General features: G+C 43.3%; 51 protein-coding genes and 1 pseudogene (2 of these 52 only partly in view). 15 read left to right on the forward strand and 37 right to left on the reverse strand.

Going from position 1 to position 57671, the window contains the following annotated elements:
- Positions 1–338 carry the 3' portion of a DUF3332 domain-containing protein gene (locus T325_RS04210; protein WP_036910697.1) on the forward strand. Its footprint begins 217 nt before the window's first position, so the window shows 338 of its 555 coding nt (coding positions 218–555); its start codon lies off the left edge, out of view; it ends in the stop codon at positions 336–338.
- A 35-nt stretch (positions 339–373) separates the two neighbouring features.
- Here the strand turns inward: T325_RS04210 and T325_RS04215 are convergent, their stop codons facing one another.
- The 3 genes from T325_RS04215 to nrdD are packed head-to-tail and all read right to left on the reverse strand — an operon-like array spanning position 374 to position 4099.
- A complete protein-coding gene (locus T325_RS04215) occupies positions 374–1504 on the reverse strand; it encodes an SGNH/GDSL hydrolase family protein (protein ID WP_036910699.1) in 1131 nt (376 codons plus the stop codon).
- 21 nt (positions 1505–1525) lie between these two features.
- Positions 1526–1993: an anaerobic ribonucleoside-triphosphate reductase activating protein gene (gene nrdG / locus T325_RS04220; protein ID WP_036910701.1), complete on the reverse strand. Its 468-nt coding sequence runs from the start codon at positions 1991–1993 to the stop codon at positions 1526–1528.
- A gap of 3 nt (positions 1994–1996) precedes the next feature.
- Positions 1997–4099 (reverse strand): anaerobic ribonucleoside-triphosphate reductase, encoded by a 2103-nt coding sequence (gene nrdD, locus T325_RS04225; protein ID WP_036910703.1) that lies wholly within the window; start codon positions 4097–4099, stop codon positions 1997–1999.
- A gap of 287 nt (positions 4100–4386) precedes the next feature.
- On the opposite strand from nrdD, the gene T325_RS04230 reads away from it, so the two are divergent.
- The 5 genes from T325_RS04230 (at position 4387) to ybeY (ending at position 8628) form a co-directional block, all read left to right on the forward strand.
- A complete protein-coding gene (locus T325_RS04230) occupies positions 4387–4953 on the forward strand; it encodes a LemA family protein (RefSeq protein ID WP_051949692.1) in 567 nt (188 codons plus the stop codon).
- Positions 4934–6604 carry a DUF2207 family protein gene (locus tag T325_RS04235; RefSeq protein WP_197051312.1) on the forward strand — a complete coding sequence of 557 codons (1671 nt, stop codon included), beginning with the start codon at positions 4934–4936 and terminating at the stop codon, positions 6602–6604. Before T325_RS04230 ends, T325_RS04235 begins: the two co-directional genes overlap by 20 nt.
- A 74-nt stretch (positions 6605–6678) precedes the next feature.
- A complete protein-coding gene (gene ruvB, locus T325_RS04240; protein ID WP_036910868.1) occupies positions 6679–7713 on the forward strand; it encodes a Holliday junction branch migration DNA helicase RuvB in 1035 nt (344 codons plus the stop codon).
- A 30-nt stretch (positions 7714–7743) separates the two neighbouring features.
- Positions 7744–8193, forward strand: a complete 450-nt coding sequence (coaD, locus tag T325_RS04245) for a pantetheine-phosphate adenylyltransferase (protein ID WP_036910709.1) — start codon at positions 7744–7746, stop codon at positions 8191–8193.
- A gap of 24 nt (positions 8194–8217) precedes the next feature.
- A complete protein-coding gene (ybeY, locus tag T325_RS04250; protein WP_036910711.1) occupies positions 8218–8628 on the forward strand; it encodes an rRNA maturation RNase YbeY in 411 nt (136 codons plus the stop codon).
- Between the two features lie 12 nt (positions 8629–8640).
- Here ybeY and T325_RS04255 read toward each other — a convergent pair whose 3' ends face one another.
- Positions 8641–10656 carry a beta-galactosidase gene (locus T325_RS04255; protein ID WP_036910713.1) on the reverse strand — a complete coding sequence of 672 codons (2016 nt, stop codon included), beginning with the start codon at positions 10654–10656 and terminating at the stop codon, positions 8641–8643.
- Positions 10657–10811: 155 nt separating this feature from the next.
- Between T325_RS04255 and T325_RS04260 the strand changes: the two genes are divergently transcribed.
- Positions 10812–12374 carry a tetratricopeptide repeat protein gene (locus tag T325_RS04260; protein WP_036910715.1) on the forward strand — a complete coding sequence of 521 codons (1563 nt, stop codon included), beginning with the start codon at positions 10812–10814 and terminating at the stop codon, positions 12372–12374.
- Positions 12375–12561: 187 nt separating this feature from the next.
- Complete coding sequence (locus tag T325_RS04265; RefSeq protein WP_231622185.1) at positions 12562–12918, forward strand: hypothetical protein; 357 nt, start codon at positions 12562–12564, stop codon at positions 12916–12918.
- Positions 12919–12983: 65 nt separating this feature from the next.
- Here the strand turns inward: T325_RS04265 and T325_RS04270 are convergent, their stop codons facing one another.
- From T325_RS04270 to T325_RS04335, 16 genes are all read right to left on the reverse strand, one after another.
- Positions 12984–14291: an HlyD family secretion protein gene (locus T325_RS04270; protein WP_036910719.1), complete on the reverse strand. Its 1308-nt coding sequence runs from the start codon at positions 14289–14291 to the stop codon at positions 12984–12986.
- Complete coding sequence (locus T325_RS04275; RefSeq protein ID WP_036910721.1) at positions 14278–15552, reverse strand: hypothetical protein; 1275 nt, start codon at positions 15550–15552, stop codon at positions 14278–14280. Before T325_RS04275 ends, T325_RS04270 begins: the two co-directional genes overlap by 14 nt.
- On the reverse strand, positions 15549–16781 hold the full coding sequence (locus T325_RS04280) for a radical SAM peptide maturase (RefSeq protein ID WP_036910723.1): 1233 nt from the start codon (positions 16779–16781) through the stop codon (positions 15549–15551). Before T325_RS04280 ends, T325_RS04275 begins: the two co-directional genes overlap by 4 nt.
- Positions 16782–16870: 89 nt before the next feature.
- The gene (locus tag T325_RS04285; RefSeq protein ID WP_036910725.1) at positions 16871–17068 is read right to left on the reverse strand and encodes a TIGR04149 family rSAM-modified RiPP; all 198 of its coding nucleotides are present in this window, start codon (positions 17066–17068) and stop codon (positions 16871–16873) included.
- A gap of 90 nt (positions 17069–17158) precedes the next feature.
- The gene (locus T325_RS04290) at positions 17159–19366 is read right to left on the reverse strand and encodes a peptidase domain-containing ABC transporter (RefSeq protein WP_197051313.1); all 2208 of its coding nucleotides are present in this window, start codon (positions 19364–19366) and stop codon (positions 17159–17161) included.
- Positions 19363–20616 (reverse strand): hypothetical protein, encoded by a 1254-nt coding sequence (locus T325_RS04295; RefSeq protein WP_036910727.1) that lies wholly within the window; start codon positions 20614–20616, stop codon positions 19363–19365. The genes T325_RS04290 and T325_RS04295 overlap by 4 nt, the downstream gene beginning before the upstream one ends.
- A gap of 3 nt (positions 20617–20619) precedes the next feature.
- On the reverse strand, positions 20620–21858 hold the full coding sequence (locus tag T325_RS04300) for a radical SAM peptide maturase (RefSeq protein WP_036910729.1): 1239 nt from the start codon (positions 21856–21858) through the stop codon (positions 20620–20622).
- Positions 21859–21938: 80 nt separating this feature from the next.
- A complete protein-coding gene (locus tag T325_RS04305) occupies positions 21939–22160 on the reverse strand; it encodes a TIGR04149 family rSAM-modified RiPP (protein WP_036910870.1) in 222 nt (73 codons plus the stop codon).
- Between the two features lie 250 nt (positions 22161–22410).
- Positions 22411–24993 (reverse strand): carboxypeptidase-like regulatory domain-containing protein, encoded by a 2583-nt coding sequence (locus T325_RS04310; RefSeq protein WP_197051314.1) that lies wholly within the window; start codon positions 24991–24993, stop codon positions 22411–22413.
- Positions 24994–25049: 56 nt separating this feature from the next.
- Positions 25050–25823 carry a GLPGLI family protein gene (locus tag T325_RS04315; protein WP_036910872.1) on the reverse strand — a complete coding sequence of 258 codons (774 nt, stop codon included), beginning with the start codon at positions 25821–25823 and terminating at the stop codon, positions 25050–25052.
- Between the two features lie 638 nt (positions 25824–26461).
- The gene (locus T325_RS04320) at positions 26462–27625 is read right to left on the reverse strand and encodes a hypothetical protein (protein WP_156097634.1); all 1164 of its coding nucleotides are present in this window, start codon (positions 27623–27625) and stop codon (positions 26462–26464) included.
- A gap of 354 nt (positions 27626–27979) precedes the next feature.
- Positions 27980–29317 carry a radical SAM/SPASM domain-containing protein gene (locus T325_RS04325; protein ID WP_197051315.1) on the reverse strand — a complete coding sequence of 446 codons (1338 nt, stop codon included), beginning with the start codon at positions 29315–29317 and terminating at the stop codon, positions 27980–27982.
- Between the two features lie 61 nt (positions 29318–29378).
- Positions 29379–29552 carry a hypothetical protein gene (locus T325_RS12670; protein ID WP_156097635.1) on the reverse strand — a complete coding sequence of 58 codons (174 nt, stop codon included), beginning with the start codon at positions 29550–29552 and terminating at the stop codon, positions 29379–29381.
- A gap of 67 nt (positions 29553–29619) precedes the next feature.
- A complete protein-coding gene (locus T325_RS04330) occupies positions 29620–30882 on the reverse strand; it encodes a DUF6734 family protein (RefSeq protein WP_036910738.1) in 1263 nt (420 codons plus the stop codon).
- 88 nt (positions 30883–30970) lie between these two features.
- Positions 30971–31165, reverse strand: a complete 195-nt coding sequence (locus tag T325_RS12675; RefSeq protein WP_143058315.1) for a hypothetical protein — start codon at positions 31163–31165, stop codon at positions 30971–30973.
- A 73-nt stretch (positions 31166–31238) separates the two neighbouring features.
- On the reverse strand, positions 31239–32849 hold the full coding sequence (locus tag T325_RS04335) for a vitamin K epoxide reductase family protein (protein ID WP_177172020.1): 1611 nt from the start codon (positions 32847–32849) through the stop codon (positions 31239–31241).
- Between the two features lie 325 nt (positions 32850–33174).
- Between T325_RS04335 and T325_RS04340 the strand changes: the two genes are divergently transcribed.
- Complete coding sequence (locus T325_RS04340) at positions 33175–33810, forward strand: lactate utilization protein (protein ID WP_036910740.1); 636 nt, start codon at positions 33175–33177, stop codon at positions 33808–33810.
- A 1-nt stretch (position 33811) separates the two neighbouring features.
- Here the strand turns inward: T325_RS04340 and T325_RS04345 are convergent, their stop codons facing one another.
- Positions 33812–34822 (reverse strand): glycosyl hydrolase 53 family protein, encoded by a 1011-nt coding sequence (locus T325_RS04345; protein ID WP_036910741.1) that lies wholly within the window; start codon positions 34820–34822, stop codon positions 33812–33814.
- A gap of 118 nt (positions 34823–34940) precedes the next feature.
- Between T325_RS04345 and T325_RS04350 the strand changes: the two genes are divergently transcribed.
- Entirely contained in the window at positions 34941–35729 is a 789-nt protein-coding gene (locus T325_RS04350) for a Cof-type HAD-IIB family hydrolase (RefSeq protein ID WP_036910742.1), read from the forward strand.
- Between the two features lie 7 nt (positions 35730–35736).
- Here the strand turns inward: T325_RS04350 and T325_RS04355 are convergent, their stop codons facing one another.
- The 4 genes from T325_RS04355 to T325_RS04370 form a co-directional block, all read right to left on the reverse strand.
- Positions 35737–37317, reverse strand: coding sequence for a S41 family peptidase (locus tag T325_RS04355; RefSeq protein WP_036910743.1), 1581 nt, complete (start codon positions 37315–37317; stop codon positions 35737–35739).
- Positions 37310–39262 (reverse strand): DNA topoisomerase IV subunit B, encoded by a 1953-nt coding sequence (locus T325_RS04360; protein WP_091766597.1) that lies wholly within the window; start codon positions 39260–39262, stop codon positions 37310–37312. The genes T325_RS04355 and T325_RS04360 overlap by 8 nt, the downstream gene beginning before the upstream one ends.
- A 7-nt stretch (positions 39263–39269) precedes the next feature.
- Complete coding sequence (locus T325_RS04365; RefSeq protein ID WP_036910744.1) at positions 39270–40424, reverse strand: GNAT family N-acetyltransferase; 1155 nt, start codon at positions 40422–40424, stop codon at positions 39270–39272.
- Between the two features lie 69 nt (positions 40425–40493).
- A complete protein-coding gene (locus tag T325_RS04370) occupies positions 40494–41657 on the reverse strand; it encodes a THUMP-like domain-containing protein (RefSeq protein ID WP_036910746.1) in 1164 nt (387 codons plus the stop codon).
- Positions 41658–41766: 109 nt separating this feature from the next.
- Here T325_RS04370 and T325_RS04375 point away from each other — a divergent pair, with 109 nt between their 5' ends.
- Positions 41767–42246 (forward strand): RNA polymerase sigma factor, encoded by a 480-nt coding sequence (locus T325_RS04375; RefSeq protein WP_036910877.1) that lies wholly within the window; start codon positions 41767–41769, stop codon positions 42244–42246.
- Between the two features lie 13 nt (positions 42247–42259).
- On the forward strand, positions 42260–42841 hold the full coding sequence (locus T325_RS04380; RefSeq protein WP_143058316.1) for a hypothetical protein: 582 nt from the start codon (positions 42260–42262) through the stop codon (positions 42839–42841).
- 9 nt (positions 42842–42850) lie between these two features.
- Here the strand turns inward: T325_RS04380 and T325_RS04385 are convergent, their stop codons facing one another.
- The 12 genes and pseudogenes from T325_RS04385 to T325_RS04435 form a co-directional block, all read right to left on the reverse strand.
- Complete coding sequence (locus tag T325_RS04385) at positions 42851–43783, reverse strand: DMT family transporter (RefSeq protein ID WP_036910750.1); 933 nt, start codon at positions 43781–43783, stop codon at positions 42851–42853.
- 23 nt (positions 43784–43806) lie between these two features.
- Positions 43807–44616, reverse strand: coding sequence for an N-acetylmuramic acid 6-phosphate etherase (gene murQ, locus T325_RS04390; protein WP_036910752.1), 810 nt, complete (start codon positions 44614–44616; stop codon positions 43807–43809).
- Positions 44617–44659: 43 nt separating this feature from the next.
- Positions 44660–45532 (reverse strand): DMT family transporter, encoded by an 873-nt coding sequence (locus T325_RS04395; protein WP_036910754.1) that lies wholly within the window; start codon positions 45530–45532, stop codon positions 44660–44662.
- A complete protein-coding gene (locus tag T325_RS04400; RefSeq protein WP_036910757.1) occupies positions 45529–45822 on the reverse strand; it encodes a DUF4298 domain-containing protein in 294 nt (97 codons plus the stop codon). The genes T325_RS04395 and T325_RS04400 overlap by 4 nt, the downstream gene beginning before the upstream one ends.
- Before the next feature lie 15 nt (positions 45823–45837).
- Positions 45838–46293 (reverse strand): thioredoxin-dependent thiol peroxidase, encoded by a 456-nt coding sequence (gene bcp / locus T325_RS04405; RefSeq protein ID WP_036910759.1) that lies wholly within the window; start codon positions 46291–46293, stop codon positions 45838–45840.
- Positions 46290–46628, reverse strand: a complete 339-nt coding sequence (locus tag T325_RS04410) for a TfoX/Sxy family protein (RefSeq protein WP_036910761.1) — start codon at positions 46626–46628, stop codon at positions 46290–46292. The genes bcp and T325_RS04410 overlap by 4 nt, the downstream gene beginning before the upstream one ends.
- Positions 46618–47202: a superoxide dismutase gene (locus T325_RS04415; RefSeq protein ID WP_036910763.1), complete on the reverse strand. Its 585-nt coding sequence runs from the start codon at positions 47200–47202 to the stop codon at positions 46618–46620. The genes T325_RS04410 and T325_RS04415 overlap by 11 nt, the downstream gene beginning before the upstream one ends.
- A 242-nt stretch (positions 47203–47444) precedes the next feature.
- Positions 47445–47702, reverse strand: coding sequence for a winged helix-turn-helix domain-containing protein (locus tag T325_RS12905; protein WP_255327768.1), 258 nt, complete (start codon positions 47700–47702; stop codon positions 47445–47447).
- 24 nt (positions 47703–47726) lie between these two features.
- Positions 47727–49412, reverse strand: a pseudogene (locus tag T325_RS04420) (Na/Pi cotransporter family protein); the annotation flags it as partial.
- A 218-nt stretch (positions 49413–49630) separates the two neighbouring features.
- Positions 49631–50389, reverse strand: a complete 759-nt coding sequence (locus T325_RS04425) for a succinate dehydrogenase/fumarate reductase iron-sulfur subunit (protein WP_036910764.1) — start codon at positions 50387–50389, stop codon at positions 49631–49633.
- A gap of 6 nt (positions 50390–50395) precedes the next feature.
- Complete coding sequence (locus tag T325_RS04430; RefSeq protein WP_036910765.1) at positions 50396–52375, reverse strand: fumarate reductase/succinate dehydrogenase flavoprotein subunit; 1980 nt, start codon at positions 52373–52375, stop codon at positions 50396–50398.
- Positions 52376–52401: 26 nt separating this feature from the next.
- Positions 52402–53097, reverse strand: coding sequence for a fumarate reductase (locus tag T325_RS04435; RefSeq protein ID WP_036910766.1), 696 nt, complete (start codon positions 53095–53097; stop codon positions 52402–52404).
- 188 nt (positions 53098–53285) lie between these two features.
- Here T325_RS04435 and mnmG point away from each other — a divergent pair, with 188 nt between their 5' ends.
- The 3 genes from mnmG to uvrC all read left to right on the forward strand — a co-directional run.
- Positions 53286–55187 carry a tRNA uridine-5-carboxymethylaminomethyl(34) synthesis enzyme MnmG gene (gene mnmG, locus T325_RS04440; RefSeq protein ID WP_036910767.1) on the forward strand — a complete coding sequence of 634 codons (1902 nt, stop codon included), beginning with the start codon at positions 53286–53288 and terminating at the stop codon, positions 55185–55187.
- Between the two features lie 50 nt (positions 55188–55237).
- The gene (locus tag T325_RS04445) at positions 55238–55765 is read left to right on the forward strand and encodes an adenine phosphoribosyltransferase (protein WP_036910768.1); all 528 of its coding nucleotides are present in this window, start codon (positions 55238–55240) and stop codon (positions 55763–55765) included.
- A gap of 76 nt (positions 55766–55841) precedes the next feature.
- Positions 55842–57671, forward strand: the 5' portion of a protein-coding gene (uvrC, locus tag T325_RS04450; RefSeq protein WP_036910769.1) for an excinuclease ABC subunit UvrC. It continues 3 nt past the right edge of the window; only the first 1830 of its 1833 coding nucleotides appear in the window; it begins with the start codon at positions 55842–55844; the stop codon falls past the right edge of the window.

Consider the following 57671-nt stretch of genomic DNA (forward strand, 5'->3'; position numbering starts at 1 on the left):
AATTCTGGAGCGGCGAGAACCCCATAGCTTCAAATGTTGGTAAGACCCAACAGGTCGTTGGTAAAGACGGCAGAATGTACACCGTAAAGAACCTGAAAAACGGTTATGAGGTAACAGACTCTGAGGGTGCCGTAACCTTGTTTACTCACAATAAGAAAGAAAATAGCTGGTCGATGACTCAGAACGGCGTGACTCAGGAGATTTTCCGTTTCAACCCCGATGGCAAGAGCATCAGCACCATCATTAACGGAGAGCAGAAAGACTTCTCACTTAACGAGCAGGGTGTCTTCGAGGCGCAGATGAGTGCTGGCGATGGGCTATTCTTTGCTGCACGATAAAAAGAAAATCCCTGCCAAATACAGGGATTTTCTTTTTAATACCATTTCATCAATTCTCTGAGATAGGCAGTCAGTTCGGCTGCCATCTTTTCATCTTGATAAATATTTGGGTGCCAATCGTTACCATACCAAGGATCACCTGCAATGGGAGACATATCGAAACGATATATTTCCTTGTCACCAGCTTTCTGGGCTTCAACCTTCACCTCGTCGAGCAGTTGCTTGGCCGTTTCCAATTCCTGATTGTAGAGCATTGAACCAGTGAGAAGTACAATCTTAGCCTGAGGATTATGCTGACGTACCAACTCCAAAAGCTTTTGATAACCCTGCTTTAGCAACTTTACATCGTAGTTATTGGTAGACAGGTCGTTGGTGCCAAGATTGATGCAAACCACATCAGGCTGATAGCGGCTAAAATCCCACTTCTCACTCAGGAAACTGGCCTCGTTACGCACTTTTAAGTCATAGGCATACCCCGTATACTCATACTGAACAGGCATACAAGAACGTGGAGAGCCTGTCTTGACGTCGCCATAGTTACGATAGGCGCCAATGCCACTGCGGGCAACCACCCAATGTTGGGCTTCAAGTGCACGTGCTGCGATAGAAGCATAGGAATAATAATGATTCTCTGTCTCGTATTCGAAATGCTCCTCTTTCTTCAAACCCTCGTTGCCATAACCACAAGTAATGGAGTTACCCACAAATTCTATCTTCCTTAAAGGAAGGGCTGGAGCCTCAACAAGTGCCCGCCCCTGGTCAAGCAAGAATCCCCAAAATTCAGGATAAAACTCATAACCCTCGATAATGTACATCAGGCGAACGGTATGGCAACCATCTGGCAGAGCCGTAGCCAAAGTCACCACAGAATCACGCTCCCCACGGAAAGCCACCTTGAATGGTTCTGCCTCATCTATCTGAGCCATGAAATAACCGCTACAAGGCTTTGCCATCATTCGAATCGACGTACCCTCGAAAGCAGCTACAATCTGAACACCGGGATAATTGAAGGCAGGACGCTCGGGATTGGTAAAACTGATACGGCCTGCATACAGAATATGCTTGTCGGTCGGACTGATAAAAGCCCCTTTAAGGGGCACACTCACATTAGCCTTTGCTGACACACCGACTAAAGCCAATAGAGTCAGCAGAAAAAACTTATTCATTGTTTTGTTGGTTATATTTAGTTATTTTTTCCAGAAACGGGAAGTAATATCCTCAAACTCACCATTATCGTTTTGGCGATACAGGCGCTGGTTGGTTGTTGGCGACTTTAGGGGACCTAAGTGCTTGATGAACGGGCCAATCTTGATATAGTCAAAATCAGCCTTATTAATGACAGAAGAGATAACAGTCTTACCACTATACCATGCCACCTTGAACTCTGGATACATCTCATGGATATAAAGGGCTAGCTGACTCACAGCTTTTGGGTCGCCATCGCCTCCCATAAAAGATATACATGTAATGTCGCTGCCAAACGTCTTCACGAAGTCGTCGATAGCTTCGGTATTCAGCGGTAGCCCAACATCATCCCAAAGATAATAGCTATGACACCCAGGACAATGACACGGGCAATTAGAGATGTTTATTGCCAGTGTCACTTCGTCGGGTATCTCCTGAAATACTATTCCCGTATTGACGTATTTCAGCATAGTTTACAATTTATTCTCCGGAGCATAATATCGGCGGGCAGCCTCCTCCTGACGAGCCTGAGAGAAGTTGCTTACACGCTTCAAATAGCCAATGATACGAGTCATGTAATCAACGTTCTTAGAATGACAGTGAGGACACTCCTTCAAATAGCGCTTGTCAATATGCCCACAATCGTTACATACAGTATTGGGGATGTTGAATGTAAAGTAGTTACAACCTTCCTTGGCAGCCACCTTCAACAAATGCAGATACTGCTCTTTCGACAAGTGTTCGTCAAGGTTCATATGGAGGGCAGAACCACCTGTCAGATGCTCGATGTATGGCGCACCATGGAGTTTGAACTTATCGATGATGGTAAGCGAATCGTCCTCTACCACATAGAAATAGCTGTTATAACAATCGCGTGGTACAAAATAGCCATCCTCACGATCCCACTTGGCATGTTTCACACCTACATTCTCGGCAGGAATCATTTCACAGTTAAACATCACATCCTTGGTACGATACTCACGGTTGTATTTCTCAATGAGTCCGAGAATACCTTGGACAAAATGCAGATAGTCATCATTAGGCGTTATTTTCAGTCCCATAAACTCGGCAGCCTCAACCAAGCCGTTGATACCGATGGTGAGATACTGACGACCAATATTAATGTAGCCCGCGTCGAAGAGAGGCAGCATGCCATGCTGCTGTAACTCTTTCAGGTTTTCATTGTATGCCAACTGGACCTTATGGCAAAGGTCGATAACCTCACCCAAATATTCAAGATAATCCTGATTGTGATTTACTGCATATTGGATGCAACGATTAAGGTTGATTGTCAATACAGACTTAGAACCTGTAGATACTCCACCGGCACCGAGGGTATAGCTAAAGCCATTATCAGTAATCTCATTACGCAGACGACAGCAAGAACTCAGTGAGTCTGCATTGTCACTCATATAGGTGAAGAAACTATGACCCTCTGAATACATTTCTGCAGTAAAATCGCCCCACTCTTTATCCTTGCATTCGCCTTTTTCGTCAACGAGCAGAGCCATCGTCTCAACAGGGAAAGTAAGTAGAGTCTTGGTACGCTCATGGTTGAACCACTTCATAAAACGCTTCTGCAACCAAGAGAGGCCTTCCCAATCGGGCTTAGAACCATCGGGGAAATAGAACTCACCGAAGATACTCTCAAAATAATACTTATCATAATATGCCACATTCCAGAACACGGCCTGATAGTTGCGGGCGCCTGTAGGCTGATTCAGCGTATAGACTATCTGCTCAAAATAATCGGTAATAACCTTGTCAATCGTGCGATGCTTCAAACTAAGGTCAGCTTGTTCGTCGGCACGTTTATAATAGTCGAGACCATACTCTTTACCAATGAAATAGTTCATGTACATCAGAAACTCTGGTGTGGCGCATGCGCCACTCAGCATAGAGCTGACCATGAAAACCATATTAACAAAACCACCAGCAAACGATTTCAGATTTGTTGGAGCTGTGGAGTTACCGCCAATGGCAACGGTACCACCAATAAGCCAAGGATACATAGTGATAGAGGCGCAATAGTTGGCTAGGCTCGTCTCGTCGTTCTTATATATAAAATGGTGTGTTAGCTTGTCTATGTATTCATCTGCTAACTTCTTGCCATACATCTTCTTAATACGGTCGGTCAAGAGGCGACGGTTAAGACGGATGAAGTTCGACTTAGGCAGTTCACCAATCAGCGTTGCTATGTTCTTATGCTCCACATTGGCATTAGCATCATACTTTGAACCAGTTGCAGCGTTCACTGACTCCATGTACTCTGAAAGGAAATTCATCTTCTCCAGGGTTTCACGGTCTTCTGTGTGCTGCTGGCGATAGAGGATAAATGACTTGGCAACATTGTAATACCCCTCACGCATCAACGCCTCTTCCACTTGGTTCTGGATATCTTCCACGGTGATGTCGTCGTGCATGTCGAGGTGATTCAGAATCTTGGAAACAATACCCAAGTCTGCCGGTTCTTTCACACTTTCAAATGCCTTAACGATGGCATTCATGATTTTGTCTAACGAGAACTGGTCTTTAGATCCGTCTCTTTTGGTAATAGTAAAGTTTTTAATCTCCATTGTTATTGTTCTGTTAATGTTTATCGCCTCATCGTCTCTCAAAGTTGTCCATTTTGGAAAACTTTTCTCTATTGAAATCGAAAAAAGTTTCCCGTTTTGGAAAACTCCAACTGGCTGCAAAGATACAAAATTTCCCCAAAACCATCAATACCTTACAAATAGGTTAACTTAAATTAACACCCCAAAATTACCCGCTTTATAAAAAATATCGAATAAAGCTTGGATTATTAATTTGTTCGTTGTACCTTTGCAAACAATAGTAATCATTAAACCAAACTATTTCAATTATGAGTACAGCACTAATTATCATTATTGTTTTGGCGGTTATCGTCATTGGTTATTTCATTTCAACCCAACGCTCGTTGGTAAATCTTGATGAATTGTGCAAGAACGCCCTGAGTCAAATTGAGGTTCAGCTCAACTCTCGCTGGGATGCCGTACTGGCTTTGGCAAAGATGGCTGCACAATATTCTCAGCATGAATCAGAAACACTGATTAAAGTGATTGAACAACGCCGTGGCGAACAAGTTAACACACCTGAAGCTGTGAACGAACAGCAGAGTGCCCTGGGGCAGGTGATGGGACGACTGATCGCCATCGGTGAAGCCTATCCTGATTTGAAAGCTGCCGATTTGTTTAAGGAAACTCAGGAAGGTGTAAAGCAGTATGAAGAGAATGTTCGCATGTCGCGTATGATTTACAACGATACCGCAACCAAGATGAACCGCATGGTCCGCCAGTGGCCGTCATCAATCGTTGCTTCCATGCTCCACTTCGACCAAAAAGAATATCTGAAGGTCGATGAAGAACAAAAAAAGAGTTATCCCAATCTCGATGAAGCATTTAAAAAATAGATTGTTTTTGTTGCTGGTGCTCTTCGCATCAGCAACAAATATTTCAGCCCGTCCATATCTCTCGAATCTCAACATCCGCGTGGTGCTGAGCAAGAATGGTGACGCACACATCACAGAAACCCGTCAGATGGAGATTGACTCTGAAGGCACAGAATGTTATATTGGATTGGGGGGAATGAGCGGCAGTGAGGTGCATGACTTGGAAGTGTATGACGAAAGCGGTACCAAGTTTGAGAACATTGGCAGTTGGGATGTCGACCGTAGTCGTAACTGGAAAGCAGGCAAATGTGGCATTGTGTATAAGGACAATGGATACGAACTCTGCTGGGGGCTTGGCGACAACGGCAATCGTACTTATATTACCAGCTATACCATCACCAACCTCGTCCGTGCCTACCCTGACGCCGATGCCATCCGTCATTTATTCCTTGATCAGAATGCATCACCAAAGCCCAATAAAGCCGAACTGTCTATCGAGGCAGAAGACTCGGTGCAATTAACCGAAGAGAATTGTGGCATTTGGGGATTTCGCTTCGGAGGTGAACTCGCCTTCGAGAATGGAAAAATCATCGCATACAACACGGAGGACTTCGGTAACAACGGTGCCCTATATATTATGGTAAGGTTCGACAAAGGTATATTCGAACCGACTATCCAAGAAGACGACACCTTTGAGCACAAGAAAGAACAGGCTCTTGAGGGCAGTGACTACAATAGCGATGATGATTGGACATGGGAAGACACGTTTATTCTCCTTGCCCTGGTCATTGGGTTCTTCGTTGTACCTGCCATTGCCTTCATCTGGCATATCATTTCAGTTTTCCGAGCCCGAAGAAAAGCCAACAAAGACCTACTCTGGTATCGTGACATCCCCATGAAAGGCAATCTGCAGCAAGCTAACAACATGCTCAATGCTTATAGATACTTTGGTTCTGATTACAACAACCTGCTCTCCGCCTGTATCCTGAAACTCATCGACATGGGCGCCATCAGCATCGAACAACAACTCAAAGGCAATGCCGAGCAGCGCTCGACCTCTGGCCACTTTGCCGAAGCAAAGAACTTCGTCATCCACGACCTGCAGAACTATGCCGACCAGCCCCTGCTGCTCCGTAAGATTCACAACATATTCAAAGTGGCCGCTGGCGATGACACCGTACTGGAACCCCGTGAGTTGAAGGTCTATATGAAGAGTAGTAAGAATCAGAGTGCCATCGAATCTTTTATCAACACCCTACACACCAAACGAGATCTCTCCTACTACAAGAAACACCTCGACGAGGTTCGTGAGGTGTTCGGCCTCAAAAAGTTCCTGAAAGAATTCTCATTGCTTGACGAGCGCCATGTAAACGAGGTTACGCTATGGAAGGACTACATGATCTACGCTACCCTCTTCGGCATTGCCGACCAAGTAATCAAAGATATGAAGAAGATCAACCCCGAATACTTCAATATGGACCAGGTGGCATCCCAAATGGCCGATGATATGACGTTGCCTATCATCTATTCTACACTTCACTCCGGCACATCCCGTGCCGTGGCCGAGAAGGCAGCTCGCGAGGCCCGTGCCTCTGGCCATGGCGGTCACTCCTCATGGGGAGGTGGTGGCGGAGGTTTCTCTGGGGGCGGCTTCGGCGGCGGTGTGAGATAAATCACAGAAAACAAAAATAGCCACAGATATTTTGTAGTCTGTGGCTTTTTTCGTAATTTTGCCCCCAGATTATGATGGACGAAGATTTCGACATACGGGAAGAACGGTTTTCACAAGGCGAGAAAGACTTTGAGAACGCCTTACGCCCCTTAAGTTTCCGCGATTTCAGCGGACAACAGAAGGTGGTGGAAAATCTGGAGGTGTTTGTAGAGGCCGCCAAATATCGTGGTGAGCCCCTCGACCACACTTTGCTTCATGGCCCTCCAGGATTGGGTAAGACCACACTCTCTAACATCATCGCTAACGAACTGGGTGTTGGATTCAAGATTACCTCAGGCCCTGTACTCGACAAACCTGGTGATTTGGCTGGAATCCTAACCTCACTTGAGAAGAACGACGTGCTCTTCATTGACGAGATTCATCGTCTGTCACCTGTTGTAGAGGAGTATCTCTATTCGGCAATGGAGGATTACCGCATCGACATCATGATTGACAAGGGACCTTCAGCACGAAGCATACAGATAGACCTGAATCCTTTTACGCTCGTCGGCGCTACCACTCGCAGCGGATTGCTTACAGCACCGCTCCGCGCTCGTTTCGGCATCAATATGCATTTGGAGTATTATGAGCCCGAAACCCTACAAGCCATCATAGAACGTTCGGCAGGTATTCTAGGTGTTCCCATCACAGAAGATGCTGCTTTGGAAATTGCAGGTCGATCAAGAGGAACGCCTCGTATCGCCAATGCCCTGTTACGTCGTGTGCGCGATTTTGCTCAAGTAAAAGGTAATGGTAAGATTGACACTAAGATTACCAAGATTGCGCTGACAGCACTGAACATCGACCAATATGGTCTCGATGAAATCGACAATAAGATCCTGCTTACCATCATCGACAAGTTTCGTGGCGGCCCCGTGGGTATTACAACAATCGCGACTGCTATCGGCGAGGATGCCGGTACAGTAGAAGAGGTTTACGAGCCTTTCCTTATCATGGAAGGATTTATCAAACGTACCCCCAGAGGCCGCATGGTAACAGAGTTGGCCTATCGCCACTTTGGGCGCAACCCTTACGGCGGCAACATCATGGAACCGAATCTGTTTGAGTAGTAAAAAGCGAAGAGTGAGAAGTGAGAAGTTATGAGAACAGGTATTTTCGTTGGGAGCTTTAACCCGTTCACCATTGGACACGATTCTATCGTGCAACGGGCATTACCACTATTTGATCGTCTGGTAATCGGTGTGGTAGGTGATAATGTACACAAGCCTGACATGCCTTCTGCCGAGGAACGAATAAAGGCCATTGCTGATTTATATAGTGCGGAGCCTCGTATTGAGGTGAAGGTCTATCAAGGTCTTGCTATCGACTTCGCCAAAGCAGAAAATGCCCATTTCATCGTAAAAGGAGTACGTACCATCAACGATTTTGAGCATGAACAGTGGCAAGCCGACTTTAACCGTCGCTTAGGGGGTATTGAGACCATTCTGCTCTACACAGAGCCAGAGTTGGCTAGTGTATCTTCTAGTGCTTTAAGAGAATTGGCGCATTTCGGCGTCGACATCAATCCTTTTCTGCCGAAAAGGAAATGAATAATGACGAAAAGTGAATAGTTTATGATTTCATACGAAGCTGAAGGGGTGAAATTCCCTAACATCAAAAAAAGAAAAACAACCAACTGGATTCGCCAAGTGGCAGAGTCTTATGGTAAGAAAGTTGGCGAGATAGGCTATATGTTCGTTAATGACGAAAAGATATTGGAAGTCAACAACGAATATCTTGGTCACGACTACTATACAGACATCATTACCTTTGATTATACCGAAGGGAAAACGCTTAATGGCGACCTGTTTATCTCTTTGGACACCGTATTCACCAATGCTGACAAATTTGGCCGTCCTTATGATGAAGAGTTGCATCGCGTGATTATCCACGGCATACTTCACCTTTGCGGCATCAACGACAAAGGCCCAGGTGAGCGCGAAATCATGGAAGCAGCAGAAGATAGGGCTTTGGCCATGAGATAACAATCATCCCCGCTAATCGGCGGGGATGATTGTTATATGCCTAATCTCCTCCCCTGGTGTTATATCAGCCTCACGAGGGAAATAAACGGGCATATCCTTTTGCAAAGGAAGGATGCGGATTTCTAATTGGGTGCAACCTTCCGGCAAGCGCCACAAGGCATATTGGAAGGGGCGTCCATTATAGAAGTTGTCATCTACGAGTTTTCCGTCAACATAAAGGCGGGCCACATCACCACGATAATCAATATTCAATAAGTTTCCTTCTCTAGAAGTCTCTGGCAGGTTAACGGTATAGACAGCTGCCTCGTCAAAGTCTTCGTCTGTTGGTTCCTCCGCCACCTTGTTTACACCGATAGTAATAGTGCGAAAAGGGCCAGCCTCCTTTATCTTATTAAAAACGGGAACATTAATGGCGATGTCAGGACGAGCCTCTTCTTCTAAGAACAAGCGCCCTGCCTGCTCAGATGTGAGCAAATAATAGTTCTTATAAACTGGCGTCTCAGGCCCTTTGACCTTCAGGTTCCGCAACACCTTATCACCAACAGCTAACGTGGTTGGAATGCCTTTTATCTGTTCCAGATAGATCTTCCCCTCACGCTTAGCCACCAATTGTGCTGTAGCATACTTGATGCCATCGATATTCACTGGGAAGATACAGATACAGCCTGCAGGAATATTGAGTAGAGGCAATCTCACACCGCAAGCCTCCAACTTGACATTTCGCTTAGTGGAAAGATTCTGCAAACGCTCATAGTTGTTCACAAAGATAAACCCACTACCATTTCTCGAACGATATGACCAACGAAGGAACGAATCGTCGCCTTTTGAGATATCCTGTTTACAAGGGAAACCCGCCTCCATCGTAGACAATATACTCCCCCAATCCTGCATAAACAAGTGGAGTTTCCGCAACAGATAATATTGAGGATTCTTCTGCCCGAACTCATTCAGCGGTGCTTGGAAATCATAGGTCTTCACAGGCAAATCATTATAGTTTGTCGCCATCGTACGCTGGGTTTCGTTCAGATAAGTATTCCCTTCTGGGTTCGTACCACCATGATACATATAATAGCCCAATAAGTTAGAGCCACTACCCAACTTTACCACTGCCATCGAATAAGCATCCTCTGGATAGAGGTAAGGACGGCGGTGATAGGCCGTCATCATACCACCACCGAGTTCACATGTAAAATAAGGATATTGCTCATCGCCCTTGTTCAGACGCTCTTTCTGCTCTCCTAGTTGTTCTGTTGCAATGGCCGTCGACGAACGGAATGCCTTAAAGTTGAAAGCTTTATAGTAGTTGCCTGCCGTTTCTTCAATGCTACGTTCCCAAAAGCCATCTGCATAGTCTCCATAAAGGGGTAGCATCTCACCAAAAGGTACAGGAGTAGCCAACTCTGGCCATCCTGTACGAGTATAGAAAGGCAGATTGAAACCAATCTTTGTAGCCATCTGTTTCAGAGCCATCAGATATTCTCCTCGACCACGATACTCGTTGTCAAACTGAGCCGCCACCACAGGGCCGCCATCTTTCCACTGAAGTCCCTGAACTTGAGTGAAAATCTGTCGATAAAAACGTTCCACATAACCAAGGAATACAGGGTTCTCGTCTCTCATCTTACAGTTTTTAGAGAACATCCAGTCGGGTATACCACCGTTTCTCACCTCTCCATGACAAAATGGGCCTAGGCGAAGAACCACAGGCAACCCGTCTTTCTGGCAAATCTCGATGAAATGGCGCAAATTGCGTTGTCCGTCCCAACGAAACACGCCTTCTTGTTCCTCAATGTGATTCCAAAACACGTAGGTGGCGATAATCGTTATGCCGCCCGCCTTCATCTTCCTAATCTCAGCCTCCCACTCATCTGTAGGAATACGTGAGTAATGCACTTCGCCCATAGCAGGAACTACACGCTGACCATCCGCCATTAGACTGTAGGCATCCCAACTTACGTCTCGGATCTGGGCCCCACTCATCAAATAGACGGTCATCATTGTCGTCAACAAAAAAAACTTCTTTCTCATCTTAGGTAGTCTGTTTGGGTGCAAAATTACTAAAGAATTATATGATTTTACACAATTCATCTTCTATAATTAACATATTTTATTAAACTATATACGTCGATTTTGTTTGGTGATAATTCAAAAAAACATTATCTTTGTCGCCAAAAAATAAACAAATGGCCCGGCAACTCAGATTTATTCCTTTTGTTATTGCTACTTTTATGCTCATTTGCTGCACCAGTCCGACCCATCAGAGCCTGGAAGCAATTAGCTATTGCCTTAAAGAAGATTCTCTTGCTGAAGCTGAAGCCTATATGGACTTGATTAATATAAATGAACTCAACGAAGAAGAGAAAGCTATATACTATCTTCAAGAAGCAATTATCACATATAAGAAATATCTTCATCCAAAATCTTTTGACGGTATCAACTATAGTATAGACTACTTCAGCAAAAAGAGAGATGAGAGGAATCTGGCTGAGGCCTATTTCTATAAAGCTGCATTGGAAAATGAGGCTGGACTAACAGAAAAGGCTATCAACAACCTAAAATGCGCAGAATTCGAAGCGCAGAGCATTCAGGATGTAGCCCTGCACCATAAGATTGACGAGTTACAATGTTCCGTTTTTGGCTTATCCGGCCTTTACGAGGTCAGTATAAAATATGCAAGAAGGAACTTGGAACAAGCGATTCAAGAAAAAAACAAGAACTGGTATGTCTACGCACTTGACGCCTTGGCCTCGGCCTATTATCTTATGGGCAAGAAAGACAGTGCACTCTACTACATCAACAAAATACTTCCTTACGAAAAGTATTTGGAAAAGGAGACAATGGCTGAGGTATATACAAATATCGGCGTTATTCTGTCCTATCAAGATATTGAACTAGCGAAGAAATATCTACATAAAGCTATAACATTTAAGAATTACCCTAATGCTTATGCTTCATTAGCATTTATTGAAATTGGAGAAAATAATAACAGACAGGCAGCAAAAGAGCATTTGGATAGCGCACTCACATACAGTACAGGCAAAGACGCCATCTATATTGTAAGAAAACTCACGACATTGCATATGGAAGACAAAGAATACGAGAAAGCGTGTCGTGTACTGCTAAAAAAAGACAGTTTGACATCTATACAGAATGACATTAAACAGGATTTAAGTCGCATACAGTTGCGATATGATATACTTTATAAGGAAAAAAGGCAATCTGATCTTATCCATATGGCACTGATTATTGCCATCTTAGTTGTTGCCTGTATAGCCTTCCTTATCTTCCATCACCAATATAGGTATCTGAAGGTCAGGAAAGAGTTGATGCAAAGACAAATGCTGATAGAGAAATACAACAACAAGTTTAAAGACCTCCAACTTTCCGAAAAAGAAGAGTTAAGAGATAATCTCATATCTCTTCAAGAAAAACAGGCCAAAGCCATTTATAAGGGTAAGCAACTATACGATCATATCAATGAAGGAGGCAGTGTCGTCAACTGGAGCAAACAAGATTATCTCATATTCATTGATTACTTCAACCTCGTTGATGCCTCTTTTAGTATCCGTTTAGAGACTGAATATAATAATCTCTCGCCACGATATAAAGTATACCTGATTCTTCAGAATATGGGCAAAAGCGATGAAGATATTGAATACATCTTTGGTATTGGAAAGAGTGCCATACGCTCTATCAAGTCACGAATTAAACTGAAAAACGAAGAAAACATGAGTAATAAAGATTAGAAAAATGTCTCATTTTTACCATTTAAAAAGCGTTGCGCGATATGCAAACGGCTATATTTCATCATGTTAGGCTATTTCTTCCTGCAACACAATCAATAAGTTTTTGCTCAATTCTTCGTTATTTCGACCAAAAACAGTTAACTTTGCACCAATTTTATTATCATAAACCCTATAAACAGTTATTATTATGAACCGAAAAGTTTTATTATCATTCGCTCTTGCATTAACAATGTCTTTGAATGTGCATGCTGGTGATGGGGACGAGAACCCCTTTCCAACACATTTCCCCGTCCCTCATCGTGCACCTAGACAGCAGTCTGCCGTTACTGTGAACAATATTGGAAATGGCACAGCCATCATCCAGTTTAACAAGGATGCAAAAAGAGTGGAAGTAGAATTCTACAGAAATGGTATCTTCGTTGGTTTTGAAGGCTTTGTATCAGTAGAGGCATCAAGCATACTGACAATCTCTGCCGACGACTATTCTGCAGATAGTTTTGCCGTGATTGTTAATGGCAAAGAGGTTTACGCTGGCGATTTCTAATTATCGCCTGAGTTATTTCAGCAGTAAAGGGAGGTATGACACCTCCCTTTACTGCTATATGATAGCTAATCATCTAAGACGTTTCGATAGAACAGATATCTGAGAGGACCAATAAGTCTTACTGCTACAGAGAGGTCTTCAGTAATGATTTCACCAGTACCTGTCAAATCTCCCGATTTTCCGATATGCTTACCGTATGAGGTAACCTCTCCGCTTTTTACCTCAAAGGTTGCGGTGTAGATGTCCTCGTCGGGCATTGAGGCAACAGAGACAACTTTTCCCGTCAAGAAGCCATATTCCAGATAAGGATAGCCGTCTAACTGGATATTGATACGCTGTCCTGGTTTCACTTTTCCAGAGCCGGCCACAGGTATCTTTGCTTTACCTATCGTAGTTTTCTCATGAGTACTGACAACAGAGAAAGCCTTATCGCCTGCAGTAATGTTCTGATTAGTCTTCCACAGATTGTTATAGGAGACAACACCCGTTATAGGGCTCTGAAGAAGATAGGCCTGTTTCCACTCTTGAATGGCCGTCCGAGTGCTCTCCCAGGCAGACTGCAGAGCCGTCTCCAACTGCCGTTTCTCCTGTTCTTTCTGCATCTTAAGTTCAGAGATGGTATTTCGTATTTGGGCTACTTGTATCTTAGCATTAGCTAAAGATGAACGCATCTGTTCTGTCGACATACTACTGTTAAGCAATCCTTGTTCTGTTGATTCTAAATCGGAAACGGAAGTCAATCCTTTGTCATGCAGTATCTTTTCACGCTGATAGTTTCCTTTGCTTAAAGTGTTGATGCGCTGGCTATAATCTACCTGTTTAGATACAGATGTCAGATAGTCTGAGTATGGTCGTAGTTGAGCCTCCTCTGCAGCAATACGCTGGTCGTAAAGATTGTTGTTCACAAAGTTATTATAATCTGTAATAGCCTTTGCAAGCGTCGTATATACACTCTGGATACTGCCAAGATGCGCATTGTCAAGACAAATACCGATACAATCCTCATTCTCCTCATTCTCCCATGATGTAGAGGACAGGAGAGAATCAAGTGTCAATACATCCTGCGTATTTGCTGGGTTTTCAATGACTGCGATGATATCATCAGCCTTAACATGTTGTCCGTCTTTAGCATAGAGTTCCTGTAGCCTGCCCGACATTTTGGCGACTACCCAGACAGGAGGCTCTGTCTTTGTAATGGTAACCGCACACGAGATGGTGTCGGGATACTTAAAGATGAAGCAAGCGATGAACAGCACCAACAAGATACCGCCAATCACCGACGACCCGATGCTTAGCAACTTATGAGGAGGAGCCGACAGGATATCTTGTACCTCCTCACTTCTGATAACACTCTCTTTCTTACTTTTTGCCATTTTCTAAAGACTTTCTTATTTTGCAGACCGATGTCAGGTTTCCTCTCAGTTCATAAACAGAAATAGGAGGACAGATATATTTGAACGGACAAGAGCAACATGATGTCAGATTACGCGTCAACCTCCAAGCATGGTTTTTTTTGAATTCTTTGCAAACCGCTTGTAATAACGTACACCCATCTTTTAGATTTCCCAAAACAGACTCAGATCCATGGGGAGAGATTTTTCCAGAGTAATCAATATCCAACACACCAAAGAAGTTCGCGTTCAATTTCATATTTCTGAATATCTTTTGATGTGAAAGAACAGTATTCTGTAAATCTTCTATTGTTAACATCACATTCCTTTCAAAGAAGTCGATATTGTCTGTTACCCATATCGGAATCAGTTCCAGATTCTCTATTTCCTGGTTTTCTACCTCACTTTCATCAGAAACAAGATACAGGAAAGAGGCCTTATCTGAATAAAGTTCCTTAAATACCACATTACCATCATACAGATTATATTTGTCTAAATAGACCCTATAATCAAGATTATTTATCACAACTCCCTTTAAATGGGATTCAATGGCGGCATAATCCTCGTAGAAACAAGAGATTGTAAACGAGAAAGGATACTTGTTGAGAATATGGGCAAATTTGTCAGGTGATGTTTGAGCCAAGAACGAACTACCAATAATTAAGTTCACTCGAGCTACTCCAGAGAGGCGCAGCTCATCTAGTATTTTAATAAGTAGTCCGCTTTCAACCATGTCTTTTAATGGCTGATTATCGTATACGGGAGAGCATACATCTTTATAATAGCTATTCCTATAAGCAACCTTCTTTTTGTCACTATTGTCATAAGTACTTGAAGACATCCAAATATTAACACCCGTCAGAAACCTGAGTTTCTTTTCCATAATGAATAACCGATCATCTATATTCTTTCCTTTGTCCAAATCTCTCTGCAGATTTAATATGGGTAGAAGTATCAATGGTTTTGTGTTATCCTCTGTCCTCACGGTTTTTAATACACATATATTTAGAGCCTCAGAAAAATCGGATGAGAAATCCGCTATTTCTTTGTCATCGAATGCAACGCTTCCCATATTCTTTGGCTCTCGCAATCTATCGATTAAACGAATAAACGACTTATTCGTACTTACCATGAAAAGCCCATTGTCAGTATTGTATAATATTGCACACGCCTCATCTACTCTGTCATAAAAAGTTGATGAGGGCAGTATTACCCAATGAGCTTGCATCTTTTTTTTATTCATATCACCTCGAGATTATGCATAATATGAGAATAGGCTTCAGGAAACTGCTGAAAGAATAAAAGTGCTGCCTCTTTTTCTTTTCCTGTTATTTGTGGCGTAGCAAAATCATTACATCTACAATTCTCCAAATACCCGTTATGAAAGATACAAGTTAAACAGTTTCCTTTATTTTCACATTTACTGCATAGTTTTGTAATACGATTATAGTAGTTGTTATATGTATTGGCGATTTTTTCAAAATCGATCTCAACACCATCTTCCCGAACTTGACCTAATCCATATTGATGGGATATCTTTTCGCATGGAAGAATCTTTCCTGCGACCGTTACAAATACTCTCTTAGTAAAGGGTTGACAAGTCCCTGTTGGTATTGGTTTGCATTCTCTTTTCCCAAACAGCAATTCATTATAATCAAGAAAGAAATAAGGAGAGTTCATACTCAAATAACTTGCAACCGCCTCATAACTCGGATGTTTTTGAAAGTCAGAGGATTGTGAACTAAGACTATTTATTGACTCATTCATCTTCTGGAATATCTTGTCAAATTCTTCTTGCTTACTTTTTCTAACTCCCGTCATGCTGATTTCAGAGAGACGTGGCACTTTCTGAAAAGTATTTGTTATATAATCACGTACACCTGATATAGAATTCTTGTTATTTAGGACTGCATTGAAGTCCACAAACTTCTCATAGTATTCCGGATATTTATTCTTAATGAGTTCTATCGACTTGACTATCTCCCCAAAAGCAGGAGTCCCATTCTTAAATACTCTATATGAATTTCCTTCTTTATCTCCATCAAGACTGATAAGTAATTTAAATCGTTTATCGACCAGATAATCCATGTATTTCGGAAGAAAAATCGCATTCGTAGTCATAGAAAAGGAAAAGGTCTTACCATAGCCCGACAAATCAGACTCCACATATTCAACAACCTTTTGGATAAGTTCCATGTTCATTAAGGGTTCACCTCCATAGAAACCAATATCGATCTCTGACTTACCATTAGTATCATACCCTTCTTCCCAAAGTTCTTTTATAAATGAAAGAAATTTAATGGCACATGCATAACTTAGTTGTCTATCATGCCTTTGGTCGTAATCAGAATACAATTCTCCGTAAGCACAATATGTACAATTGAGACAACACCTCTCTGTTACCTCAAATGTTATCTGAGGAGTTGTAGCTAGATTTTCCTTTACCTTGTATGGATTTAAATATTCCGTCATTACTTATATAAAATATGAAATGAGTCAATGGCCATCTTTTACATATTGTTAGTAGAGGGCGTATATACACCCTCTACTAAATTTATGACTTAGGGATGATGAATGATAATCTCATGGTCTGTATGATCAGGAGACTGCAAATGGCCACGATAATTAGCACCTCCATTGGCCCTTGTGTTTCCACTTACGCAGGCACAGCGGCAATCGCCACCACCACCAACAAGATTGTTCATCTCTCTTCTTCCCATAGCATTCTCGGAAAGCATGTTAAGTTTTAAATTTTTCATAAAATAAAAAATAATTAATTGAATATTGTTTGAATGTTGAATGTACAAGGCCAAACCATCTGTCGTTTACAGACAAAAAATCGATGTACACTATATGTTTAGCTGGTTCTTTACGAGTGTAAAGTAAAGCCCCTTCTTTCCTATTAATGTTTCGTGGTCACCTTGTTCACAAATCTTGCCATCTTGTAGTACCACGATATTGTCGGCATCGCGAACGGTACTCAGACGGTGAGCTATAATAATGGCCGTCTTACCCTGTATGAAACGATTGAGATTCTCCATAATCTGGTGCTCATTGTTGGTATCGAGCGAATTTGTTGCCTCGTCCATGAAGATAAATTCCGGATTTTTGTAGACAGCACGCGCAATCAGTATTCGTTGTTTCTGGCCCATACTCAGTCCGTGTCCCTCGGCACCGATCTTTGTATTATAGCCCAATGGTAACTCTTCGATAAAGTCCTTGATATTAGCCGTAGCAGCCGCCTCGCGCATTCTGTCCTCATCAATCCGTTCCTCTCCTGGGGCAATGTTCCGCGCGATGGAATCAGAGAAGATAAAACCATCCTGCATCACTGAGCCGCAATGTTTCCTCCACTCCCGTTTATCGTAGTTCTCAATATCAGAGTTACCAAGAATCACCTTACCCTTGTCTGGCTTATAGAAGCCAAGAATCATCTTCAGAAGGGTTGTCTTACCACTTCCACTAAGTCCGACGATAGCAGTTGTCTTACCACGTGGGATTGTCAGATTAATATTATCAAGCGTTGGCTTCTCGTTCAATTTGTCATATCTGAACGTCAGATTCTCAATCTTGATGTCATTATTATGGATTTCCGTGATAAGAGTCTTCTCCAAGGGGCGCTCGTCATCTTTCGAGTAAATCTCCTGCAAACGATCGAGACTCAACTTGGCATCCTGATATTGGCGTGCAAAGTTTATCAACTGGTCGACAGGGCTATTCAGCTGACCGATGATATACTGAATAGCCAACATCATACCCAGTGTAATCTCTCCTTTTATGACCAACGCAGCAACAAATGCCGTGATAATAGCATTCTTAAGCTGATTAATCAAAATACCTCCGGATTGCTGATATTGCGACAAGGCAAGCCCTTTCACGGTAATCTTATATATTCTTGCCTGGATATGCTCCCACTCCCAGCGTTTCTGCTGCTCACACCCATTGAGTTTTATCTCCTGCATACCTGTGACCAGTTGCACCATATTACTTTGGTTTGCTGAATTTTGGGTGAACATCTTATGGTCAAGTATGGCCCTCCGTTTCATGAACAGCCATACCCATGCCACATAAAAGGCACTGCCCAAGAAGAATATCAGAAAAATCATCTGACTATAGAAAAGGATGACCACTCCAAAGATAATAACGTTAACGATAGAGAAGAGAGTCGATAAACTGGTATTGGTCAAGAACTGCTGAATACGTGTATGATCATTGATTCGCTGTAAGATATCACCCGTCATCTTCGTATCAAAGTAAGCAATAGGCAAACGCATCAACTTAGCCAGATAGTCAGAAATAAGAGATATATTTACCCTTGTACCAATATGCAACAAAATCCATCCTCGGATGAACTCGACCGACGTACTACTGATGACGAGCATCATCTGTGCAATCAGCACCAGGTAGATATAGCTAAGATTCTGATTGGTAATACCAAAATCGACAATAGACTGCGTAAGGAACGGCAAGAGGAGTTCAAGAAGAGCCCCCGTACCAAGCCCTATGAATAATTGAATAATCAGTTTCTGATATGGTCGGAGATAGCCAAACAGAAACAGAAGGCTTTGTCGGCCTTTATTGGTGTCATCGTCAGCAGAGCGGTTATAGAACTCGGGGGTCGGTTCTAGACATAAAGCAGTCCCCTCGTCTTCCCCATCTTTCCTACTACTCAGCCAGCATCTCTTAAACTCCTCTTCTGTAAATGTGGCTTTAGCGCCCGCTGGGTCTGCCACATGAAATAAGACCCCTTTTTTTGTTTTCTCAATTCTGTAGAGTACTACGAAATGGTTCTGGTTCCAATGGATGATACAAGGCAAGGGGACATCTTCTTTCAGTCGGGATATCGAAATGCGCAGTCCAATGGTGTGCATACCAAGTTTCTCTGCAGCCTCACTGATGCCAAGCATAGATACGCCAAGACGCGATATGAAGCAGTTCTCCCGAAGATACTGTATCGAGTAGTGCTTACCATAATAAGCAGCGACCATCCGGAGACTCGTCGGACCGCAGTCCATCGCATCATGCTGGACAAATAGTGGAAAGTCTTTTATTCTCATCGTTTAATCAGGCATTTCGGAGCTGTCTTATATAATGTCTCAAAAGCCGAGACTGGTGGACATATCGTCCGATAAGCACATTCATCACAATCAGTCTCCTTGCGTGTGATTCGCCACGAGGTGTTTTCACGTAATTCTTTTTCGACAATATGATAAAGATCATCGATATAAATATTTCCCAACGGGACTTTCGCATTCAAGGCATAAATACTACCAGTAGGAAGAATCTCCATAACCCCAAACGAGGATGCATTCAATTTCATGTGTCTGAAAAGATCTTCCATAGTCAGGCGGGAATTATCAATATCCTCTTGCGTCATCAGCACATAACGTCTAAGAAACGCTTCGTTATTACCCGTCCAAACGGGAAGCATATCTATGCCGTCAGTTTCGTCTACAAAATCGCTTTCATCTGCCACAATCTTCTTGAAGACAACGGGAAGCCCCTGATCTTGCAGACTGGCACAAATCGCATTCAGATTGTCTGTCCTAGAATATCTGTCGATATAGGAAGTGATGGAGTAGTTGCCAGTAAACCCTTTGGCAAGCAACAATTCTGACAGGCATTTGATGTCCTCGTCATAGCAATTGAACACATACTTGAAGTTGTATAAACTGAGCGTATCCAATACATCTGAGAAATAAGCCTGTTCGTTTTTGTCCAGGCTCACAATGATATTGACAACGGCCGTACTCGACACCTTCAATTGATTAAGTGTGATGGCAAGTGCTTGCTGAGAGAGTCTGACCTTGGTGAGATAATAAGGTGGTACAGGGTGTTGTCGATGACTCCTATTTCTGAATGCCACCATCGTATGTTGCTGACTGTCTCGCAGTTTGCAGTTCAGATAAATGTGGACACCCGACAGGAATCTCATCTTGTTACCCATCGTTCTCAGACGTTCTTCTTTCTCGTCATTTGTGCAGTCAAGATCTGTCTGCAGGTTGATGTAGGGTAACAGGTTGATGGGCCTGCCTCCGTCGCTAATGTCTTTGAGAAAAAATATTCCCCGATTGAAAGCCTGAGTGATATCGGCGTCGTTGCTGATAGCATCCTCACTATAGGGTAACGCACCCATATTGGCTGGCTCATACAGACGCTGTACTAATCCGACCATCTTCTGACTCTCAGAAATCATATAGGTCTGAGCTTGCGTATCGTACAGCATAACTTTTCTTTCGTTGATGATGTCGACATAGACTGAGGGCGAGATAATAATCCAACGGGTATTGGTAGTAGGCATATCCATCTGTTATACAATTTTTAATTTGTTCATAATATAAGAATATGCCTCCGGATATTTTCTCAAGAAGCTATATGCTGAATTTTGGTTGACTCTGGCCATCTGTTTGTTGACAAAGAAAGAGCACACGCTCTTCTCGTTCTCCAACTGACCGTTATAAAACATGCAACACAAGCATGAGAGATAATCGTGACACTTCTGGCAGACACGGTTCACCCTCTCATAATAGGCATTATACTTATCGGCAATCTCTTTGAAATCAAGCAATATCTGTCCATCCTCGATTCTGCCTAATGCATACTTATGACCAATACGTTCACAAGGCAGGATCTTCCCAGAGACGGTAATAAAGACTTTTTTCGCAAAAGGGAGACAGGTTCCCGTGGGCATCCTGTTGCTTTTCCCCCTTCCAAAAAGCAACTCGTTGTAGTCGTGGTAGGTATAAGGTGAGTGCGTCTGTATATATCGTGCAGATCTCATGTATTCTGGACTATCTTGGAAACATGTCGGCTTTGATTCCAAGGCAGCTTCTTCTTCCGAATCGACCTTACTCTTGTGCAGTTTTTCGAATAGTTCTCTTTCCTCTTCCTTTACACCCGCGATATTAATTTCTCCAATACTGGGCGTTTTCCCATAATTATCCATGAAGAAGTCGCGAATAGACTTTACGCTGTTGCAGTTGTTCAGCACAGCATTGAAACTGATGTTATCCCTGAAAAAGTCGGGATAGGTGTTACGGGCATAATCAATGGATTTCACAATATAGTCATAGGCAGGCTGTCCATTTGGGAATACCCGATAAGTATTACCGATACGGTCACCGTCAAGACTAATTAATATTCTGAAACCTTTTGAAACCAGATAATCAAGGTTCTGCGGCAATAACAACGCATTGGTTGTCATCGAGAAAACAATCTTTTTATAAGCGAGGAGCTCTTTTTCTATATATGCGACTACTTCCTTGATAAATGGCATATTCATCAGAGGCTCCCCTCCATAGAAACTGATATGGAGAATGTTTGCTTCTGCGCCCTGATAACCGCTGTCCCACAACAATTTTATATACTTGAGAAATGCGATTGCATTCTGAGTGTCAAGCATCCTATCGTAGCGCGCATCTCTATCAGAATAGAGCTTACCATAACCACAATATACACATGAAAGATTACATCTCTCGGTAATCTCAAAGGTTATCTGCGGCGTGTTGGCAAGATATTCCTTGATATTCTCTGGTATTATTTGCTTCATCCCCGTTATATCTAATGCTAATGGCATTGGCCATGGCAACACGTCCAACACCATTAGCGGTTAGGTTGTTGCGACAATAATCAGCCTTTGCGATGACCTACAACAATGATAGGATCCAAGTCTATATAAACATCCTGCTGACCAGTAGAATGCTTTCCACCTGCATTATTGGCCCAACCATTGTCATCTGTTGATGAAGGTCCGTGACAACCACAGCCGCAGACATTTCCACCTACGAGTTCTCTCATCTCTCTTGCTTCCAGAGCATTCTGTGAAAGCGAATTCATCTTTAATGATTTCATAATTAATAAAATGGTTAAATTAGTAATAACGGTTTGATTTTTTAATGCCAAACTTTCTGCACTTTGCAGATATAAACTCATTGCAATTGCGCTGCAAATTTAACCTGATAATATTTATAAACCAAGAAAAATGCGTCGCAAAAGCAAATCTGCGATTATATGGTTTTTTGATAGTTAATCTCCTGTTTTTTAACCCATTGCATTCTTGCAACACTATTGCGCAACGCATTTTGAGACGACAGACAAGCGCTTACGGATTAATAAACACACTCATTATCAATTCACGTCCACGAATGTGATTGACAGAGGTACTGCTGGTAAGGTCGCTGGTGATGACATATGAATAGGTGTCACGATTCAGCAGATTATTGAGCGAGAGAGTGAAATCAAGACGCTTTGATTTGTAACTGGCTTTGATGTCGGCCAGGAAGAAGTCTTTGTAATTACCACTGGTAATCTCGTTGCGGTAATACTCACCCCGAAGGTCAATGATGAACGGACTGACAGGAATAACGATGGAGAGATCTTGCTTCCAGCTGTCAATCTTTTGCATATAATCCATCGATTGGATTTTGGCTTTACCTTCGTCCGTCACAGCTCGACCAATTCCGAGCAAGCCCTGTTGGTTCTCGCTGCTCCGTCCGTTCATACGGTCCTGATTGAACGTGAAACCATAGCGCAGGTGCATGTCCTTCCATAATGAGAAGTCGAGACCTGTGCGGATGTTGAACATCTGACTATTGTAGGTAGTCATTATCCCGTTTTGGAGCATCGAGGCATCGTTATTGAGATACAAGGCTCGAAGATTGACAACACCATTCCAAAGGCTGATGCCTTTACTGGCTATCAGGTTGGCTTGCCAAGAGTCCGACTTACTTTCCTGCTCTACAGCAGAGAGGATGATATAATCGCCTACGAACAGGCGTGTCGGTGTATAAGGCGAGGTGCTGAAAGTACGCGATACGGTCAAGATGGTGTGCAGGGCTTTCAGTGCATCATTATAGTTGATGCCGCTACGGATAGCCTGCGTATGGCTGTGCTGATATCCCGCATAGCCTCGGTTGATATACTGGAAGTCCTGCAATATCAGTGAATGGTAGAAACGACTGGCATCCAAAGGCTCCACAGAGGCAGAACCTCCTAATAAAAGACGCAGGCGAGGTGTGACATACCACTTGACACTGAGGTCTGGCGAGATTTGAAACCCCTTGTGAGAGGGCTGGCCAAAGTCAGAGGTATATTCATAGAGGTATTCTGTTGTGGGGCTGAGTTCCACGCTGACATCGTGCGTCTTGTAAGTCAGATTCGGTTGTACGTATAACCGGATGAAAGAAAAACAGCTGTTATCCGCCAACAATCCGATAGTATCGGGAAGTCCTGTTAAGTCAGACTCTATGCGGTGCAAAGCTGCATTCACACCCGCTTTGAGCGAAAGGCTAAAACGTCCAAGTTTAACGCCACCCATAGCGTAGGTATCGGTGCCGTATCGTTGACTACTGACGTACTGATGAAGTGAATCTACGAACAATGACTGCGGACGGCTGATGATGCGGTTGTTGGAATAGAACGACACAAGGCGGTTGCCGTACTTGCGGATGATATACAGATTGTCCTTAATGTCGTATTCGGGCTTGCGAGCAAACTGGTTGTGGTTTGCACTTCCAATCTCGTTAAGCCACTGACGGCTCCAAGTAAAATCGCCCGACAACAAGTTTTTCAGATATTGATTGGTACTGTTACGCTCATACTTCATCAGCGCATAGAGTTCGTTATCCTTTTGTAGATAGCCCTTACGATTGTCGATGATGCGGTTTCCATAGGGAAGAAAATACTCCGTGCGCCTTTCACCCTCTGCCGTCTCGCGATTGTTATTATAGATTACCTGTATGTTCATCTGTGATGACTCACTAAACCGTTTCAGTGTGTTGAGCGTGACAGCATGGCTGCGATTGAACAGGGTACGGCTTTCGGCAAGATTGGGTGTCGTAGGCGGTGACAGCTGAATATAATCACCACTGCTTTCCGATTCGTCGAAATTAAAAAGACTCGTTGTTTCCTTGCTGATATCCAGTCCCATGTTATTGGTTTTGTAAGTGAGCATGGTCTGGAAATCAGACTTGAGGCGTAGGCCAAAGCCCTCGAATTTCCATAATCCAGTACGATGGCTGATACCGGCCCCACCATTGAATGATGTTACCCAATGGTTCTTGGCCCCCTCTTTCATGCGGATGTTCACTGCAGCCTCGTCGGTATAAGTAAAATCCTCAAGCACACGAATGGGCTGGTGATTTCTCATGACCTGCACAGAACCTATATCTACCTGCGGCAGAGTATTGGTAGCTACACCGTATTTGTCACCCAACATATCCAGCCCCTCAATATAGAACTTGCTGATGGGCTTACCCTCGTATTTGATTTGTCCGTTCTGCTTGTTCACCTCAAAGCCGGGAATGCGGGAGAGTACGTCGCCAATGTTGCGATCATTTTGATCGGCAAAAGTCGCCACATTGTATGTCAATGTGTCACCATGCTCACGCACCTTACTTGCCTTGACAGTCACTTCCTTCAGGGCTATTGCCTCTTCCTGCATCACTATTCGTAGTGATCTTTCGTCCGAAAGGTTGTGAATACGCTGTTTCCTGAAACCAAGCATCGAGACTTCAAGATAGCTTTCTGTTACCGCTTCGATGGAGAACATGCCTTTACTATCGGTCTTGCAGAATCCTATCATCTTATTTGTTGCATTGCTACGTACTTGAACGATGGCTCCCGTCAACGGATCATCGTTCCTGTCGGTGACCATTCCCGTTATCCGCATCTGCGCCGATGCCATGAGCGGAAGAAGGCTGTATAATATAATTATAAGGCAACGTCTCATTCCTATTTTGACTATTCCAATTCTATATATGGTTCTGCTGGTAAGACTTTATTCACCCGAGGTATGGTTCTTGGGCGATTCTTGTACTTTAGGAATTTCTCTCTTGTCATGTGATAGTATTTTTCATCACCCCAATTATAGAATGTTACGGGATTAATGCCATCCTTCTTAATATTTATAGCTGTGAGTCTGATAAAGTCACTATCGGCCGTAGCCTTGAGAATAAGACCAGGTAAGCCGCCAAGTTTCCAAGGACCAAGACTAACAGGAATTTCTTCAGTAAACCAAACATCCCAAACACGCCCTCTGAACTTTGTTGTGGCTTTATGGCATTCTAGTCCCAAGATTGTCATTACAGAATCCATATTGATAGTCCATTCTTGTTGAGGAATATCTTCCTCATAAGTATAATAGGCATCCGAATAACCGCTATAAAGAGCCAATTTCCCTGTTTTCACGTCTTGATAAAGCTTCTCTCTGCTAATTGTGCTGCCTTTTAGCTGTTCAGACTTGCCTGCCTCTTTACTCACAGACGCAAAAAACTCATTCAGAGCTATATCCATTGTTGTATCATCTGTATTCAACAAGCTGTCAGTTCTGTTTTGGTAATAGCTAAAAAACTGATTAGCCGTCTTTCCTGTCCTAAGAATATAAGAATCGCTACAATCCTTCTGCCATGAGTCATATCGTACTTCGAGTATAGCTGGCTCTATTACATGAGTCTCCTGCGCATTAACATTTAAAGTCAAACAAAGAGATAATATAAACAAGAAAGTATGTTTCATATTCATTGAGGTTCTAAATGTACGTCAACTACAAAAATAGTTGACGTACAAATCACAAATATTTTTTAATCCCAACAGTTCTTCTCCCAGAGCTCAGCCCATGCATCCCATTGTCTCGGGCCCCAGTTAGCACTCTCATCGCCATTGGCCATTTGTTCACTACAGAATTCAGCACTTTGAACCGATACTCTGCAAAAGTTTCTTTAACGCTTTTTTCCTGATCCATTAGCACACCTTTTTAATGATTTGTATGATATATGGTTGCGTTGCAAAAATAAGCAAATAATTCCTTTTAACCAAGAAATACTTGTTTCATCTTGTTTCACTGAAGCAAAATGAAACAAGAAGAAACATAAAACGGCTTTTTGAGACATATAATCAGACGTCGGTATGAAATAACTCTTCATAAAAAACAGATGAGAGCCTATGAACAAATCCGAAAGAATCTCATTAGTGAAAATAATCGGTATTTTTTCTGTTTTGCTATCACTTTACGCATAAATTGCTTAATACAAGACACTTATGAATGGTTGGCAGCAAGATAAAAGTGACAGCAAATTACGAATCTTTTAGTATTATCAGGTATTCAGTACCCTTATTGGAACGTTTTCGCATGATTTCGTTCCGATTGAAATCATTTATATTTTTCTAACCTTCCTATCAAGCATGTCTACGACATTTCCAGGCAACCGTCCTCTCATAAAAGAGATAAAAGAGTTATAGTCTATCTCCTTGCCTTTATTATCCAACATAAACTCGATGACGTTCATTGCCAAGGGCTCCATCCCAACCTGATCTGCAACCTCATACAGTAACTCTGGACCATATCCGTATATTAAACAAGCTGTATGAGTATCGTCAGACTCCAAATCATAGAGACTTATCTGAGGTCTTTCGTCCCATTTTGTTGTGTCCCTTTTTTCATTAAGATACTGAGCCAGCCACTCAATGAGGCTCTCGCTTACAAAATATCGTCCTTTTGTGTTAGGAGATACACGGTTATCAAATATAGAATGAAGTATCTCATGAACACAAGACTCATACTTCATATCCTTGTCAAGGATACAGAATCTGCCCAAAGAATGCCCAGCAAGCCAATTCCCTGAACGATATAATACACGCAGGATATCCAAATCGCCATTTACAGGTGCTATACTGCCCAGTTTATTCATTGCTCGTGTTACTGCATTCTTAAGAGTTGGTTTATCTCCTTTCATATTGTAAAAGGCCAAGCTCAGATTCCCAATTTTCATTGTATCGGGCTCAACATAGCTCTTGCTAACAAAGGCTATGTATATCCGGCTCTCTTCATTTCCAGAGGTTTTGATACTTTTTAAGGCATAAAAACTATCTGGTGCCTCCACGAGAATATCCTTAACAAACACATTAGTAGGGAATACAGACTCTTCTTCTGAACAATATGCATAGATCAGAGTCCTGTCATCCTTATTATTTTCTTTAATGGGATCAAAAAAGAAGAAAGTACCCATAACGTCATATTCTACCTTAACTCGTGCGACATTCCCTTTCATGACCGTGATGATTTGTTTATCCGAAAAAGGTGCAGAACCGCTTTCGTTCTTATATGTCGTTATGAACGTCTTCTCCTTGTTGTAATAGTCATAAGCTTTGATGTAAGAAGGGGCAAGCATTCCATTTCCTTCTACAGATGGTTCGCCGATTCTCACATTAGTAAAAAGCATAATTGTGTCAGATGACTGATGAGTGTCAAGGTCAAGCTCAACGTGCAAATTCATTATTGAATCGCTACCAAAGGATTGGGGCCTCAACGATACCACCATCTGATTACACTCCAGTTTTTGACCATACAATGAAGATGTCACTACTAACGACATCAACAGGTCCACCCAAAGGACTCTCATAAATTGTCTATGCATATACTTCATATTATTTTTTACGCTCAGGCTACAAAGATAAAGAGATTGTTCTTTTAAACAAAGAAAAAATCACTTTTCTTTTGCCAAACTATTTAAAAAGGAAATACCGCCATTCTAGCAAATCATCGATTTGCTGTCACCAGACATTTTGCTGTCACCACCCATAAACCGCACATATTTAGCGGTTTATGAATAAAGTGACAGCAAAACAGCAAGTGATGCAAAATAATATGTATATATACAACTCTCTTTTTTCCTTTATTTATGACACTGCTGCTGTTTTCTCGTTTTCAGATAGACATACACAGAAAGCAGAAAGTTCCACCGCATTTTCTGCATCTCACACTCGTCTGGCGAGAGAGACTCGTGCTGCCGTCCAATCAGAAGTTTCTCAGAATAGCACCCTCCTGAGCACAGATACTTGACCCAGCAATCGCAACAATTCTCAATCTCATGAACCGAGGTGGGACGATACGACCTCATCTTCTTCACGTCAATACCGTTACGGATATCACCGATGGCATACTTTTTGTCGTAGGCCAGATGTTCGCAACTGAAAATTTCTCCTGTATCAACAATCGAGAACATGTACTTTCCCGAAGAGCAGGCCCTCAGATGTGTCCTGTGCTTATCGAGTGTCTCAACCTGCTCCCTAATTGACATGCAGTGAACAGGCCGTCCGCTGTCTATGCGACAGATATAATAATCAATCAGGTCCTCATACTGTTTCTTAAACGATTCAAGACGTTCGTCATAAACACATGTTCTGTTAACGTTCCTCGACTTATAGGCAGGTACGGCAGAGAAAGGCATACCCAGATTCTCAAAGTAGTCGTAGACCTTCCACATGCATTCGCAGTCGCTTGGGATGGTCGCCCTCATCTGGAACTTCAGACCGGCATCCTTCACTTTCCGAATATTCTTCAGCACGAGGTCGTTGCTACGCTTCCCATTAGGGAACACGCGATGAGTCGTAAACTCCTCAGGACCGTCATAGCTGTAAAGAATGTCAATCTGGTGGTTTTTGAAGTATTCAATATTCTCGTCGGTGAACAGCGTTCCGTTGGTTGTCATACCATACCCCACATTCCTGTCTGCGTATTTCTCGGATATATAGTTAAGCACAGCGTCTATAGTGTCCATCCTGAGCATAGGCTCACCACCGAAGAAGTTGAACCGGCATTGCATGTCATTATTCGTGTGCGCCATAACGTAATCAATAATCTCGTGGCAGTTCTCTGGCGTGATGTCACCGAACCCGAAGTTTCCTTTGTTCTGCGCAAAGCAATAGGTACACCTCAGGTTACACTTGCCCGAAATCGGCAAAATCACATCCTGCATCGAATATGAATCATCGTCACCTTTTTCTTCATACCTTTGGCAGAAAACCGGGAAGACCTCCAACACCTCCTCTTCAAGGCTTTGGAACTCCTCATCATCAAAGAACTGGCCTTGCCCTGTCAGCTGTGCGAAGAACTGATCGACAACCGTATTCTCCTTCAGGTTCACCACCGTCATAGTTGGAATATGCAGGAGATAGCACTGGTGGTCTCTCTTCAGATAGTAGAAATCACATTTTGATAACACTTTCAACATCATCGTAAGCATTTAAGAGATTCGCCATTCTTTACTAAAATGGCGAATCCCATGAAAAATACTAAGGTCTCAGAATAACCGGATCGGGGAAATCTACCTTGTAGTTATAGTAACAACAGGCAAACTCCATGTGATTGCAGATGGGAAGAGACTTCTCAACATTAATTCCACCATTGACCTCATTCATCTCGCTCTCATTCAGAATAGCGAAATCTTCTTTCTTAATCTTTTTCATAATTTTAATGAGTTAATAATTTGGGTCTATTTTATGCGCAAGACCGCTAGCGCTTATTGGTTATCCGTTAAGTAATCGTTAGACATTTTGTAATATAAAGGCTTTCCATCATCAGGTAAAAGACTTTGGTAAATATCTGCTCATATGTCAGGTTGGGAAGATACGCTTCTCTGCATATTTCCCGGCATACTGCCTCCCCCGTATTTGCTTGTGAGAAAAGAGTCAAAAAGACGCACCATCCTGTTAGCCTATATTTTCCATAAGGTGAATTCATATAGTAGTCCTCACTCTCTTCCTCTATATGACAATTGGGGCTGAGTTTAAATTCAAAATCCGTCATAACCTCATGTATGTCCTTAGCCTTACCAATTCGTGAAAATATTTTGTAGAAATGATTGTATTCCTTCATTGACTTGATGTTTTCTTCATACTCCACCCCGTCTTTATCCAGATAGGATAATATCCGATCATAATACGAAGGGAACTCATACTTTAACCGATATTCTATCTGTTCACAAACATAATTATACCGTTTCAACTGTCCTAAGCAATGCGTATACTTACTTTCGTATTGAGCAGTTTCGATAGTACTGTATTTCACAATTTCGTCAAGGTCGTTACTTCCTATTAAATACGAAATCCTCTGATGGTGTTTCTCTGCAAGTTCTGTCAGCAAAAGCTGCTCATAGATAATATTGAACTTTCCTTTTATATCTCCTGAACACATGATCCCATCATACATATCATGAAACGCGCTCTGGGCCTCTTGACAGTATTGCTGGATAAAGTCTAGATTATTGCCGCCGAATATACCCATATTGGCAGCTGCTTTGCATTTACTTTCTCGAATAATCTGAGGAGCCGTCTTAAGATTATGCTTAATATACTCCATGGCAACCTCATAGTCTGTCAATGAAAAATTCTCAATCATCTCCAGACTTTGACATACGACATCTGCATTTACCACCCTATCAGGAAATTCCTGCCAAATAAATACATCATTATCTACATGTAAGAACGGTTCCTTTTGTACAGAATAGGTCATGATTTTCCCATACGCCCACAAAGATTCGTCAACGTTGGCCATATCATCAAGATTTGTGTGGAACTTATAATATGGGAGTTTCAAAATATCTCTGAAAAGCTTCACTCCAAAAGTATCCGTGTATAATTCAAGATGAGGATAGTATCGGGATATAGTAAGGCAACTATAAGCCATTGACAATAAGCAATAGCGATAGTTTATCCAACCGCCATGATACCTGTTCTGGCTCACATCGCTGTTTGCCTTAAAAAGCGGCTTGCTCCAAAAAGACTGTATTACATTCATAATGTATTAAAGAAAAAGTGTCTCATTGCAGTTCTGTCTACAAGAGACACTATGATAAAGTTTGCTTAGTAAGTTAATGATTTTACCATTAACACAGGCAGATCAGTCCAGTAAATGGCCAGTATCCGCATCTTCCGCTCTTACCATTCCATGTACATGGGCTACCCGGACCCTTACCAGCGCAAGGTGCGGCACCAGTACCTCCAACAACATGTTTCAACTGTTCGCGAGTCAGCGAATTGTCCATCATTCCCTCTAGGGAATTCATCTTAATCTTTTTCATTTCTTTTGTTTTTTTATTAATACTACAATTACTGGTATAAGCGTACTGCAGATTACTTACACCAAATTATTTATCACTCAAATAGAGATTCAAAATCATTATACGAATAGAAATCATCTGGTAGTTGATGATTGTTTATATAGAATGTCGGAGTATAATGTATCTCCAGCTCCTGAGTTCTCCGTTCCATCCACATGATCTTATCTTCTTGTGCGTCTATTGCTTTGTCATCTATTTCATACTTTTTCCGGAATTCTTCATATTTTTTTTCCTTTTGGCCATACCAGTCATGCAAAACCTTTATCATGTATTGATCGCCATATTTTTCCTTTAGAGCAAAGAACAATTTTATGGCATTCTTCTTTGCATCACGATCTATAGAAGACACGTTGAAGATAACTTGTAAAAAGACATCCTTCTTTTCCAAGAATTTTTCCATTTTAAGATGAGACTTGGAACAAGCGCTACAATACGGATCGCAGACCTTAAGTATTGTCACCGCAGCAGTTGGTTGGCCTATATTTATACTCATATCCTGAGGTACTTCTGCTATCAATGGGCTCTCTTCCAACAACGTCCGGAATACATTCTCATCATATCTAAGTTTATTGAAAGCAGGAAATAGCTCATTATACATTTTATTCTGTTTACATAGACTCAGATACATATTACTTCCCCATAGCATTATCAAATCAATGATGATAAAGGGAACAACGCTACTCATTATCTGATTTAAACGCAAACTCAAAAAACCACCAAGAATTGATATCACAAACAAATAGAGCAAAAGCGTCAGTACAGACAAGCACATTACACACCAATGCTTAGACACTATGACTTGATAATAAAGCGAATATATAATAAAGGGGAGGGCTAATACATTTATGCAAGCAGCCGCCTGATAATAGCTCAGATTATTACCAACACACGTTAAAGTGATTAACGTGCCTGCAAAATAAGCGAGTCCTATCGTAGTCCAATTTATACCATAAATGTTGTTTGCAGCCGATTTTAGGACAATCGAACAGTCCCACTTCTTCCCAACAGGGCATAGTTTCTCAATAAAAGATGAGTTATAATCATTTACTTCAGAATATAAAAGAACCGCACAAATGAGACTTCCAATCCCAAGTCCTACAGCATACAATCCGAAATAAATCGGTATTTCGAATGGCAATAATGACAAAAATACCGATACAAAAGCTATAACAAATACAAAAATCGGCATTGTTTCTATAAGCTTTTTTACAAAATACTCTTTCTTTTTATTCTTGTACTCTGGTTCTGCAATATAATCCTTAACCTCAACGAAGGTAACAATTCCACCATATATATTCTTGAATTCTCCGAAAGAGATGTTTTCTTTTCTATTATTTATTGGATTATACCATATAACACTTTCATTTGTTACCGAATCTATAATACTGAAATAAGGCTGTGAATGAACATATACCAATGCAATATATGATCCGTCCTGTTGTATTAAAGACTCTGCGTCTTTTATATTATATGAGGTCGTTGCTATGTTATAATTCTCCAAGACATCAGAAATTGCCATAAGGGAATCTGAGTAAGGATGCTCAGACAACTGCTTGCAAATTGTTTCCCTATTAATGGAAAGCGCGTTACGCTTTACGATTTGCCAACAAATGTCCAAGCTATTTGTCGATGTAAAATTGTACATATCCATTAGACGCAATATTTAAGTTTCTGAATTATTAACTCGCCATTTATAATTTATTACGATTGCGCTGCAAATTTAGGCGGATAATTTCTTTTTACCAAGAAAAGAATGTCGCAAAACAGGAACTAGGAGAATATACTGATTTCATAGTTAATATATTGAATTAAAGATAATTGCGTATACGCAACACGATTGCGCAACGCTTTTTGAGACATTCTATTTCTCCTATATGATAGTTTAAGCCATACATAGTAGGAGTTTACTCTTGCATATATCAAAGATAATGTGTACCTTTGCCAAAGATTAACTAAACAACATTGTATTTATGACTCCTAAAGAACTCAGAAACGAACGGTTGGCAGAGCGGATGATTAAGAATCTGAAACGTCGCAACATGGAGGCTTTCTACTGCAAAACCTCTAGTGAAGCTATTAATAAGGTGTTGGAACTGATACCTGATGGCAGTAGCATTACGTGGGGGGGCTCCATGACTATCCGCGATATGGGTCTACCAGACGCACTTCGACAGAAAGGTACATACGAAGTTTTAGACCGTGACCTGGTAGAAGGTAACGAAGAGAAAATACAGATGTACGTCAGAGCCTTCACGGCAGATGTTTATCTGTCGAGTGCGAACGCCATCTCTGAAGATGGTATAATCGTAAATATTGACGGAAATGGCAATCGTGTAGCGGCTATCACGTGGGGGCCAAAGAAGGTCATCTTTATCATAGGCCTGAACAAAGTAGCTCAGACTATAGAGGCTGCTCTGGCCAGGGCTCGAAGCACCGCATCGCCCATCAACGCTAGTCGCTTTGACATCAAAACTCCATGCCAAGTAGACGGCGTGTGCCATAACTGCAACTCGCCAGAAAGCATTTGTAACTACGTACACTTCCTGCGCAACTCACCACGAGGCAAGCACACGGTAATTCTAGTTGGAGAAGACTGGGGCTACTAAGTCACTGCTCAAAAGTTTCCTTAAAAGCTTCCATGATGGCGGTAGGACGATGATTGCGGAAGGCTCCCAAACGATAACGGCCTTCGGCCTCGGGAGCCCAATAGAAAATGCCCTTGCAATGGCCTTTGGTCTGGCTACGAGCCGCATCGATCATTCGCCTCATCCATCGTTTGCCATCTTCAGCACGATCGGCATCATAGCCTGTCTCTACTATCATCAGTGGGGTATGATAGGTTTCCCATAGCTGATTTATATTAGCGATGGCTTTTTCAAGCGTCTCGTCTTCGCTCGTTGTCAGCTTTGCGTCAATATCCCAATAAGGATAGATGCTCATGCCTATCATATCCCACTTAGCACCAAACTTCTTCAGTCCATCAAAGATGAATTGATAACGGTGAAGGTCGCAACCTGCATCGAGATGAATGATACAGGCCACTTCTGGAAATACGGACTTCACTGCATCATAACCTGCTTGTGTAAGACCTGCATATTGCTCCATATTCTCTGAGGCGCGCCCCATAGGCCAAAGAAAGCCATTGGTGGTCTCATTGCCTATCTGAACCCATTTCACATCAATGTCGTTATCTTTCAATAGTTGGAGGGTTTCACATGTGTGCTGAGCCAGGGCCTGTTTCATCTCTTCATAATCCATTTGCTCCCAGGCCTTAGGAATAAACTGTTTACCAGGATCTGCCCACGAGTCACTATAGTGAAAGTCAATCATAACAGCCATGCCTTGTTCCTTAGCACGGAGAGACAGGCGGAGCACATCCTCTTTGCTACTGAATCCCCCCATAGGATTCACCCAGACACGGAATCGGGCGGCATTCAACCCGCACTCCTTCATGATGGTGACATTGTCACGAGGCTCGCCTTGGGCATTATAAAGTTGTACATCATAAGCCTCCAAGCCTGATGTGCCACTAATATCAGCACCCAACCAAAAAGTATCGTCAGCAGAGACTGAGACAGTCATTGTCAGCATGACTAATGTTGATAACAGCTTCTTCATAAATTATTTGTTTTAGTTCTTTGGTTGCAAATATACGAAAAAATATGGTATCTCCATATATTATACTCCTTTTTCTGAAATAAAATGCTTACCTTTGCAGGCAAAATTACCAAAAGGCATGTCACCGCATTACGCACTCTTTTTCGATATAGACGGTACGCTCGTGAGTTTCAAGACACACGAGATACCACTCTCTACAATACAGGCCCTGACTCAAGCAAAGGCCAACGGCCACAAGGTTTTTATAGCTACAGGCCGCCCACCAATTATTATCACGAACCTTGGTGCCATTGAGCACTTAATAGATGGCTACGTGACCACCAACGGTGCTCTATGTTTTGTTGGCAACGAAATCGTAGTCTGTAACGCCATTCCTCAAGAAGAGGCCAAGCTGGCTGTAAACGACGCGAAAGAAAAGCAATACGGCATTATTGTAGTCGGAGAGAGAAACATTGCTGTTTTGGATCCCAAAGGTGATGTGGATTTCATCTTCAGACAGCAATTAGCTGTGAAGAACTTGAATGAGGCCATACCCGTGGAAGAGGTTCTTGAACAGCGCATCCTGCAACTTACACCTTTCTTCAACAAGGACTATGAAAAGGAACTGCTGGGACGTATTCCTGGCTGTATATCCGGACGTTGGCATCCTGCCTTCACCGATATCACCGCACAAGGAGCAGATAAAGGTCGAGGGTTGTTAGCAATGGCTGCCCATGAAGGGTTAGACCCTCAATATACCATGGCCTTTGGTGATGGAGGGAACGACACCACCATGATTAAAACTGCAGGTATTGGCGTTGCTATGGGAAACGCTATAGACGAGTTGAAAAAAGAAGCCGACTACATGACCACATCTGTAGACGAAGAAGGCATTTGGAATGCCCTACAACATTTCAAACTGATATAGAATGTCTTTATTTCTCTATCACCTCTAAAGCTTTCTTTACCATCTCACTATTCTCGTTGAAAACAGAGAAATACTCGCTCATATCCCAAATATCGCGAGCGATCAAGGCCTTTAACTGCACACATAGATATGAGAGAGTCTTTTCAAGTTCAGCCTCATCATTTGGCTTAACACCTTGCTTCTCTCCTTCAGAAATGATAGAATCAAGGAGTTGCTGAGGCACTTCGAACTGCTCTTTAAACTCAGCAAACGATGTCCAACGCTTCTTCAGTTCCTTACGATGGTTATCAACATAGCGCAGATTCTGCTGAATGACAATGCCCTTTGCCGCCAACTCCCGATGGAATCGGGTATAAATAGTCGTATCGAGCGGAACAAACTCATCAGGAACGATGCCTCCACCGCCATAAACCGCACGGTGCTGACGCAGAGTCTCGTATTTCAAAGAATCAACGAAATGAATGCTATCGGCATTGGTCAACTCACCACTCTTCAAACGATTAAGCATATCCATAGCATAATCTTTCGAGTCCCCTTTCTTATAAGGCTTCTGAATGCAGCGACCAGAAGGGGTATAATAGTGAGCAATCGTCAGACGAATCATAGAACCATCAGGCAAATCGACAGGACGCTGAACAAGCCCCTTACCAAAGGTACGACGACCAACCACAATACCGCGGTCCTGATCCTGAATAGCACCCGTGACGATCTCAGCAGCCGAAGCAGTATAGCCGTCGACTAGCACAACTATCTTACCTTTTAGGAATGCGCCATTGCCATCGGCCTTATAATCGGTACGAGGTACTTTCAAACCCTCTGTATAGACAATCAGATCATCACGCTGCAGAAACTCGTTGGCAATATCAACCGCTGCTTTTAAATACCCACCTCCATTCTCCTGGAGATCAAGAATCAGACTGGTCATTCCAGCGTCACGAAGCTGCTTAAGACGCTCCATAAATTCCTTATAGGTTGTGGCGCCAAAACTGCCAATTCGGATATATCCGATATTGGGTCGAATCATATAGGCGGCATCAACGGACTTAACTGGGATTTTAGCACGGGTAACGGTGAACTTTAGTCGGTCCTTAATGCCTTGGCGAACGACCCCAAGACGAACCTTCGTTCCTTTTGGGCCACGCAGACGCTTCATAATTTCCTCTTTCGACATCTTCACACCTGCAATGGCTGTATCATTTACAGATACAATACGATCGCCAGCAATGATACCGACCTTCTCCGAAGGGCCGTTAGTAACTGGCTGGATAACTAAAAGCGTATCCTCAATCATATTAAACTGTACACCGATGCCTTCAAAGTTGCCATTAAGCGGCTCATTTAGTTCTTTGACCTCTTTGGGCGTGGCATAGGTGGAATGAGGATCAAGTTTCTCCAACATACCACGAATGGCATCCTCAACCAATTTCTTTTCATCAACACTGTCGACATAAAGATTGTTAATGGCTATCTCAGCATATTGTAACTTGCGCAAAGGACTGTCATCATTCTGCCCAATACGAAACTGAGCAGAAACAGAAAGAGCAAACAGCAACAAAGGTGCTATAAACAAGTTTGTTTTCTTATTCATATATGTCTTCTTCTGGGCGGTCCTCCTCTACCACAAGGTTATCAATGATAAAGTTCTGACGCTCCATCGTGTTCTTACCCATATAATATTCAAGAAGTTTCTGAACCTGATCGGTCTTATGAAGTGTCACCTGTTCCAAACGCATATCAGGACCTATAAAAGCTGCGAATTCATCGGGAGAAATCTCACCAAGACCTTTAAATCGGGTAATCTCGGGATCTGGCCCTAACTCATTAATGGCAGTCATACGTTCTTCATCGCTGTAGCAATAACGAGTGATGAAATCACTTCTTTTATCGTTTTTCGCATCAGCATCGGCAAGAACCTTCTTATTCTTAATCTTTGTACGACGATTACGGACACGGAACAAGGGCGTCTGCAAAACATAGACATGACCTTTTTTTATCAACTCAGGGAAGAACTGGAGGAAGAAAGTGATGGTAAGCAAACGGATATGCATACCATCGACATCAGCATCGGTAGCCACAATCACCTTATTATATCTCAGGGAGTCAAGACCATCTTCAATATCCAAGGCAGCCTGAAGCAGATTAAATTCCTCGTTCTCATATACTACCTTTTTCGTCAATCCGAAAGAGTTCAGGGGTTTACCTCGAAGCGAAAATACGGCTTGTGTATTCACATCGCGGCTCTTCGTGATACTTCCACTGGCAGAATCACCCTCTGTGATGAAAATGCACGATTCTTCTTTGCGGTCGTTCTTCACATCGCTGAAATGAATACGACAATCACGCAGTTTACGATTATGTAGGTTGGCTTTCTTGGCTCGTTCACGTGCCAGTTTGGTGACACCTGCCATCGCCTTGCGCTCTCGCTCACTTTCCTTAATCTTATTTTCTATCACCTCAGCCACATCCTGATGGATATGCAGATAGTTGTCGACCTCCTGTTTTATAAAGTCTCCAACATACTTATTGATGCTTACCCCGCCAGGAGCCATCGTCAGTGAACCAAGCTTAATCTTTGTCTGACTTTCGAACATAGGTTCCTCAACATTAAGGGCAATAGCAGCCACGATACCTGTACGGATATCACCATACTCATATTTCCCGAAGAAATCGCGAATAGTTCGGGCTATATGCTCTTTAAAAGCACTCTGATGAGTTCCACCCTGAGTAGTGTGCTGGCCGTTGACGAAAGAATAATACTCCTCACCATACTGATTAGAATGGGTAAAGGCAATCTCGATATCCTCACCCTGCAAATGGATAATAGGATAAAGAGCCTCATTGGTCATTCGGTCTTTCAACAGGTCTTCCAAACCATGACGGGAAAGAATACGACGACCATTGTACATAATGGCCAAACCCGTATTAAGGTAAGTATAGTTTCGAAGCATATTCTCCACAATCTCATCGTGGAAAGAGTAATTCAGAAACAGCGTATTATCAGGTTCAAAGAATATGTATGTTCCATTCTCATCCTGAGAATTCTCGGTAACGTCGCTGGTCATCTCGCCTTTTTCGAAAGTGGCCTTACGTACCTTACCATCACGATAGCTGCGCACCTCGAAATGAGAGCTCAAGGCGTTTACGGCTTTCACGCCGACACCATTCAGGCCAACTGACTTCTTAAAGGCTTTTGAGTCGTATTTACCCCCCGTATTCAGCACAGATACGGCTTCAATCATCTTACCCTGAGGAATACCACGGCCATAGTCACGCACTGAAACACGCAGATTTTCATCAATAGTAACCTCAATTCGATCACCAGCCTTCATCTTAAACTCATCAATCGAGTTGTCGATAACTTCTTTTAGCAACACATAGATGCCATCTTCTGGCAATGAGCCGTCGCCAAGGCGGCCGATGTACATACCTGGACGGGTACGCACATGTTCCATATCACTTAGATGACGAATATTCTCATCGTCATACTGTACTTGTTCGTTCTGTTTACCAATGATGTTATTATCTTCTGCCATAGCTTATTTATAGTTTCTTCAGATAGCAACGACGACGCTTATGCTGATGGTGCTCCAGATACTGCCACTGGCTCTGCACCTTCTCGTTGGTCTCCATCTCTACATTAGTCTCACCCCATTTGAAACCATACTTCTGATATCTCGGTATCAGGTCGTAGAACAGCAAAGCATTAGCCCCCTTCTGCTGATATTCGGGTAAGACACCCACAAGCATCAAGTCGACACACTCTGCCTTATGGAATTTCAGAGCACGAAGGCAATGCCACCACCCCAATGGCCACAGACGGCCTTTGCGACACTTCTGTAAGGCGCGCGTCATTGAAGTAATGGAGATACCCACACCAATTATATCATGGCCAGGCGTATTCCAATCTTCTATCAGACAGACCAGGTTCATATCAAGCATGGGGAAATACATCTTCAAATACTCATCAATCTGCGCTTCTGTCATTTGTGAATAACCATACAGGTTCCCAAAGGTCTTGTTAATGACCTCAAGCACCTTACGGCCTACCTGTTCCTTGCCAAACACCTGACTACGTTTCGGATGTGTAGGATGCAGGTTATAACGCTTCATGACCAATTCTGCAACTTTCTTGAATTTATCGGGCATTCCCTCTTCGGGTACAATGACCTTATACTCTACGTAATCATTATCTTTCTCCCATCCGCCCATCTGCTCAATATGCTTGGGATAATAGGGATAATTATATATAGTAGCCATGGTTCCCATCTGATCAAATCCATCAATCAGCATGCCTTCTGGATCCATATCAGTAAAGCCAAGAGGACCAATAATCTCTGTCATTCCCTTCTGACGGCCCCACTCCTCAACGGCATTGAACAAAGCCCTGCTTACCTCTATATCGTCAATGAAATCAACCCATCCAAAGCGAACGCTTTTACGCTCCCATCGCTCATTGGCACGATGGTTGATAATTGCGGCTATACGACCAACAAGTTTACCATTCTTATAAGCCAAGAAATATTCAGCCTCGCAGAACTCAAAAGCCGCATTCTTATCCTTGCTTAACGTGTGCATATCATCACTAAAAAGATTGGGCGCATCAAACAGATTGCCCTTATACAAGTCATGATGAAAGTCGATGAAGTCTCTCAGACCTTTTTTGTCTGCTACCTTCTTAATCTCAACTGATGACATATTTCAATGTTATTGTTAAAGCTTTAAAACGATGCAAAGATACTTAAAAAGGCGCAAATAACAAAATTATTAAGATTTTTTACGGCAAACAAAAAGCTGATGCCCTCCGTTTGCTACTGTCGTTGCAAAAATATAAACATCACCACCTTCCTTTAATTTTAACCGCTTTCGAAGAGCGGCTACTGATAGCGGAAAATTACGCACGGCAATATTTGCTTTATCAAAACCTGCGAGTACTTTCTTCAGTTCGCGCTTGTTCATAGAGGCCTGATGTTCAATGACAAATTGGCGACCCGGGAAATGCGTCTTTTCTTTGTCGGAAACAAACAAATGGCTATTCTTGTCAAGTTGGGCAACACCAAACCGTTGCTCCAACAACTCAAAACAACCTGCCTTCATGATTGAGGCGTTTGGCTCATACAAGTATCGGAACTCCTGCGGCAAAGCAGGCACATCGCTAACATGACTGTCTGCAGGGCGATAATCAAACACCTCACCATTGTTCACACAGAACACACTCAGCGACTTTTCTTCCTTTGATAGAACAAGCAACAGCTCCTTGCATTCATTATCAACTGAAACGATATGCACTTCGTTCACCTTTCCCAAATCAGCAACAGCCTTGCGCCAATCAAGCATTGGAGATAGTTTCACCATGACGCGATCTGCCTTTTCCAACATTTCATCGCGCATTTCCAATACATTTGGGGTACAGTCGGCAATTCCGTAAGTACGGCCACCATGTTCATCCCTCCTAGCTGGATCAATAAACAGCAGATTGACATGCGACAGCTGATGCAAGTACTCCACCCCATCGCCACAAACAACCTCAATCTGTTTCAAGCCTAAAGATTTATAATTTGCTGACGAAATCGCACAAAGGGATTCTTGACGCTCCACATGGACAGCCCGCTGAAATCCTTTTGCTATAAAAGCTATGTCGACTCCAAAACCTGCTGTAAGATCAACCATAAACTGGCCTTTACCTGCAATAGCCGATTTATACAAAGCCGTTTGCTCACTTGAACATTGCTCCATCGATAAATGAGATGGATATATTATATCATCATTTGCTGCCCATGAGGGCAATTTCAAACGTGCCTTCTGTCTGCCTGCAATCTGTTCAAGAGCATAAGGAAGATTTACCTCAGGAACCTTCGTTCCCCGAAGTGCCAGCTGTCGGACATCGTCATCTGCATGCTGACGAATAAAGTCGAGTGTCTCAGAATTCATTATTTTCAGCTATTACGGCTACAAAATTAGACAATTATTTCCAAGTTCGTGTAGTTTTTCGTAACTTTGTTGCGTCAAATGGGTGAAGTTTCAAAAAACAGATGAGACAATGAATGTTTTAGAACGACAGTTTGCGCAAACCGTTAAAGAGCATAAAAGCACGATCTACACCGTGTGCTACATGTTCTCTAAAGATGTCGACGAAGTAAACGACCTGTTCCAAGAGGTACTAGTCAATCTGTGGAAAGGCTTCGAGAGCTTCGAGCATCGCAGCGACATCAAGACGTGGATTTATCGCGTTGCTCTTAATACCTGTATCTCTATAGACAGGAAGAAGAAGCGCGCCGCATCTGCTAAGGTCTCAATGGACATCAATCTCTTTGAAGACTGCGACGAGGATACTCGTCAAGTGGACATGCTCCACAAACGCATATCTAAACTGCAGCCTTTCGATCGTGCAATTGTCCTACTCTGGCTTGAGAATCTCTCTTACGAGGAAATCGGACAGATCGTAGGTATATCCACGAAAAACGTCAGTGTCCGTCTGTACAGAATCAGAGAGCAATTAAAACAAATGTCAAACGATTAAAACCTATCCCATTATGAACAACAATTTCGAGTTAGATAGCATGCGCCAGCAGATGGACACACTAAAAAAGAAGCTGGACGAACAGGAGATTGTGAACGACAAGCTGATTCACAACTCAATGAGAAAAAACGCCCATTTCATCAGCCTCCGCTACTATATTACTATTGCCATTGGCCTGTTGATGATCCCTTATTCATATTGGTGCTTTATCAAGACCATAGGACTTTCGCAGGCTTTCTGGATTGGGACAAGTGTTTTCATGCTAATCTGCGTTGTGGCTACATATTATAATTGTAGAAATCTAAACAACTTTGATCTCACGAAAAGCAATCTGTTGAATGTCAGCAAGAGAATGGCCCGCGCCAAGAAGTTCGATAGTAGTTGGCTTTTTTTCGGTATCCCTGCTGTCATTCTCTGGTTTGCCTGGTTAGTTTATGAAGTTTACCAAATTTCTACCGCATCAACGGTTTTACTAATTGCCGGCTTCATCGGTGTTATTATTGGTGCTATCATTGGTTTTTCTCTTTATTTTAAAACCCAACGAAAATACCAGGAGATTATAGACCAGATAAAGGATCTTACCGCAGAGGATTGAATCAGCCAATTATCCTAAGAAGAACAGGCTGACACCAACAACAGAGATGATTGCGCCCAAAACGGCTCGCCAAGTAATCTTTTCGTGGAAGAGCCAGTATGACGGAAGAAGAATAATGATAGGGGTCATCGCCATCAATGTAGAGGCAATACCCGCAGCAGTATATTGGACAGCCATTAACGAGAAACCAACACCTACAAAAGGCCCAAAAATCGTCGTTGCCGTAGCAACAGCCATACCTTTACAATCATGTATGGCATCACGTAAATCCCCCATTTTACCACGGAAATACAACAATAACGTAAAACCAATGATGCCTGCTATACAACGATAGAAATTTGCACTGAACGGTACCAGCCACTCTGGTATACCCGCTTCAGCCAATGCGGCAGCTTCATAATGATCCATGCCTATCTTACTCAACACCAAACCTATACCTTGACACAAGGCCGCACCTATAGCAAAGAGCACACCATTAAGAGGCAAGCGCAATGATATCTTATGACGCTCCCCACGTCCAAGCACAGAAATACCAATACCAAGAAGCGTCACAAGCATAGCCATAACACTCATGGGCTTCATCTGCTGTCCTAATGTTATCCAAGCCATCAATGCTGCCGCCAATGGAGCAAGGGTCATAAAGAGCTGACCATAACGAGAGCCAATAATAATATAACATTGGAAAAGGCAGAAATCGCCAATGACATAGCCTATAAGTCCTGACAAGAGCATCCATCCACAGGCCTCCGACGAGGCCCCTGCGGGCAACGGATTACCAGTTATAACCCCAAAAAGCACCAATGAAAATACCAATGCCAAAGCCATTCGCAACACATTAAGCGTCAGATTGCCTAAACGCTTACTACCAAACTCACTTAATAATGCCGTAGCCGTCCATGAAAAGGCTACACCTATTGATATTAGTTCACCTATATATGTCATTGTTAAGTCTATCCCTAACTATATTATGTCATCGACAATGCTTCATCTACACTCCCTGCTTCCAACAAACGCTGTTGAGCCTCCTCATAGCTTAAGCCCAAAATCTCTTGCAGCATTCGTGTCCCACGATCTACAAGCTTAGCATTTGTCAACTGCATCTTAACCATACGATTACCCAGAACGCGACCAAGTCGTATCATCAGTGTTGTAGAAATCATATTCAATACCATTTTCTGGGCCGTTCCGCTCTTCATTCGGCTGGAACCTGTCACGAATTCCGGGCCAACGATTGTTTCTATCGGGAAATCAACTTCCTTGGCTAAAGGCGTATCAGGGTTGCTCGTTATACAGCCAGTTAACAGTCCGTTTTGCTTTGCCAACCTCACAGCCCCTATCACATAGGGCGTCGTTCCTGATGCCGCGATACCCAACACCGTGTCATTAATGGTTGGATGATGGACCTGTAGGTCTTTCCATCCTTGTTCAGAGATGTCCTCAGCTTTCTCAACAGCATGGCGCAGAGCACGATCACCACCAGCAATGATACCCATTACCCAAGTGTCTGGCACACCAAAAGTTGGAGGCAATTCACTAGCATCCAACACGCCCAATCGCCCACTGGTACCAGCTCCTATATAAAATAGTCTACCACCTTGTTTCATCCGCATCTCTATAGCTTTCACCAATGCTTCTATCTGAGGTATCGCATTCTTTACAGAATCGGCCACACGGCAGTCTTCTTCGTTGATGTGCTGCAACAACTCCAAGACCGACATCTGCTCCAGATTATCGAAGCGCGACGGTTGTTCAGTGATCTTCTTCTTAATCTCCACGGCTGCAAAATTACAACTATTATTTGAGAAAATAGCAACTATATCATGTTTTTCGCCATACTCGTTTCGTCTGAAGGAGAACACTAAGCAGAATAAGACAAATACCTATATAGAAGGAGAAGTTAATCTCTCGTCCTTCACCAAAGATGAGGAAAGCCAAAACAATAGTATAGCAGGGCTCTAGATTATACGTCAAATTAACGGTGAAGGCCGAGAGGCGTTTCAAAGCCTGAATCTGTAACAGATACATGCCAACGGTGCAGAACAAAGCATGACAGAGCATAAACCAAAGGTTTGTATCTTCAGGAACGACAACGACTGGTTGCTGACTGGGGAAAACTAAGAGATAGAAAGGGATAATGACCGAGACAGCAATAAGCCCACCTGACATTTGGTACATCAGTACCGTGCGACTTCGTACACCCACACTGGCCTTTTTGTTACAAATGGCATAGAGAGCGCAGACAGCCGAGGACGCAATACCAATTGTGATGCCATAACGATAGCGAGCATCAAGAGAGAAAATACAAAGCACACCAGCCACCGTTATCAACGAGAACAAAAGTTCGACGCCTGATATACGCCTCTTATAAATCAGAGGTTCGAAGAGTGCAGTAAAGAAGCCGATAAGCGAGAAACAAATGACACCTATCGAAACATTAGAGGCCTTGATACTGCCATAGAACAGCATCCAATGAACCCCTAACAGCGCACCACAGCCACAGAGCTGAAGAAATTTACGCCATCCTATCCTTGGCAGACCAGTAAAGACTAACAGTATCAGGCTTGTAAAAAGCATGCGATACCACACAATATCTACCTCGTTTAATGTAATCAATCGTCCGAACAAGCCTGTGAAGCCAGCCAGAAGCACACTCAAGTGCAGTTGGACAAATCCTCTTCTCGTTTCAGTCATCGATCTCTCTGAGTTGATTTAATTCTACAATTAAGTTCTCGCGCATCCGACAATAGATTCCAGATACCATCCTCAGAAAGCACGCCACGTTTGAGGTCTACAGGCAAGAGACCTGCCTCATCATCGGCATAATCTTGTTTCCATTCCTCACTGCCATAATACGCGTCGAGGACCCTGATATCTTTCTGCACCGCAGCATACTTTTCCAAAGCCGCGGATAACTCTATCACTGCAGCAGCGGCTCTTTCCAGCCGCTGCTCCATTTGTTTGATTCGTTCTATCTGTTCCATGTTACCAGACTGAAATTAAGAGATCTGCAGTATCTGTTCTGCGTGCTCCTTGGTTTTCACCTGTTTTCCTGAGAATATATGCTCAATGATACCCTCCTCATTAATAAGAAAAGTGGTACGAATGGTACCCATGATTTTCTTGCCATACATCGATTTTTCACCCCAAGCACCCATTGCTTCTAACAAAGTGTGGTTTATATCGGCAATCAACGGAAAAGGCAATTCGTGTTTATCCTTGAACTTAGTATGTGAGGCAGCAGAATCCTTGCTCACACCCACAACCTCATAGCCTGCTCCCTGAAGTTCATCATAATGGTCTCTCAAGCTACACGCCTCTGCCGTGCAACCACTGGTATTGTCCTTGGGATAAAAATACAATACCAACTTCCTTCCGCGATAATCACTCAGACGTATCTCACGGCCCTGTTCATCCTTGCCCAGTATCTCTGGCGCCTTATCTCCAATTTTCATAATCCTTTTTTGTCTTTTCGATTCCTTTTCGGCTTTGGTTCTGGCAGAGCCTTACACGTCTCATAAACGATGAGAGATATATAGTCACGGTCATCAACATCGCCAATATAAAAGTAATCCCTGGCGCCCTCATATGGCGGACGCATATCAACTATACGCAGCAACGGGCGAACGGTTTCCGTGGGTTTCAGATAAAAGCAATCGTCACAAATAAGACCGAAGATTTTACCGTTACAATAGATGCCATAATCACCAAACATCTTCTTTACCGTAATATCACCAGCCTTTGCACACTGATCAACAATATACTGCACGAAGTCGGAACTACTTGCCATAACGTTTTGAAATAACATCCCAATCCATAATCTGCCATAGAGCTGCAAGATGGTTGGGACGGCGATTCTGATAATCGAGATAGTAGGCATGTTCCCAAACGTCGAACGTCAGCAGGGGGGTGAGACCCTTCTGAACAGGATTGGCCGCATTCGGCTCCTGGGTAATAACCAGTTTCCCATCCTTATCAGCAGAGAGCCATACCCAGCCACTACCAAAAAGCGTAGCACCCGCCTTTTGGAACTCTTCCTTGAATGCCTCAAACGATCCAAAGTCGCGTGTGATAGCCTTTGCCAAAGCACCAAACGGCTCTGCCTCTGAAGGCTTGGCAAATTGTCCGAAGTATAGCTCATGATTCAATATCTGACCTGCATTATTCAACAGTCCACCAGATGCCTTACAGACTATTTCTTCCAGCGTAGCATTCTCAAAACCACTACCTTCCAGCAATCCATTCAGATTGTTCACATAAGCCGCCAAATGCTTTCCGTGATGGAAACCAATAGTTTCGCGACTAATCACTGGCTCTAACGCCTCTGGTGCATACGGCAGCACCATCAATTTAAATTTTTCCATACCTTTCAATTATTTTGTGATTGTGGGTACAAATATACATCTTTTTTCGCATCTTTGCAATCATAATAACCAAAAAAGAACGAATTATAAAGAAAAAACTTTCCTAACTATGCTTGCAGGACATCTAACAGCATGTAGTGGCACATTAACCATTGACAATACCCGCATCAGAATATTGATCTGCAAATTCAACTGGGTGAAGCAGGTTCAAAAAGGGAACATCTCACATCATTGGGATTCTTTTACTCAAAAACATACCCAAAACCTTGTCGGCTAGTAATGTTCGAAGCATAGGGACCAAGTTTTTTACGGAGGCGGGTGATATGGACGTTAATGGTTCGCTCCGTAACAATGACACCAGTCCATACATCATCCATCAGTTGCTGGCGGGAAAGGACGGTTCCACGATGCATAAGAAGCAGGGAAAGGAGATCGAACTCGGTACGAGTAAGACTAATGGGAATGCCGTCGACAACAACAGTCTTGCGGTCGAGGTTCATCTGCAGACCACGAAACGTAAGATAGCGCTTACCAAGACGGGCCTCAACGACATTCATCACATAATCACCCAGTTTTTCGCAGTCGGCAATGATATCGGTATAAAGAGATCCAAGGGCATAGCTGTATTCGTGTGCCATAGCGTCTCTAGAAACCTCGCCCTTTAGACGGTCGCGCAGGGCATTGATGTCGCGTTCGATGTCTTGCGAGGCACTAATGCTAAGATCGTCGCGTCGTCCACTCACCACGACCAACATCTGCGTCATGGCCTCGTTGACTAAACGGAACATATCGTGGAGGTTGGCATACTGTTGAGGTGTGAAATCCTGACGACTATCATGACGGTGCTGGATTGTGCGGGCTATCTTGTAGCAGGCATCACCTATAGATTCAAGTTCACCAATCTGTCGGAACATATCGCGTATCTTGGCTTTCGTGTCGTCGGAAAGGTGCTCATTGCCCACACGTTCCAAATAGGCGGCAATTTCAATCTCCATGTTATCGGCGATAGTCTCGTAGTGTTCAATACGTCCATATTGCCGTTCAAATTCTTTTTTGTCCTTTTCATCGAGCAGAGTATGAGTCATGCCAAGCATACGTTGCATGCGCTCTGCAAAATGGACGATTTCCTTCTGTGCCTGAAGCACAGAAATTTCGGGTGTAGACATCAGTCCTCCATCGATAAAGTGAAGCGTCGTTGGCGAAGACTTGTCCATCGTGCTCTCCGGAATCAGCCAACATACCAGTCGCTCCATCTGCGGAATAAAGCCGATGAGGAACACCGTATTGAGGATATTAAAACATGTATGGAACATGGCGAGGACAACGGGTAACCGTTCCGTCTGCGCAACAGCCATCGAATCATAGCCCACAAAGCCACATACCATATCGGCAAATGGATAGAATACAGCGAGCAGCCAAACGACACCAAACACATTGAACAACAGATGGGCCAATGCTGCTCGCCTCGCTGCAATGCCAGCACCAAGGGCTGCAAGGTTGGCTGTAGCCGTAGTTCCGATATTCTCGCCCATCACCAAAGCAATTCCCATATAAACAGGCAGTACGCCCGTAGAACAGAGGAGAATGGTGATGGCCATCACAGCAGCCGACGATTGTACAATACAGGTAATTAGTGTACCGACAGCAAGGAATATCAGGATAGTAAAATAGCTCGATGTATCAAACGACGCGAAGAAGTTCACTACGTCTGCGTTATGTTGCAAGTCCATGTCGCGTCCAACTCCACTCAGCATTACCAGCGACCAGAACAAAAACGCAAGCCCAAAAAGAAAATCACCCACAAATCGGTGGCGCTTCCTATAGATAAGCACCATGCCTATGAGAAATGCTGGAAATACCACATTTGTCAAATCAACATTATAACCTAATGACATAATCCAGGCCGTCAACGTCGTGCCGATGTTCGCACCCATGATAACCGAGATGGCCTGTGCAAGCGAAAGCAGTCCTGCCGACACAAAAGAGACCGTCATTACCGTTGTGGCTGATGACGATTGCACGGCGCAGGTGACAAACACTCCCGTCAACATTCCGCTGAACCGATTCGATGTCATACGTCCGAGAATATGTCGCAGACCTGAGCCCGCTAGTTTCTGTAATGCATCGCTCATCGTTTTCATACCATAAATAAGCAATGCTAACGAACCGAGGAGTCTGAATAGAATTTCAATAGTCATAGTTTTCATCATTCGTTTACAATTACGCCGCAAAGATACAAAGAAATTCTCATATCTTAAGAATTAATGTGATTACAATTTGGTTACAATCATCATTAAACAAAAAAGAGCGCCGCAGACTAGAATCTGCAGCGCTCTATAGATAATTGCAAATTGTTTAATCAGCCATCTTGCCTTCGGCAACCTTAGCTACGCTCGGCATAACCCAAGCAAGCTTGGCTCTGCTCTCACTAATCACTAAGCTTTGCCTTGATCATCTCGCGGTTCAGGCGAGCGATATTAGCAATGGTCTCGTTCTTAGGACAAACAGCCTCACAAGCGCGGGTGTTTGTACAGTTACCAAAACCAAGTTCGTCCATCTTGGCAATCATGTTCTTAACACGACGAGCAGCCTCTACCTTACCCTGAGGCAGCAGAGCCAGCTGGCTTACCTTAGATGAAACAAACAGCATGGCAGAACCATTCTTACAAGCTGCTACGCAAGCACCACAGCCGATACAAGATGCGCAGTCCATAGCCTCATCGGCATCCTCCTTAGAGATTAGGATAGCATTGGCATCCTGAGCCTGACCTGTGCGGATAGTGGTGTAACCGCCAGCCTGGATAATCTTATCGAAAGCGTTACGGTCAACCATACAGTCCTTGATTACAGGGAAGGCAGCTGAGCGCCAAGGCTCAACGGTGATAACGTCACCATCGTTGAAGCGACGCATGTAGAGCTGACATGTGGTTGCGCCACGCTCTGTAAGACCGTGAGGTGTACCATTAATGTAGAGTGAGCACATACCGCAGATACCCTCGCGGCAGTCGTGATCGAACACGAAGGGCTCCTTGCCTTCGTTGATGAGCTCCTCGTTCAGGATGTCGAGCATCTCGAGGAACGAGGTATCATCGGGGATATCGTGCATCTCGTGGGTATCGAAATGTCCCTGGTCCTTGGGGCCATTCTGGCGCCAGAACTTTATTGTAAAGCTGATATTCTTAGCCATATTTACTTAGTTTTTATAGTTACGTGTCTGTACCTTAATTGCCTCGTACTCCAGCGGCTCCTTAGAGAGCTCAGGCTCAACACCCTTGCCTTTGTACTCCCAGCATCCTACATAGAAGTAGTTCTCATCGTCGCGCTTGGCCTCACCTTCCTCGGTCTGATACTCCTCACGGAAGTGACCACCACAAGACTCGTTACGAGAGAGTGCGTCGAAAGCTACGAGCTGACCCATGGTGAAGAAGTCACGCAAGTGGATCGCCTTGTCGAGTTCGACATTCAGACCTTCCTTAGTGCCAGGAACGAAGAGGTTGGTATCGAACTCTTTCTCGAGCTCATGCATCTTCTTCAGACCTTCTTTCAGGCCTTCAGCAGTGCGACCCATACCTACATACTCCCACATGATATGGCCCAGTTCTTTGTGAATAGAGTCAACAGAACGCTTACCCTTGATATTTAACAAACGAGTGAGCTCTGCGTCAACTGCCTTCTCTGCCTCTTCGAACTCAGGCAGGTCGGTAGAGACCTTACCCCAGATAGACTGGTCTGCCAGATAGTTCTGGATGGTATAAGGCAAAACAAAGTAACCATCGGCCAGACCCTGCATCAGAGCAGAAGCACCCAGACGGTTAGCACCATGGTCAGAGAAGTTGCACTCACCGATAGCAAACAGGCCCGGGATAGTGGTCTGCAGCTCGTAGTCTACCCAGATACCACCCATGGTGTAGTGGATAGCAGGATAAATCATCATAGGTTTGTAGTACTTCACACCATTGATTTCGTTGGCAACATCGCCAGGGAATACGTCGGTAATCTCCTCGTACATCTCGAAGAGGTTTCCATAACGCTGCATGATAACATCCAGTCCCAAACGATTGATAGACTCTGAGAAATCGAGGAACACGGCCAGACCTGTGTTATTAACACCGAAGCCCTTATCGCAACGCTCCTTAGCTGCACGGCTGGCAACGTCGCGTGGTACGAGGTTACCGAATGCAGGATAACGGCGCTCCAGATAGTAGTCACGATCTTCCTCAGGAATCTCCCAACCCTGCTTGGTTCCTGCCTGCAGAGCCTTAGCATCCTCAATATTCTTAGGAACCCATATACGACCATCGTTACGCAGCGACTCAGACATCAGCGTCAACTTAGACTGCTTATCGCCGTGAACGGGAATACATGTTGGGTGAATCTGAACGTAAGAGGGATTTGCAAAGAAAGCACCCTTACGATAGCACTGAACAGCAGCTGTACAGTTACAACCCATAGCGTTAGTAGAGAGGAAGTAAGTATTTCCGTAACCACCAGTAGCGATAACTACAGCGTTAGCTGAGAAACGCTCAAGCTCACCAGTAACCAGGTTCTTGGCGATGATACCACGAGCGCGACCGTCCACAATGACTACATCCTCCATCTCATAACGGGTGTAGAGCTTTACTTTACCAGCCTGAACCTGACAAGAAAGTGATGAGTAGGCACCCAGTAGCAACTGCTGACCGGTCTGACCCTTAGCGTAGAATGTACGGCTAACCTGAGCACCACCGAACGAACGGTTGGCCAGCATACCACCGTACTCACGAGCGAAAGGTACGCCCTGAGCCACACATTGGTCAATAATATTGTTAGAAACCTCAGCCAGACGATATACGTTAGCCTCGCGAGCACGATAGTCACCACCCTTTACGGTATCGTAGAACAGACGGTAAACAGAGTCACCATCGTTCTGGTAGCACTTAGCGGCGTTGATACCACCCTGAGCAGCGATAGAGTGAGCACGACGGGGTGAATCCTGAATACACAGGTTGATTACATTGAAGCCCATCTCGCCGAGTGAAGCAGCTGCAGATGCACCAGCCAGACCTGTACCAACTACGATAACATCGAGCTTCAGCTTGTTCTTGGGGTTAACCAAGCGCTGATGAGCCTTATATTCCTTCCATTTCTCAGGCACTGGTCCTGCGGGAATCTTTGAATCTAATACTTTTGCCATAATCTTTTCTAATTAAAAATTGATAATTAGCAGCTACCGCCACAGAGCGAAGGAGCACAACCGAATGCGAATGCCAGAACCACAATGAGGAAGCAGAGCATGAGCAGAGTCACGTAGATGTTACCAATACACATCCAACGCTTCAGCCAAATCTTGCCACTGACGCCCAGTGTCTGCATAGCTGACCAGAAACCATGAGAAAGGTGGAACCAGATAGCTACAAGCCAAACAACGTAGAGCACAACAAAAACAGGATTCGAGAACGTCTCCTTAATCCATCCGAAACCATCGGTGGGGCTGATAGCGGGCATAGCGCCAACAAGTTCTGCGAACATCATGTTGTACCAGAAGTTCCAAAGGTGAATCAGCAAACCAACGCAAATGATGAGACCCAGAACAAGCATGTTCTTAGATGCCCACTCTACCTTACCAGCATTAACCTGTGTAGCCACTTCGTAGCGGTTGTCGCCACGAGCCGTACGGTTCTGCGCTGTCAGAATGAACGCGTAGACGATGTGAATCACTGCCAGAGCTGCCAAACCAAGTGTTGCTACAACAGCATACCAGTTGGCACCTAGGAATTCGCAAATCATGTTGTAACCCTCTTCCGAGAATAGCGCTACCATGTTCATGCAACCATGAAAGGTCAGGAACAGAATCAGCGCAACGCCCGTAACAGACATTACAACTTTTCTACCAATTGATGAATTGATTAACCACATAAGTTGTTGAATTTAAGTTATTTATAAAAATTTGTAATCCTTCCTTATACCTTATTTTAGGTATATCTACCCTACTTTTAGAGCGCAAAGATACTATAAATTAATGATAATTCAAAGTTTTTTGAGACAAAAATGCATTATAATTCCAAATTTTATTGTTACTTTTGCGGAAAATTAGCGAAACGAAGATGAAATTCAACTATGATGTGCTGGTTATAGGGGGTGGACACGCTGGTTGCGAAGCAGCAAGCGCAAGCGCTAACATGGGAGCCAAAACCTGTCTGATAACCATGGATATGAACAAGATTGCGCAGATGTCGTGCAATCCTGCTATTGGCGGCATAGCCAAAGGTCAGATAGTACGTGAGATTGATGCACTGGGAGGTCAGATGGGATTGGTGACCGATGCCACATCAATACAATTCCGCATACTAAACGTCGGCAAAGGCCCTGCCATGTGGAGTCCTCGCGCTCAGTGCGATAGAGGAAAATTTATATGGGAGTGGCGCAAGCACCTCGATGAAACCGAGAACTTAGACATCTGGCAAGATCAGGCTGACGAACTTATTGTGGAAAACGAAAACAAAGGAAGCGTAAGGGCTATTGGCGTCAGAACTATCTGGGGTACAGAACTTTACGCAAAATCTATCGTTATTACTGCAGGTACTTTTCTCAACGGATTGATGCACATCGGGCGAAAGATGGTGGCAGGAGGGCGTATTGCAGAACCTGCCGTAACCCATTTTACAGAAAGCATCACAAGATATGGCATTGCCTCAGCTCGCATGAAGACAGGCACCCCTGTCCGTATTGATAAGCGTTCTGTTCATTTTGAAGACTTAGAGGAACAACCAGGAGAGGATCGCACATACCAATTCAGCTACATGAATAAAAGCGGAGCCTTAAAACAACTACCCTGTTGGACGGTAAACACCAATGCTGAGGTGCACGAGATTTTAAAAAGCGGTTTGGCAGACTCTCCATTATATAATGGCCAAATTCAATCGATAGGTCCGCGTTATTGTCCCTCAATAGAAACGAAGCTCGTTACCTTTCCTGATCGCGAGAAGCATCCGCTGTTCTTAGAACCAGAGGGGGAAGACACCAATGAGATGTATCTCAACGGCTTCTCGTCTTCTTTGCCGATGGACGCACAAATTGGAGCATTAAAGAAGATGCCCGCTTTCAGAGACGTGAAAGTATATCGACCTGGCTATGCAATTGAGTACGATTTCTTCGATCCGACACAATTAAATCATTCGTTGGAATCGAAGATTATCTCTAATCTCTTCATGGCGGGACAGGTAAATGGCACTACTGGTTATGAAGAGGCTGGAGGTCAAGGAACATTGGCTGGCATCAATGCCGCCCTGAAAGCAGGCGTAGAAAGTGATAGTCAATTCAACCCCTTCATTCTACATCGCGACGAAGCATATATAGGCGTTTTAATCGATGATTTAGTTACAAAAGGCGTCGACGAACCCTATCGTATGTTCACTTCCAGAGCCGAATACCGCATTCTTCTTCGTCAGGACGATGCAGACGCTCGCTTGACGGAAAAAGCCTACGAGTTGGGATTGGTAAAACGTGACCGCTATGAATGGTGGATGGAAAAGAAACAATATATCGAAGAAATCGAAACTTTCTGCCAAAATTTTGCGATTAAACCGCGTTTGATTAATTCCGCCTTGGAGGCTGCTGGCACTACCCCACTCCAGTTTGGCTGCAAGCTCATTGATTTAGTGAATCGTCCACAATTAAATTTGTCAAACCTTTCTGAGATGATTCCACAACTCAAGGAGGTTCTGAATCGCCCAACTAATCGAAAGGAGGAAATTGCAGAAGCTGCAGAAATCCGAATGAAATATAAAGGATATATCGAGCGTGAGAAAATTGTGGCCGAAAAAATGCATCGCTTAGAGAATATTAAAATCAAAGGACACTTTAACTACGAAGAACTTCAAGGCCTTTCCACCGAGTGTCGTCAGAAGTTGATGAAGATTCAGCCCGAGACGTTGGCACAGGCAAGCCGTATCCCTGGAGTCTCACCGAGCGACATTAATGTACTTTTGGTACTAATGGGAAGATAGTGTTCCACGTGAAACAAATATAATTATACAGACATTATAACTCATTGATTATGAACAACAAGACATTGATTGACAATCTGCGTTGCATACCAGATTTCCCAAAGAAGGGCATCAACTTCAGAGACGTAACAACTCTCTACAAGAGCGCCGAGTGCATGAAGATCATGATGGAGGAGTTGGAAAAGCTCTACAAAGACAAGGGTATCACCAAGGTGGTAGGCATTGAAAGTCGTGGTTTCATTCTTGGCGCAGCCCTCGCCGCCCGATTAGGCTGCGGATTCGTAATGGCACGCAAACCGGGCAAATTACCCGCAACAGTTATCAAAGAGTCATTTTCCAAGGAGTACGGCGTTGACACTATCGAGATGCATATCGACTCTATCGACGAGAACGATGTTGTGCTGATTCACGACGACTTGCTGGCTACGGGCGGTACTGCCAAAGCTGCTTATAATCTTGTCCAGCATTTTAAACCCAAGAAAGTCTACATGAACTTCATCATCGAGATTACAGACGAGGGCCTTCATGGTCGGGACATGTTTGAGGGAATCGACCTCACTACCCTCATGACACTGTAACGTTTCACGTGAAACAACATCTTGCGGAACATGCCTATTTAAAGGCTTTCCGCAAGATTAACAACAAAGAATAGGAATGACGAAGGAAGAAAACGAGAAGCGATTAACATACCTGAAGAAGATTGTAAGCAGACTACCAGATAAACCTGGCAGCTACCAATTCTATGATGAGGACCATACAATAATATATGTAGGAAAGGCCAAGAGCTTGAAATCCAGAGTCTCATCCTACTTTCACACAGAGGTAGACCGTTTTAAGACGAAGGTTCTAGTCAGCAAGATCTTTGATATTAGCTACACCATAGTCAATACAGAAGAGGACGCATTATTACTTGAAAATTCACTCATAAAAAAATACAACCCTCGTTACAATGTGCTACTGAAAGATGGAAAGACCTATCCTTCTATCTGCATTACAAACGAGTATCTTCCTCGTATCTTCAAGACACGTACCATCAATAAGAAGTGGGGAACATATTATGGGCCCTACTCTCACGTTGGTTCAATGTACGCCATTCTCGACATAATCAAAGAACTATATCACCCAAGGACCTGTCGGCAACCCATCACAAAAGAGGGAATCGAAAACGGGAAATATAAAGTCTGCCTCGATTACCATATTAAGAAATGCATGGGGCCCTGCGTGGGCAAGCAGAGCTATGATGACTATCAGAGAAACATACTGCAAGCTCGCGAAATACTGAAAGGCAACACCGGCGTAGTGATGAAGGAACTGAAGGATGAGATGCTAAGACTTTCAGAGCAGTTACGCTTCGAAGAGGCAGAAGAAGTGAAGCGTAAATATATGCTTCTGGATGGATTTGTAAGCAAAAGTCAGGTGGTTAGTCACACCATCAACAATGTGGACGTTTTCTCCATCACATCCGATGAAAAAATGGCCTTTATCAATTTCATTCACGTGGCAAATGGTAGTGTAAATCAGAGCTTTACAATAGAATACAAGAAAAAACTTAATGAGACCGATGAGGAGCTTTTGGAACTTGGAATCGTGGAGATTAGGGAGCGTTTCAAAAGCAATTCAAAGGAAATCATCGTTCCTCAAGAGGTTAAAGTAGAACTTGAAGGAGTTACCTTCACTGTACCACAAAGAGGCGACAAGAAAACCCTACTCGACCTATCAATTATGAACGGAAAAGAGTATAAATTCGACCGTCTGAAACAAGCCGAGAAACTCAATCCCGAACAGAAACAAACCCGCTTGATGAAAGAACTACAGGAAAAGCTCCATCTGCCCAAACTACCCTATCAAATCGAGTGCTTTGACAACTCAAATATATCCGGTACCGATGCTGTTGCATCATGCGTGGTATTCAAGGCCATGAAACCCAGCAAAAAAGACTATAAGCGCTTCAATATTAAGACTGTTGTAGGGCCCGATGACTATGCTTCGATGAAGGAGGTTGTACATCGCCGCTACAGCAGACTTATAGAAGAAGAACAACCCCTACCCGATCTTATTATAGCTGACGGCGGAAAAGGACAAATGGAGGTGATTCGTGAGGTGATTCAAGACGAGTTAAATCTAGACATCCCCATTGCAGGACTGGCAAAAGACGACCGTCACCGTACCAATGAGTTGCTTTATGGCTTTCCACCCATGAAAGTAGCACTGAAACTCGATTCAGAACTGTTTCACGTGCTTTCACAAATACAGGACGAAGTACACCGCTTCGCCATCGAATTCCACAGAGACAAGCGTTCTAAGCGTGCTTTACACTCCGAGCTGGATGATATCAAGGGAATAGGACCAAAGACGCGTGACGAGCTTCTAAAAGCTTTTAAATCCGTTAAACGCCTTCGCGAAGCCCCACTCGAACAACTTTCTGAGGCTGTAGGACCGGCAAAAGCAGCTATTGTTTACAACTACTTTCATGCTTTGAACGGC

Origin of the sequence: Prevotella sp. FD3004, assembly GCF_000746155.1 — a bacterium.
Classification (GTDB): domain Bacteria; phylum Bacteroidota; class Bacteroidia; order Bacteroidales; family Bacteroidaceae; genus Prevotella.

Coding starts and splice junctions, on each gene's coding strand:
- T325_RS04340 (WP_036910740.1), top strand. CDS start 33,175: ATGACTCCTAAAGAACTCAGAAACGAACGGTTGGCAGAGCGGATGATT.
- T325_RS04230 (WP_051949692.1), top strand. CDS start 4,387: ATGAGTACAGCACTAATTATCATTATTGTTTTGGCGGTTATCGTCATT.
- T325_RS04350 (WP_036910742.1), top strand. CDS start 34,941: ATGTCACCGCATTACGCACTCTTTTTCGATATAGACGGTACGCTCGTG.
- T325_RS04310 (WP_197051314.1), bottom strand. CDS start 24,993: ATGGCATCGGCGCAGATGCGGATAACGGGAATGGTCACCGACAGGAAC.
- T325_RS12675 (WP_143058315.1), bottom strand. CDS start 31,165: ATGAAAAAGATTAAGATGAATTCCCTAGAGGGAATGATGGACAATTCG.
- T325_RS04345 (WP_036910741.1), bottom strand. CDS start 34,822: ATGAAGAAGCTGTTATCAACATTAGTCATGCTGACAATGACTGTCTCA.
- T325_RS04400 (WP_036910757.1), bottom strand. CDS start 45,822: ATGGAACAGATAGAACGAATCAAACAAATGGAGCAGCGGCTGGAAAGA.
- T325_RS04385 (WP_036910750.1), bottom strand. CDS start 43,783: ATGACATATATAGGTGAACTAATATCAATAGGTGTAGCCTTTTCATGG.
- mnmG (WP_036910767.1), top strand. CDS start 53,286: ATGAAATTCAACTATGATGTGCTGGTTATAGGGGGTGGACACGCTGGT.
- T325_RS04445 (WP_036910768.1), top strand. CDS start 55,238: ATGAACAACAAGACATTGATTGACAATCTGCGTTGCATACCAGATTTC.
- ybeY (WP_036910711.1), top strand. CDS start 8,218: ATGATTTCATACGAAGCTGAAGGGGTGAAATTCCCTAACATCAAAAAA.
- T325_RS04320 (WP_156097634.1), bottom strand. CDS start 27,625: ATGGTGGTATCGTTGAGGCCCCAATCCTTTGGTAGCGATTCAATAATG.
- coaD (WP_036910709.1), top strand. CDS start 7,744: ATGAGAACAGGTATTTTCGTTGGGAGCTTTAACCCGTTCACCATTGGA.
- T325_RS04410 (WP_036910761.1), bottom strand. CDS start 46,628: ATGGCAAGTAGTTCCGACTTCGTGCAGTATATTGTTGATCAGTGTGCA.
- T325_RS04355 (WP_036910743.1), bottom strand. CDS start 37,317: ATGAATAAGAAAACAAACTTGTTTATAGCACCTTTGTTGCTGTTTGCT.
- T325_RS04430 (WP_036910765.1), bottom strand. CDS start 52,375: ATGGCAAAAGTATTAGATTCAAAGATTCCCGCAGGACCAGTGCCTGAG.
- T325_RS04290 (WP_197051313.1), bottom strand. CDS start 19,366: ATGAGAATAAAAGACTTTCCACTATTTGTCCAGCATGATGCGATGGAC.
- T325_RS04265 (WP_231622185.1), top strand. CDS start 12,562: ATGAACCGAAAAGTTTTATTATCATTCGCTCTTGCATTAACAATGTCT.
- T325_RS04360 (WP_091766597.1), bottom strand. CDS start 39,262: ATGGCAGAAGATAATAACATCATTGGTAAACAGAACGAACAAGTACAG.
- T325_RS04425 (WP_036910764.1), bottom strand. CDS start 50,389: ATGGCTAAGAATATCAGCTTTACAATAAAGTTCTGGCGCCAGAATGGC.
- T325_RS04330 (WP_036910738.1), bottom strand. CDS start 30,882: ATGAATGTAATACAGTCTTTTTGGAGCAAGCCGCTTTTTAAGGCAAAC.
- T325_RS04415 (WP_036910763.1), bottom strand. CDS start 47,202: ATGGAAAAATTTAAATTGATGGTGCTGCCGTATGCACCAGAGGCGTTA.
- T325_RS04260 (WP_036910715.1), top strand. CDS start 10,812: ATGGCCCGGCAACTCAGATTTATTCCTTTTGTTATTGCTACTTTTATG.
- T325_RS04380 (WP_143058316.1), top strand. CDS start 42,260: ATGAACAACAATTTCGAGTTAGATAGCATGCGCCAGCAGATGGACACA.
- T325_RS12905 (WP_255327768.1), bottom strand. CDS start 47,702: ATGAACCTCGACCGCAAGACTGTTGTTGTCGACGGCATTCCCATTAGT.
- T325_RS04435 (WP_036910766.1), bottom strand. CDS start 53,097: ATGTGGTTAATCAATTCATCAATTGGTAGAAAAGTTGTAATGTCTGTT.
- T325_RS04395 (WP_036910754.1), bottom strand. CDS start 45,532: ATGACTGAAACGAGAAGAGGATTTGTCCAACTGCACTTGAGTGTGCTT.
- T325_RS04365 (WP_036910744.1), bottom strand. CDS start 40,424: ATGTCATCAGTTGAGATTAAGAAGGTAGCAGACAAAAAAGGTCTGAGA.
- T325_RS04305 (WP_036910870.1), bottom strand. CDS start 22,160: ATGAAATCATTAAAGATGAATTCGCTTTCACAGAATGCTCTGGAAGCA.
- T325_RS04275 (WP_036910721.1), bottom strand. CDS start 15,552: ATGAATAAAAAAAAGATGCAAGCTCATTGGGTAATACTGCCCTCATCA.
- T325_RS04300 (WP_036910729.1), bottom strand. CDS start 21,858: ATGAAGCAAATAATACCAGAGAATATCAAGGAATATCTTGCCAACACG.
- T325_RS04285 (WP_036910725.1), bottom strand. CDS start 17,068: ATGAAAAATTTAAAACTTAACATGCTTTCCGAGAATGCTATGGGAAGA.
- T325_RS04315 (WP_036910872.1), bottom strand. CDS start 25,823: ATGAAACATACTTTCTTGTTTATATTATCTCTTTGTTTGACTTTAAAT.
- T325_RS04335 (WP_177172020.1), bottom strand. CDS start 32,849: ATGTACAATTTTACATCGACAAATAGCTTGGACATTTGTTGGCAAATC.
- T325_RS04270 (WP_036910719.1), bottom strand. CDS start 14,291: ATGGCAAAAAGTAAGAAAGAGAGTGTTATCAGAAGTGAGGAGGTACAA.
- ruvB (WP_036910868.1), top strand. CDS start 6,679: ATGGACGAAGATTTCGACATACGGGAAGAACGGTTTTCACAAGGCGAG.
- T325_RS04370 (WP_036910746.1), bottom strand. CDS start 41,657: ATGAATTCTGAGACACTCGACTTTATTCGTCAGCATGCAGATGACGAT.
- nrdD (WP_036910703.1), bottom strand. CDS start 4,099: ATGGAGATTAAAAACTTTACTATTACCAAAAGAGACGGATCTAAAGAC.
- T325_RS04215 (WP_036910699.1), bottom strand. CDS start 1,504: ATGAATAAGTTTTTTCTGCTGACTCTATTGGCTTTAGTCGGTGTGTCA.
- T325_RS04325 (WP_197051315.1), bottom strand. CDS start 29,317: ATGTTGAAAGTGTTATCAAAATGTGATTTCTACTATCTGAAGAGAGAC.
- T325_RS04295 (WP_036910727.1), bottom strand. CDS start 20,616: ATGGATATGCCTACTACCAATACCCGTTGGATTATTATCTCGCCCTCA.
- nrdG (WP_036910701.1), bottom strand. CDS start 1,993: ATGCTGAAATACGTCAATACGGGAATAGTATTTCAGGAGATACCCGAC.
- T325_RS04235 (WP_197051312.1), top strand. CDS start 4,934: ATGAAGCATTTAAAAAATAGATTGTTTTTGTTGCTGGTGCTCTTCGCA.
- T325_RS04375 (WP_036910877.1), top strand. CDS start 41,767: ATGAATGTTTTAGAACGACAGTTTGCGCAAACCGTTAAAGAGCATAAA.
- T325_RS04255 (WP_036910713.1), bottom strand. CDS start 10,656: ATGAGAAAGAAGTTTTTTTTGTTGACGACAATGATGACCGTCTATTTG.
- bcp (WP_036910759.1), bottom strand. CDS start 46,293: ATGAAAATTGGAGATAAGGCGCCAGAGATACTGGGCAAGGATGAACAG.
- T325_RS12670 (WP_156097635.1), bottom strand. CDS start 29,552: ATGAAAAAGATTAAGAAAGAAGATTTCGCTATTCTGAATGAGAGCGAG.
- T325_RS04280 (WP_036910723.1), bottom strand. CDS start 16,781: ATGACGGAATATTTAAATCCATACAAGGTAAAGGAAAATCTAGCTACA.